Here is a 57671-nt window from a genome sequence, read left to right as displayed (position 1 = left end):
TGAAGGCATTGCTGGCTCAGCACCCACTGGATGTGATTGTAACGGATGACGGTTTGCAACATTACGCACTGGCTCGGGATATGGAGCTGGTGGTGGTAGACGGCATTCGTCGTTTCGGCAATGGTTGGTGGTTGCCTGCCGGACCGATGCGGGAGCGCGCCTCGCGCTTGCGGACCGTTGACGCGGTCATTGTTAATGGTGGTGAAGCGAAACCGGGCGAGATTGCCATGCAACTCACAGCGGGTGATGCCGTGAATTTGCTGACTGGAGAACGCCGGGCGGTATCGGCGTTGCCACCACTAGTCGCTATGGCGGGAATCGGCCATCCACCGCGCTTTTTTGCTACGCTGAAAGCGCTGGGGGGCACGCTGGTGCGTGAAGTGGCGTTCGCCGACCATCAACACTGGCAAGCTGAAGAGTTACAGCGGCTGACTGACTCTGACCAGCAACCCCTGATGATGACAGAGAAGGATGCGGTGAAATGTCGCGCCTTTGCTCGTGCCAACTGGTGGTATCTGCCGGTTGATGCCGAATTGTCGGCGCCGGAGTCGACGTTACTATTACAGCGTCTGACGCAACTGATTGATACGAAAAGTAGTATGTCGCGTCAGACGAAAATCGGGTGACCGGCTATTTTTGATAATCGCTTCTTGATGGGAGGAAGCATGGATCATCGTTTGCTTGAAATCGTGGCTTGCCCGGTGTGTAACGGGCGGTTGGTTTTTGACAAAGAAAAACAGGAACTGATTTGTAAAGTCGACGGGCTGGCTTACCCCGTGCGGGATGGCATTCCCGTATTGCTGGAAAACGAAGCTCGCTCACTGGCGCCGGATGAGATTGCACAATGACGTTTACTGCAATTATTCCCGCTCGCTATGCATCTACCCGGCTGCCAGGCAAGCCGCTGGCGGATATTCATGGCAAACCGATGGTGGTGCACGTCATGGAGCGTGCCCGTGAGTCGGGTGCCAGCCGTGTTGTGGTGGCGACCGATCACGCCGATGTTGCGCGCGCCATTGAACTGGCGGGTGGCGAAGTCTGTTTGACCAGCCCGGATCACAACTCCGGTACCGAGCGGCTGGCTGAAGTGATCGACAGTTATGGGTTTGCCGATGATGAAATCATCGTCAATGTGCAGGGTGATGAACCATTGATCCCGCCGGTGATCATTCGTCAGGTGGCAGATAATCTGGCGGGGAGCCGTGCTGGTATGGCAACGCTGGCTGTGCCGATCACGACCTGTGAGGAAGCGTTTAATCCGAACGCGGTGAAAGTGGTCACTGATGCGGAAGGGTATGCGCTTTACTTCTCTCGCGCCACAATCCCGTGGGAACGTGACCGTTTTGCTGAATCCCGGGAGACCATCGGTGATCATTTCCTGAGACATATCGGGATTTATGCTTACCGTGCCGGATTTATCCGTCGATATGTTGGTTGGGCACCCAGCCAACTGGAAAGAATCGAAATGCTGGAACAACTGCGTGTGCTCTGGTACGGCGAGAAGATCCATGTCGCAGTAGCCAAAGAAGTGCCGAGCGTCGGTGTTGATACCCCTGAAGATCTGGCTCGGGTCAGAGCGGTAATGATGGCTAACTGACGTCGGTTTCGGTATACCGTCTCGTAAGCGCATGTGCTAACAACACATGTGCTTTTTTTATCCCACCTTTTTTTATCCCACACAGTGCCGCTATCGGTACCAGCCATTTAGCATCATCCGCATAACGCCTGCCAGTGGCCTTGCTGGTCAGTTCTGCCTGAAGACTTGTCAGCTTTGCCTGAAGAGAGGGTAATCCTGTCATGAATAAATCCGGTGTCTGAGATGGCAGGTTTTTATTATTGGCAGGAATGATGAAACAGAGGAATGAAACAGGGGAATGAAAAAAAGAATGAAAAAGAGAGCGGAATAATAAAAACCGATGGCACTGATGCACAATGATTAACCATGGCTTATTATTGGATGGCATTCATCCCATTATGATGAATGTATTGATTTTTTTACTTAAGGATGGAGTAACAATGAATATGAATAAAAAATTTTTACCCATAATCATGGGATGCGTACTGACTGGGACTGCCGCACAAACTCTGGCGGCGGAATACTATCTGGCACCGAATGGCAGTGATTCAGGTAACGGCAGTAAAAGCGCCCCCTGGAAATCGTTCGCCCGCGCACAACAAACCCTCTCCCCGGGTGATCGCCTGTGGGTTCGTGGTGGTACTTATACCTTTACCGCCGGACTTAATAGCTGCGCCAGTCAGACGGATATCGTGAATGCGATTACGCTCAACAAGAGTGGTACCTCCGGCAAACGCATTGAATATGTCGCCTATACTGGCGAAACACCGGTATTTGATTTCAGCCAAATGAAAGATGACTGCCGCGTTAAAGGATTTAACGTCGTCGCAGACTGGGTAACCCTGAAAGGGCTGGAAATAAAAGGCGTGCCGCAAAACAATAATAAAAACCACGAATCATGGGGTGTGTGGATAAAAGGCAGCAACAATCGGTTTGAGCAGCTCGATATCCATCACATCATGGGGACGGGGCTATTTTTGCAAAATGGTGCGTATAACACCGTACTTAATTCTGACTCGCACCATAACTATGATCCATTGACGTCTAATGGTGCCGGACAGAGTGGTGATGGTTTCGGCGCGCATATCGCCGCTAACATGCCAGGCAATATTTTTAGCGGTTGCCGTGCCTGGTCTAATTCGGATGATGGTTTTGATCTTATCAACGCGTATTCCGCGGTCACTATCGAGAACTCCTGGGCCTGGTCTCACGGTTATCTGCCCGGCACAACGACATCCCTGGCGGCCGGTAACGGCAACGGCTTCAAGGCGGGTGGCTACGGTGCCAAATATATTAGCAATGCGCCGAAACACGTTGTGAGAAATTCGGTCGCCTTTCTGAATAAAGCCGCCGGTTTCTATGCTAACCACCATCCGGTTGCGAACGATTTCTTTAATAATACGTCGTACAGAAATGCGGTTAACTTCAGCATGCGCGGCATTGATGCAAACGGTAACGCGATAGCATTGGGTACCCTGCGCAACAATATTTCCTATGCGGCGAAGTCGCAATCACTGGCCTATACCGATGGCGCGAATATGCGCTACAACTCCTGGAATTACAGCAACGTGATTTCTGATGCGGAATTCCAGAGTGTATCGACCACCGGTTGGGATGCGCCGCGTCAGGCTGATGGCAGCTTACCGGTGCTCAAACACCTGCGTCTGGCGACAGATAGCTGGATGATCGATAAGGGCGGTGACGTGAAGATTGCGTATCAAGGTGCCGCCCCGGATCTGGGGGCGTTTGAGCTGAAATAAGGTGAACTGAAAAATAAGGTGAGTTGAAAAAAGTCGCGGTGTGGCCGTTATCCGGAAGGATAGAGGACGATACCATCAGATAATCTCACTGATGCCCGCTTCGGCGGGCTTTTTTTTGCCGGTAAACCAGTGACAGTGGGGATGATCGTTCTGGGGGCGATGAATACTGTCTATCGTCAATCAGTTGCACCGTTGTATATCCCGCTTTCTTTGATCTGCATTGGGGAAATTGTTATGTGCTACTCGCATGATAAAGGCATGTGACAACGACACAAGTCTGCAACCGCGAGATAGGTCGCTTATGGAACTCTTGAAAGCTGAATTGAGTACGGTGCTGGGGGAATCACTCAGTCGCCTTGAACGCATCAGTGAACAACCCTACGCGCACTTGTATGCTCTGTACGATCACGCGGGCAATGCGATGCCACTGCTGGCGAAAAGCTATATTTGCCAGGGCGTTGCCGGACAGGAAGCGTATAAGCTGACCATGCTGTCCCGCGAAGGTGAAGTCAGGTTACCCACCGTTTACGGAATGGTGATGACGCATCAGGCACCTTATAAGGAGTTGCTGCTCATCGAACGCTTGCGTGGCGTATCGGTAGAGGCACCGTCCCGCTCGCCCCAGCGCTGGACGTTACTGATGGATCAAATTGTCGAGAACATGCTGGCGTGGCACCGCATCGACAGTCATGGCTGCGTCGGCACGGTGGACAGTACACAGGATAATAGCTGGGCAAACTGGTATCGCCAGCGACTGGAGGTGCTGTGGTCCACGCTGATGAATGTCAATGCTACGCAACTGACCCAGCAGGATCGCACCGTGTTGTACCGTTCACGACAAAGTCTGCCCAGATTGTTTGAGGACTTCGATGACAATTGCGTACTGGTACACGGCAATCTGACCTTGCGCAGCATGCTCAAAGACCCCCGCAGCGATCAACTGCTGGCGATGATCAACCCCGGCATGATGTTGTGGGCCCCGAGAGAGTATGACCTGTTCCGTTTGTGTGAAGAGCCGGGTATGCCGGAGCAGTTGTTTTATCACTATCTGAAACAGGCACCGTTGGCTGAGTCCTTTGTTTGCCGCCGCTGGCTGTACATCCTGTGGGCGGCGGTTTCCCGTTATATCCACACCGGCCAACTGGATCGCCCCTTGTTTGATACCGCAACCCGAGAATTACTGCCCTGGCTTGAATAATCAGCACCGCGGGTGATGTCTGAATCTCCCGCGTTGCTGTTATCACTCTATCCGCTCTCAGTCGGTCGGCTATCAGGATTCCGGCTGGGGGGTGACCCCTTTCATTTGTTGCCAGATAAGCCCCAGCCCTTCATACCAGGCGCGTTCACTGTGAGACAGATAGAGCGCGGAGGGGAATACCCGCTCCCAAGGGTTCAACGGCGAGGTGATAGCCAATTGATTGGCGGGCGCAGGAATGGGATGCAGGCCACGAGCCTGAAAAAAGCGAATAGCGCGTGGCAGGTGGTTGGCAGAGGTGACCAGCAGGAATGGTTGTTTGCCGATCAGGGCCTCGGTTCCCGCCGCTTCTTCTTCCGTATCGTGTGCCTTATCCACCAGCAGGATATCTTGTGCGGGCACACCCAGGCTTTCCGCGACCCGTGCAGCGGTGCTGGCGCTGGTTACGGGGTTACCCTGTGCTGCGGCTCCGGTAAAAATGAGTTTGGCACCAGGATTAGCTCGCCAGAGCCGAATACCTTCGGTGACCCGGGCAAGGCTGTTGTTGATAAGGTTCGCGCTGGGCGGCCAGTCTGGATTAAAGGTATACCCTCCACCCAGCACCACGATGTAATTCACTTTAGGAAAATCCGGCGTCCAGGTCGGGTAGCGGGATTCCAATGGCAACAGCAGCTTGTCGGCCACGGGCTGCAGGCTCAGCAATAACAGGGCCAGCCAGCCGCCGGTCAGCATGATTCGGGCGGTTTTTTGCCAGCGCGAAAACCACAACAGGGCGAGCGCGATACCCAGCACCAGCATTAACAACGGCAGCGGCAGTAACAGACTACCGATGTATTTTTTGACGGCAAACAGCATAAAATAGCGTCCCTTTTGAATGAAAAAACATCATACGGGCGAAATTAGCGTGTTCAAACCATTTATTCTAGGCCAGCCTGTGACAGAATGTCAGGTTCAGAGAAAAACCAGTTGTTTAGGTAGTACAGTTACCCATCATGCAGAACCGTGGAATGCAGGATCGTAATTTTAACGATATCGCAGACAAATTTGCCCGCAACATTTATGGCACCACCAAAGGGCGGTTACGTCAGGCGGTATTGTGGCAGGATCTGGAAACCCTGCTGACACGCCTGCCGTCACGACCGCTGCGTATTCTGGATGCAGGCGGCGGTGAAGGACCAATGTCACGCCGTCTGGCAGCGTTGGGCCATCAGGTGTTGTTGTGCGATCTCTCCGATGAGATGATTACGCGCGCCCATGACGCTGCGTGTGAAGAGGGTGTGGCGGATAACATGCGTTTCGTGCGCTGCGCTGCGCAGGATATCGGCGCGCATTTATCGCAACCGGTCGACCTGGTGTTGTTTCACGCCGTGCTGGAGTGGGTTGCAGAGCCGCAAAACGCGTTGCGTGCGCTGACCGATTGTCTGGCACCGGGCGGTGCGCTATCGCTGATGTTTTACAACCATCAGGCGTTGGTGATGCGCAATATGGTGCTGGGTAATTTTGGTTATGTCGAAGCCGGTATGCCCAAGCGCAAACGGCGTTCGCTGTCACCGGACCACCCGTTGGACCCACCGCAGGTCTATCAGTGGCTCGCTGAACTGGGGCTGCAATTGAGCGGCAAAACCGGCATCCGGGTGTTTCATGACTACCTGCAAAATAAGCAACAACAGATTGACGATTTTGACCAACTGCTGGCGCTGGAGCAGCGCTATTGTCGGCAGGAGCCCTTTGTCAGCCTGGGGCGCTACATTCATGTTATGGCACACAAGCACGTCATGGCGCATAAGCCCCCTATGAAGGATGCATTATGAGTGATTTTTCCCAGACCGTACCCGAACTGGTTGCCTGGGCGAGAAAAAATGACTTCGCCATTACGCTGCCCACCGAGCGTCTGGCGTTTCTGCTGGCTATCGCCACCTTAAACGGTGAGCGTATGGATGGCGAAATGAGCGAAGGAGAACTGGTGGACGCATTTCGTCACGTCAGTAAAGGCTTTGAACAAACCCATGAAACCATTCCGGTACGCGCCAACAATGCCATCAACGACCTGGTGCGTCAGCGTTTGATCAACCGATTCACCAGCGAACTGGCGGACGGCAACGCGATTTACCGGCTGACGCCGTTGGGTATCGGTATCACCGACTATTACATTCGTCAGCGTGAGTTCTCCGCACTGCGTCTGTCGATGCAGTTATCGATCGTGGCGCAGGAACTCGGGCGTGCCGCTGAGGCCGCAGAAGAAGGTGGCGACGAGTTTCACTGGCATCGCAATGTGTTCGCGCCGCTCAAGTATTCGGTGGCAGAAATCTTCGACAGTATCGACTTATCGCAGCGCGTGATGGATGAACAGCAGCAGGGGGTGAAAGAGAATATCGCCGGACTGCTCAATCAGGACTGGCGTGCGGCGATTTCCAGTTGTGAAAAACTGTTGACCGAAACCTCGGATACCTTGCGTGAATTGCAGGACACGCTGGAAGCGGCGGGTGACAAGTTACAAACCAGCCTGCTGCGTATTCAGGACGCGACGCTCGGCCACGCTGAACTGGCGTTTGTCGACAATCTGGTTTTTGACCTGCAAGGTAAGCTCGACCGCATTATTAGCTGGGGCCAGCAAAGCATTGACCTGTGGATCGGTTACGACCGCCATGTTCACAAGTTCATCCGTACCGCTATCGATATGGATAAGAATCGCGTCTTTGCCCAGCGGTTGCGTCAGTCGGTACAAAGTTATTTCGAGGCACCGTGGGCGTTGACCTACGCCAACGCGGATCGCCTGCTGGACATGCGCGATGAAGAGCTGGCGTTGCGTTCCGAAGAAGTCACCGGCGAGTTGCCGCCGGATCTGGAGTATGAAGCCTTCAGTGAAATTCGTGAGCAGATCGCCGCTATGATCGAGCAGGCGCTGCAGAAATACAAACAGCAACAAATACCGCTTAATCTGGGTGACGTTGTGCGGGAATACCTGACGCAGTACCCGCGCTCGCAGCATTTTGATGTTGCCCGAATCGTGGTCGACCAGGCGGTTCGCCTGGGCGTGGCCGAAGCTGATTTCACCGGATTGCCTGCGCTGTGGCAGGCAATCAATGATTACGGAGCCAAGGTACAGGCCCATGTCATCGACAAATATTGATCAACACGTTTCCGCCCGGCTGATGACCGCGCTCTCCAACACCTTATTTCCGGCGCTGGACAGCCAACTGCGCGCCGGTCGCCACATTGGTGTGGAAGAGCTGGAAAATCACGTTTTCCTGATGGATTTTCAGGATGAGCTGGAGCAGTTCTACGGCCGTTATAACGTGGAGCTGATTCGCGCTCCCGAGGGCTTTTTCTACCTGCGACCGCGCTCCACCACGCTTATCCCTCGTTCGGTATTGTCCGAGCTGGATATGATGGTGGGCAAAATTCTCTGTTATCTCTACCTCAGCCCCGAGCGGCTGGCGCATGAGGGCATTTTCAGCCAACAGGAACTGTATGAAGAACTGCTGAGCCTGGCGGATGAGAACAAATTGTTGAAGCTGGTAAACCAGCGTTCCACCGGCTCGGACCTTGACCGGCAGAAATTGCAGGAGAAGGTACGCACCTCGCTTAATCGGTTACGTCGTCTTGGCATGATCTATTTTATGGGTGTCGACAGCAGCAAATTCCGTATCACCGAAGCGGTGTTTCGTTTTGGTGCCGATGTGCGTAGTGGCGATGACCCACGTGAAGCGCAGTTGCGGATGATCCGTGATGGCGAAGCCATGCCGATAGACGGCAGCCTGTCGCTGGACGATAGCGATGAGGGGACTGGCGATAACGCCTCCGGTGATGATCAACGTGCTGAGGATGAACAGGAATGATTGAACGCGGTAAATTTCGCTCACTGACGCTGGTTAACTGGAACGGTTTCTTTGCCCGCACGTTTGATCTGGACGAATTGGTGACCACCTTGTCCGGCGGTAATGGTGCCGGGAAATCCACCACCATGGCGGCGTTTATCACCGCATTGATCCCCGATCTGACGCTGTTGCACTTTCGTAATACCACGGAAGCGGGTGCTACCAGCGGTTCCCGTGATAAGGGGCTGCACGGCAAGCTACGTGCCGGGGTGTGTTACTCGGTGCTCGATGTCGTCAACTCTCGCCATCAACGTGTGCTGGTCGGGGTTCGCTTGCAGCAGGTAGCCGGGCGCGATCGCAAGGTCGATATTAAACCCTTTACCATTCAGGGCCTGCCGATTGCCGTTTCTCCGACACAGATCCTCACCCAGACGGTGGGCGAGCGGCAGGCGCGCGTACTGTCATTGCAGGACGTGAAAGACAGGCTCGACGAGTACGAAGGCGTTCAGTTCAAGCAGTTCAATTCCATCACCGATTACCATTCGTTGATGTTTGATCTGGGCGTAGTGCCCAGACGCCTGCGTTCGGCATCGGACCGCAGTAAGTTTTATCGCCTGATCGAAGCCTCGTTGTACGGCGGGATTTCCAGTGCCATTACCCGCTCGTTGCGCGATTACTTGCTGCCGGAAAACAGCGGCGTGCGTAAAGCTTTCCAGGATATGGAAGCGGCACTGCGCGAAAACCGCATGACGCTGGAAGCCATCCGCGTTACCCAGTCGGACCGTGATCTGTTTAAGCACCTGATCTCTGAAGCGACTTCGTACGTGGCGGCGGACTACATGCGCCACGCCAATGAGCGACGCGTGCATCTGGATGGCGCGCTGGCGCTGCGCCGTGAGTTATTCGCCAGCCGTAAACAGTTGATTACCGAGCAAACCCGCCATGTGGAAATGGCGCGTGAGCTGCAAGAACAGAGCGGTGCTGAAAGCGATCTCGAAACCGATTATCAGGCCGCCAGCGATCACCTCAATCTGGTGCAGACCGCGATGCGCCAGCAGGAGAAAATCGAGCGTTACAACGCCGACCTGGAAGAGCTGAGCTACCGGCTGGAAGAACAAAACGAGGTGGTGGAAGAAGCGCGCGATCAACTCGAAGAGAATGAAGCCCGTGCTGACGCCGCCGAGCAGGAAGTAGACGAGCTGAAGAGCCAACTGGCCGATTACCAGCAGGCGCTGGATGTGCAGCAAACGCGTGCGATTCAGTACCAGCAGGCACAACAAGCGCTGGAGCGCGCTCGTAGCTTGTGTCAGGTACCGGAACTGACAGCGGATAACGCCGATGAGTGGCTCGACAGCTTCCAGGCCAAAGAGCAGGAAGCGACAGAATTACTGCTGATGCTGGAGCAAAAGTTGAGCGTGGCAGATGCCGCCAACAGCCAGTTCGAGCAGGCTTATCAGTTGGTGTGCCGCATTGCCGGTGCAGTCAGTCGTAGCGAAGCCTGGGACGTTGCCCGTGACCTGTTGCGCGACAGTTCTTCTCAGCGCTATCTGGCTGAACAGGTGCAACCGCTGCGCATGCGGTTATCGGAACTGGAACAGCGCCAGCGCGAACAACAAGACGCCGAGCGTTTGTTGCAGGAATTCATCAAGCGTAGCGGTCAGGATTATCAGCCGGAAGACCTCGACGACCTGCAACAGGAGCTGGAAGCGCGTATCGAGGATTTATCCGTCCGTGTGTCGGAGGCTGGCGAGCACCGTCTGGCAATGCGTCAGGAATTGGAGCAGATCCAGCAGCGGATCGCGCAACTGACCACCCGTGCACCGGTATGGCTGGCGGCGCAGGAAGCCCTGACCCAGCTAGGAGAACAGAGCGGCGAGCATTTTGCTGATAGCCAGCAAGTCACCGAATTCATGCAGCAATTGCTGGAGCGCGAACGTGAAACCACGGTGGAGCGTGACAGTGTGGCGGCCCGTAAGCAGCACATTGACGCACAGATTGAACGCCTGAGCCAGCCGGGCGGCTCTGAAGACCCTAGGCTTAACGCGCTGGCGGAGCGGTTTGGCGGTGTGCTGCTGTCTGAAATCTATGATGACGTGACGCTGGATGACGCACCGTACTTCTCTGCGTTATACGGCCCGTCGCGCCATGCCATCGTGGTGGCGGATCTGTCGCTGGTGCGCGAGCAACTGGCCGGTCTGGACGATTGCCCGGAAGATCTCTATCTGATCGAGGGGGATCCGCAGTCGTTTGACGATAGCGTGTTTGAAGTCGAAGAGCTGGAAAAAGCGGTGGTGGTGAAAATCGCCGATCGTCAGTGGCGTTACTCTCGCTTTCCTGAGGTGCCGCTGTTCGGCCGTGCGGCCCGTGAACAGCGCCTGGAGAGCCTGCGTGAAGAGCGTGAGCAACTGGCGGAGCAGTACGCCACACTGTCGTTTGACGTCCAGAAAATCCAGCGTCTGCATCAGGCGTTCAGTCGCTTTATCGGCAGCCACTTAGCGGTGGCGTTTGACGCGGACCCGGAAGCGGAAATCCGCCAGATCAGTAGCCGACGCAGCGAGCTGGATCGCGCTATCAGCAATTTCGATAACGAAAATCAGCAGCAGCGTCAGCAGTACGAACAAGCGAAAGAACAGGTCGGTATGTTAAACCGCCTGATACCGCGCATCAGCCTGCTGTGTGATGATGCGCTGGCCGATCGGGTGGAAGAACTGCGTGAAGAGCTGGACGAAGCCGAAGACGCCGCGCGCTTTATGCAGCAGCATGGTGCTTCGTTGGTGAAACTGGAGCCGCTGGCGGCGGTGTTGCAAAACGACCCGCAGCAGCATGAGCAAATGCGTGAAGATTATGCGCAGGCGCAGGCGGCGCAACGTGCTGCTAAACAGCAGGCGTTCGCCTTGACCGAAGTGGTTCAGCGCCGTGCACATTTCAGCTACACCGACTCGGCAGGCATGCTCAATGCCAATGCCGATCTTAATGATAAATTGCGTCAGCGGCTGGAGCAGGCGGAGCAGGAGCGTACCCGCGCCCGCGAGCAACTGCGCCAGCATCAGGCACAACTGACCCAATACAGCCAGTTGCAGGCGTCGCTGAAGAGTTCTTATGACGCTAAACGCGACATGCTCAAGGAGTTGACGCAAGAGCTGTCGGATATCGGTGTTCGTGCTGATGCCGATGCAGAAGCGCGTGCCCGGACACGTCGTGACGAACTGCATGCGGCGCTGAGCGCCAACCGTGCCCGCCGTAACCAGTTGGAAAAACAGATAACCTTCTGTGAAGCGGAAATGGATAGCTTGCAGAAGAAACTGCGTAAGCTGGAACGTGATTACCATGTCATGCGCGAGCAGGTGGTGACCGCCAAGGCGGGCTGGTGTGCAGTGATGCGGCTGGTGAAAGACAATGGCGTAGAGCGCCGTTTGCACCGCCGTGAACTGGCATACATGAGCGGCGACGAACTGCGCTCGATGTCGGATAAGGCGCTGGGGGCGCTGCGTCAGGCGGTGGCAGATAACGAACACCTGCGTGACGTGCTGCGCATGTCGGAAGATCCGAAACGGCCAGAGCGCAAAGTTCAGTTCTACATTGCGGTGTATCAGCATCTGCGCGAGCGTATTCGTCAGGATATCATCCGTACTGATGACCCGGTGGAAGCCATCGAACAGATGGAGATAGAACTGAACCGACTGACTGAAGAACTGACTGCCCGCGAGAAAACGCTGGCGATCAGTTCCCGCAGTGTGGCGAACATCATCCGCAAGACCATCCAGCGCGAACAAAACCGTATCCGCATGCTCAACCAGGGATTACAGTCGGTGGCATTCGGTCAGGTGAAGAGCGTGCGGTTGAATGTGAACGTGCGCGAAACCCATACCACGCTGCTGAATGTCCTGTCTGAGCAGCAGGAACTGCATCAGGATCTGTTCAACAGCACCCGCCTGACCTTCTCTGAAGCATTGGCGAAGCTGTACCAGCGCCTGAACCCAGAAATCGACATGGGCCAGCGCACACCACAGACTATCGGCGAAGAACTGCTGGACTACCGCAACTATCTGGAGATGGAAGTGGAGGTTAACCGTGGTGCCGATGGCTGGTTGCGTGCTGAGAGTGGGGCGTTGTCCACGGGTGAGGCAATCGGGACCGGGATGTCGATTCTGGTGATGGTGGTACAGAGCTGGGAAGAAGAGTCCCGCCGTTTGCGTGGCAAGGATATCTCGCCGTGCCGTCTGCTGTTCCTCGACGAAGCGGCGCGTCTGGATGCGAAATCCATCGCCACCTTGTTCGAGCTGTGTGAACGCTTGGAAATGCAGCTGATTATCGCCGCGCCGGAAAACATCAGCCCGGAAAAAGGCACTACCTACAAACTGGTGCGAAAAGTATTCCAGAACCACGAGCATGTTCATGTGGTGGGGCTACGCGGGTTTGGTGTCGAAACGAAAGAGAACCTGCCGACGCCGTAATCTCCTCTGCGTGACCATGCGCCATACTCGACGGTATGGCATATGGTCACCGCAATCACTGTCTTTTTGCCGGCGTGGCGTTTCCGTTTGCGCCCGTCCGGTTTCCATCCGAATGCGATTTTCCCCTTGTCAGGCGCAGCGTTTCACCGAGTCATCCTGACCTGCATGTCGTAATTTCTCGTTGGACGCCAGCGTGATGGTGGTACGGCGAGCGCTGTTCCCTCACCGTGCTGGCAATGCAATTCCGACGTGAAGACATCTGGAGATGAACATGGTAGACAGGCTGATACCCTATAAACTGGCGCCGCTGGCGGATGACGCGGTAGTGTCGAATTACGTGAAGAACATCAGCAATTATCTGATGACCAATAACCCGAATGCTGACGGGTATAGTGCTCAGAACAAATCGGGCATTCTGCTGCAAACGCATGAAACAAAGAGATTTGGTCACAATGCGATCTCCGCAGGCAAAGCTATCGGCACGATTCTGATCATTTCCAATCAACTAATGAGCGGGCTAGCGACCATGAAGGCGTGGGCGAAGACGCTGAGTGACGCTGCAACATCGGATGCAGTGAAATTCCAGAACGTCGAATGGCTGATTCATTTGCACCTGAATTCCCCCCTGATGACTGACTGGGTTATCACGACCGGGGCGGCGAATCTGATCAAGGAGTTGGAGGCTCAGGGAAAGGGAACGGTAAAAATCCGTTTTGCCATCGATTGTAGCGCCTGGTTGATGAACCGGGAGCACCGGCGGCTGGACAATGCCGCCGCGCCCGCCGATGCGGACTCGTCGATAGTGAAAGGCAAATTGTCATTGCGGACGAGCAGGCTGAAAACCATACCCTATGGGTTGCTGCGCTCATTCGGATTGCACAAGGCTCTGCTGCTGAACCAGCGCCCCCAGAATGCTAACGACCTTTACCTGATTGTCGATGTGGAACCGGGCGAAGCGCTGGTTCCTTATGCGGATACGCCGGATAAAGAGATTGGCAGCAATCGTGCGAAGTGTTTTCTGGCAACCTGGAATAAGCTGATCGCCAATAACAAAGTGGTCTATAACCGGTTGCAGTGGCTACCCCATTATGCCGGTACTATGGCGTCGGAATGGTACAACATGAAATACCCTGACGGTGCGCCGATAGATAGTGTGAATGGCAAAGACATCCGAATCATCAAGAGCAATGACACCAAGCTGAAAGTCGAGCTGGCGGTGAAAACCTGCATGGACAAACTGACCACATTCCTGAATACCGCCGGTGCTACTAGCGATTATCCCAGCGAACCTTTGCTGGGATTTAGCATAAGTAATTATATATCCCCACAGGTGATAACGGCGATGGTGGCGACGGCTAAATCGAAGGTGGCTGCTGAGCGGGAATTCATGCTGGACGGCAAGGCGGTGGCCTATGTGGAAGTGTGCAATGTGATGGGGATTGGTGCGGGTGAAGGACAGTCCCTGACGGGAAATATTAATGCCGCAGATTGTTCTGGTACTCGGATTTGGACCTCCTCATGGGGGGTCTTAAAGGATATTGTCGCCAACAAGCTGTACCTGGAACGGGTGGAGTCCAGCGGTACGGTCAGCTATACACCCAAAGCGAAGATAACCGTGCAGGATTTGAAGGATATGGGCGGGGTTTATGTGGGCGACGATCCGGGAACAACCGTTATCGTTGATTTCTGAGTGACGTCCGCCGACGTTGAGGCAGTATAATTTTGATAATAAACCGGTTCGGGCTGTGTGATACAGCCCGATTTTTATGGGCAAAATCGTTGGCTGCGGGGGGGGCATCTCCACGCGCCCAGTTTTTCTTTGACAGCGGCGGGAAACCGGGCCACTGTCGGAAAGTATCGTATCTGTATCAGGAAGAATAAATTGAACATCAACGCATTACCGCTGGATGCCAATACCAATGGCTGGTCGGCGATGTTACCGCCACGAGAAGCAAAACCGATACTGCGCCAGACTATCAACGCTGACTGGCTGGTCATTGGCGCAGGGTATGCCGGGCTGGCGTTTGCTCACCGGATAGCGGAAAACCACCCACATGAGCAGGTGGTGGTGCTGGATGCGCTTGATAGTGATGGCAGCGCCTCCGCGCGGAATTCCGGGTTTGCCATTGACCTGCCGCACAACATCGGCAGTTCCACCGCGGAGCTGAAAAAAGCCGCCAGTTATCGGCGTCTGTTGCAGGCAGGGCTGGCGCAACTGGAGGCGCAAATCAGCCGCTATGGTATTGCATGCGACTGGAACCGCAGCGGTAAGTATCACTGTATTGTCCGCCCTGAGTTGGGGACGTTACTGGACCAGTATGCTCACGAATTACAGTCGCTGTCAGAACCCTATCAGTTATTACAAGGCGAAAGCCTGGCCCGCCAATTAGGCACACCTTATTACCACGCGGCTATCTATACGCCGAATAGTGTCTTGCTTAACCCGGCGGCGCTGGTGCGGGGCCTGGCTGATAACCTGCCTGATAATGTCACGCTGTATGAACGCTCGCCGGTACTGGAGATCCAACCTGGGCATAAGGTACGGGTACGAACACCTTACGGCGAGGTGCAGGCCCGGCAGGTGATGGTGGCGACTAACGGTTGTGCCCGGCAATTGCCGATGTTTTCCCACCAGGTGGCTGGACTATCGACATTCGCCACGTTGACCGAGCCGCTGACGGCGGAGCAGCGGCAGCGCATCGGAAATATTGGTGAATGGGGGATGACGCCAGCCAATGCCATCGCCGGGGCAACGTTGCGTTACACCCGTGACCACCGGTTTCTGATTCGCCAGCATGTCACCTATGTACCAGGTTACACTGTCACGGCAAGATACACGGCAGATATTACGCAGCAGCATCAGGCGATCTTTTTATCCCGTTTCCCGCAACTGGCGGATGTGGCCGTCGCGCATACCTGGTCTGGGATGATTGGTGTGACCCGCAATGGTGCGCCGACTTGGGGACGATACGGCGATAATCTGTATGCTGCACTGGGGTGCAATGGTGCCGGTATCTCGAAGCAAACCATTGCTGGCAGCACGTTGGCGGACCTGGCAAGCGGTGTCGATAATCCGTTGATTACCGAGATGCAGTCGCTGGGTAAACCGAGTTGGATTCCACCGCGTCCACTGCTGGATATCGGCATCCGTGGCAGCATCCTGAAAGAACGCTGGCTGGGGCGAAAGGAATACTAACGAAAGGAATAAATACTACGTTGTACCCCGTCAGGCGTGACGGGGTTTTAGAACCTATCCCTGCCGATAATCATAAATTAATAGGGCATGCTGTTTTCCCGTTGAATTTGTAGCAGGATTCTCCTGTAAAGATCTTTTACGCGTTCCCGTTGCTCGTAACCTGAGGCTGCGTAATTATCTAAACCCGGGGCCGCATTGATTTCGATAATATTCCATTGTTGTGCAGCTGCATCCTGGCATAAATCACGACATATAATGTCAACGCCAGCAACACGTAGCCCTAATGATGCAGTGGCGTTGATGGCTAAAGCAGCAAAGCTTTCATGGATGTTCCTGGTAATATCCGATGAGGTTCCGCCGGTGGAGAGATTCGCGTTATCCAGAAGAAATATTTTCTGCCCGAAAGGCAGAACCGTTTCTCGCTGTAAACCCAGCTGAGTCAACTTGAGATCAATACGCGGATCATCAGGATCAATCTCGCTATTGGGACGTCCATGCAAAGACAGTGCTTGCTGGGCATCAGCCAATAACTGTTGGATAGTGCGGGTGCCATCACCAGAAACGGCCAGTGGAAAGCGTTCATACGCCGATATCACAGTCTCGCCCAGAACAACAACCCGATAATCTCGTCCGGGACAGGGTTGCTCTACCAGTAACACGTCCGTACGAGAAAAAATATTTGCACCGACCATCGCCATTGATGCTATATCATAAACTTTGGTTACCCATTCTCCCTGACTAAGATTGTTGGGTTTGACAAAAACAGGAAACCCGAGCTCTTCGGCAAATTGTTTTGCTTCAGCAATACCTCTTCGCTTTTCCTGTGGCAGTTTCTTGTTTAGTTTTTCAGAAAAAAAAGTTTTTCCTCTTGGAACATTGAACCCTTTTTTTTGCAAAAAATAATTTGTGTAGAATTTATCTTTGGCGATATCTGATGATGCAGAGAGATTAAGATTAAGATTTCTATTTTTGAACAGATGTTTCTTTCCGTCAGGGAATGTAATTTCACCGACAAAGCCGAATTCTGGTTCAAACTCTATCTGAATACCTAATGTGGGCGCTATTTCTGATAGTAACGCAGAAACAAAGGAGTCACTCATTTTATCTCACTATAGATGATATCTTGCCGATGCTGGCCTGTTGGAAAGTCATTATTGCAATGGCATATGAAGGAGAAAATATATCAGGGTAAAATCAGAGTGGTCTTAATCAAAATTGATGCAGAACGTAAAAACTGGTTGGCAAATAAAATCACCTTCGCTGTTGAGTAAAATATATATTCATTATTGCAGTGACGGGTTTCGCGGTTGTCGGGGGGGGGATGTTCACCGCTGGCAGTATGCGATCGAAGCAAAACACGCTTGAAGTAAAACGCCATTGACGTAAAAACGCTTGACCTTCCTGTTACTGGAAGGTGCAGTCTGCCAGTTATTATCATTATTTTTTTGAATGATAGCTGACTGGAGGAGAGCGGTATGCGTCGCCGTGAGTTTATCAAATTGAGCGCTATGCTGGGGGCATCCAGCCTGTTGCCCTGGTGGAGCCGTTCCGTATGGGCTGATGAACGACCGAGCCTGCCAGTGCCACCACTGCTGGCACCGGATGCGGCAGGCAACATTGCACTGACACTGCAAACGGGCAGTATGCGCTGGCTGGCGGGAATGGAGACCGCTACCTGGGGCGTGAATGGCGGTTTTTTGGGGCCAGCGTTGCAACTGGAACAAGGCAAGACGGTAACGATGAATGTGACCAATACCTTGCCGGAAACCACCACCCTGCACTGGCACGGCATGGAAATTCCCGGGGATGCCGATGGAGGCCCACAGGCAGAGATCGCACCGGGAGGGACATGGACGGCGACATTCCGGGTTGAACAACCGGCTGCGACAGCGTGGTTTCATCCACACACCCATGGCGTGACCGGGCGACAAGTGGCGATGGGGTTGGGCGGGCTTATCCTGATTCAGGATGCCGCCAGCCGGGCGTTGCCACTACCTGCACAATGGGGTGTGGACGATATTCCGGTTATCCTGCAAGACAAACGGTTGGATGCCAAAGGGCAGGTTGACTATCAGCTGGATGTAATGTCGGCGGCGGTTGGCTGGTTTGGCGACCTGATGCTGACCAATGGCGCGCGCTATCCGCAGCATACTGCGCCACGCGGTTGGTTACGCTTGCGTATTCTTAACGGATGTAACGCACGTTCGCTAACACTGGCGACCAGTGACGGCCGTCCGTTGTATGTGATTGCCAGTGATGGTGGGCTGTTGGCCGAGCCAGTGCAGGTGAGCAACCTGACTGTGTTGATGGGCGAGCGGTTTGAGGTCCTGGTCGACGCGCGTGATGGCAAGGTGTTCGATATAGTGGCGTTGCCGGTGACACAGATGGGGATGCGCCTGCCGCCGTTTGACCAACCCTTACCGGTGTTGCGTATCCAGCCTGCCGCTCAACCGGGGGCGGGCAAGTTGCCGGAAACGCTGGTGCCATTACCGGCACTGCCATCAACGGCGGGCCTGAAAACGCGTCAGCTACAACTGTCGATGGACCCGCGGCTTGACATGCTGGGCATGCAGGCACTCATGGTGCGTTATGGTATGCAAGCGATGTCAGGGATGGACATGAACGCACACGGCTCGATGCAGGGGATGTCGCATGATGCTGGCATGTCTATGCCATCGGGCATGGGGCAACATGGCATGAGTATGAATCACGGCAGTATGAATCACGGCAGTATGAATCATGGCGCGATGAGTAACGGCAGCATGGACCATAACGGTATGAACCACGGCGATATGAATCACGGGGCAATGGACCCACAAGCCGGGCTCGCACCGCTGGACCTGTTGTCGGCCAATCGCATCAATGGTGTCGCGTTTCAGATGGGGCAGCCGATGTTTGATGTGAAACGCGGCGAGCTTGAAGTTTGGAATATTTCCGGGCAGGGCGACATGATGCTGCATCCTTTCCATATTCACGGCACCCGTTTTCGCATTCTGTCCGAAAATGGCAAACCGCCTGCTGCGCACCGGCGCGGCTGGAAGGACATTGTGCATGTGGAAGGCGCGCGCAGCGAAGTGCTGGTGCAGTTTAGTCACCCGGCGGCGAAAGAACGGGCATTCATGGCGCACTGCCATCTGCTGGAGCATGAGGACACCGGTATGATGATGTCGTTTACGGTGTCCTGATACTGAGGAAAAGCGAGGTTCGCTGCACAACCGCCTCAGGCCTGCGCGTCGGACATCGCTTTTTCCTGCTCACTGATCCGTTGATCAAAGCGCTCGCGCGCCTGCGCTACCTGCGGCAGATATTCGACCGTCCAGCGGTACAGCGCCTGAAACGGTTCTTTCAACGTGTGGCCCAATGGCGTGATATGGTATTCCACCGCAATCGGCGAAAACGCCAGTACCCGTCGTTCCACAATGCCATTGCGTTCCAGTTTGCGCAGACACTGTGTCAGGGCCTTTTGCGTAATGCCTTCCAGACTGCGTTTGAGATCGTTAAAACGCAGCGGCTTCTCACATAATGCCCCCAACACCAGTACCGACCATTTGTCGGCGATTTGTTCCAGCAAAAAGCGGCTGGGGCAGTTAGCGTGGGAGTAAGGGGCGGCGCAAGATTTCAGCATGGTGGTTTCCTTAAGGCTACCTGGTAGCATAAATGTGCCTGATTGACACCAAGTTTACATTGTATACCATCACGGGTTCATGCCCAAGGAGATGATTACATGGCCAATATTGATGTGCTGTTCCGCCCTTTTACGCTGAAAACACTGAAATTAAAGAATCGCATCGTGATGGCACCGATGACTCGTTGTTTCGCCACTGATGGTATTCCGGGCGATGATATTGCCGCTTACTATCGCCAGCGTGCGGAAGGTGAGGTCGGGTTGATTCTGTCGGAAGGCACGGTGGTGGATCGCCCCGGTTCGCGTAACCACCCCGGGATCCCATTTTTTCATGGTGAGCGTGCGTTAGCGGGCTGGCAGAACGTGATTAACGAGGTCCACGCGGCTGGCGGCAAAATGGGACCACAAATATGGCACGTCGGTTCGGCACCGATTAAGGGGGTGGAATGGGAACCGGAGTACATTGAAAGCCCGTCAGGACTGTTCTCGCCAGAAGTAGAGCGGGGCTATGCCATGACGGAAGAAGACATTGCCGATACCATTTCCGCCTTTGCCCGGGCGGCGGCTGACGCGAAGCGTCTGGGGTTTGATACGCTGGAATTGCATGGTGCGCACGGATACCTGATCGATCAGTTCTTTTGGGGAGAAACCAACCTGCGTACTGATGCGTTTGGTGGCGCAACGGTTAAACAGCGTGCGCGTTTTGCTGCCGAGGTGGTGAAAAGCGTCCGTGAAGCGGTAGGGCCAGATTTCCCGCTGATTTTGCGTGTTAGCCAATGGAAGCAGCAGGACTACAGTGCACGTTTGGCTCCGACGCCGCTGGCGCTGGAGGATTGGCTGGCACCGCTGGTGTCTGCTGGCGTAGATATTCTGCATTGCTCACAGCGTCGTTTCTGGGAGCCGGAATTCCCGGATGTAGACGGTGAAAACGGCCTGAACTTTGCTGGCTGGGCGAAGAAAGTCACAGGGGCGGCAACCATTAGCGTAGGGTCTGTCGGGCTGTCTGATGATTTCTTCGGTGCGTTTGCCGGGCAAGGGTCTGGTCCGGCGGGACTGGATAAATTGCTGGAGCGTATGGAACGCGATGAGTTTGATTTGATCGCGGTAGGTCGTGCACTGCTGACCGACTCTCATTGGGCGGCGAAAGTGCATCGTCATGAGTTGGATAGCCTTAAAGGGTTCGAAGCGGCTTCGCTTAACCAGTTGGCCTAAATGTTGTCAGACCCCGATTTATAGGGGTCTGACAGTTGAGTTTACGGGCATAGCCTTATCGTTATCATCGTGCCGTCATAACATGCGGATGGCGGCATTCACCACAAAACGGCTCTCTTCACTGATGGGGCAATCCTCCGGGATATCGGATGGCTGACGCACGATTTGCCAGGCATCGTGTTCCGTTTCGTTCAGACAGACTTCTTCTTGCATCACGTCAACCAGAAAGTTCCACTGACGAACTTTTTCGTTACTCGGCACCAGATAATCGAAAAAACCCAGATAATGGCGGATATAACGCAACCGTAGGCCAGTTTCTTCCTGCAATTCTCTCATCAGCGTGGCGAGCAGGTTGTGATCGCCAGGTTCGCGGCCACCGCCGGGAATTTCCCAGTATCCGGGTAACATGGGGTCATTAGCACTGCGACGCACCAAGAGTATACCGCCCCGGAATACCACCGCAGCGGCCATGGTTTGACGGGTAATCCCTTCTTGTTGTGCCTGAAACTCGAACTGACACAACATCCTGGTGTAGGTGCTGTCCTGCGGGGAAAACAAAAACATGCTCTCATACCTGCACTGGGGTGAATGACTATGTCCGACCGGACATGCTAGAGATCTAGCGTGACAGTGATATTTCACAAGCAGAATAAATACAATAGAAAACTTTACAAAAGTAATTATTGTTATTCATTATTTCTACATTACTTGACATAGCCCGCACGCACGGCGGGCTAAAGATGTCATGGCACTGGCGCTCATCAGCGCCAGCGTGGGGATTAGCGCACGTTAGGCACGCGGATGTTGCCATCACGACACTGGGTTTTTACCGATTTACCGCAGGACTGGAAATTCAGATTTTTGTCCATGCACATCCGAATTTCAGACAATTCCGGGCCGCTACAAACCGCTGCGATCCCATCCTGTGGGATTGACGGGTTGCTCTGGCGGAATGTGGCCAGGATCTGCTCAGCGGTCATTTGCAGCGGCTTGGTCGGTACATTGAAGCTGGTCGGGATCTTCACACTGGTTACGGCTTTATCCGCCGCCTGCAAATATCCATTAGCGCCTAACCCGCTACAGGTACCGTGCTTTTCCCACTCATGCGTCAGCAGTGCATCGGTTGGGAACAGGGTATTACCGTATTTCCGCTCCTGAGCGGTAAGCGCTTTAATGGGCGGGCAGTCTTGCGGCCAGCCACCGTTGGCGTATTGCGGCCACAAGCCGTGCAGCACAAAACCATACCCCTTGGTGCATTGCTCATTATTGGCGTGTGTCAGACAAAACGTGGGGGACCAGGATAACGTCAACAGATAGAAATCAAACACACCGGCCTGGCCTTTTGCAGGCACAGCAGGGCTCACCGTCAGGCCAACGGTGAATACCAAACCGGCCAGCAACGAATATATTTTCTTCATAACCTTCTCCTGTCGGATTTTTTAGAGCCTATCCCATTAGGGCTATTTCACTTGCCATTTTGGCCTTGGGCAGTGCTCGAAATCCTCACGTACTACGTGTACGCTCCGGTTTACTCGCTGCGCTCGCCCGCATGTTGTCTACACGCTGTCCGAGTCCAAACTGGCTGCGCCAATAACGCCTACAGGGATAGGCTCTTCGTTTTTCATGGATACGCGGTTGCCCTATCCCATAGGGCGGACAAAAATAACAAGTAAAAACCTTGCGATGGATCTTATTTTTTAGATCACAAACACTGGGTGAAAAATAACCGCAACATGTGCGTGATGCCAGTATAGCAGCTGTATTCTGTATGCGTAAAAAATCGAGAAATGTCAAATTCTGGTATGATAAATATTAATGTTTTTTAAATATCAGTTAGTTAAAATATTTTGAGAAAGAAGAAAAATAGGCTGTTATTTTTACGGGAAATAATAGTGATAACAAATTATTCGCCTGGCCATTTCATAAAAATATCGAGTGGAAAATAACCGATACATACCCTAAATAATTATTAGATGAGGAAGGTGTCTCTTTTGACAATGATGTATGGTGCGGCGAGCCTTTGCACTCGCCGAAAACCGGGTTAGCGATTAATCTGGCAGCCCCTCAAACGGTAGCGCACGATGCAACGCGACGAGCTGCACCAGCATGATGGTTTTGGCATCCATAATGGTGCCCTCGGCAATCGCGGCCAATGCCTGCGGTAGCGTCATCTCCAGGGTTTCCACATCTTCACCTTCATCTTCAATGCCACCTCCCGTGCCGATACGGGAGCTATCATCATATTCCCCAAGAAAGAAATAGAGTTTCTCCGTTACCGAACCGGGGCTCATGTAGGCTTCCATCACCTTACGAACATTGAATACCCGATAACCCGTTTCTTCTTCCGCTTCGGCGCGGATCCGCACTTCGGGGTCGGCATGATCGAGCAAACCGGCTGCGGCTTCAATCAGCATCCCGTCGTGCCCGTTGACGAAGACCGGAAAGCGGAATTGGCGCGTCAGCAACAATGTTTGCTTGTGGCGATGATACAGCAGGATCACCGCACCATTGCCGCGATCATAGGTTTCACGGTTTTGCCGCTGCCAGGTGCCGTCCCGACGTAAAAAATCAAAGGTGTTTTTCTTCAGCACATACCAATCGTCGGACAGTACTACGCTGTCGACAATACGAACGCGATCTCGTGTGGTGAGCATCATTACTCTCCTGAACAAGGAATGAGCGCTCATCCTAGCGTGAGATTTCGTGCACACTCAAGTTTTTTCGTGCAATTTTGTGCGTAATTGGTTGCCTGAAATACTGGTAAAAAGAATAAACGTGCAAATTCAGGCATAATCAAGTAAATAAAGGTAGGCACAACGCACAGAGGGAACACCATGTTGACGACACAACGCAAACAGCGAATTCTGGAACAACTGGCGGCTGAAGGGCAGGTGCTGGCAAAGCAACTGAGCGATGCCTTTGGCGTGTCGGAAGATACCATTCGGCGTGACTTACGTGAGCTGGCCAGTGAAGGGCGGTTACAGCGAGTACATGGCGGTGCCTTACCTGCGTCAGAAACGGTAGTCAGTTTTGATGCCCGCAGCCGGATAGCGATAGGTGCTAAACATCAACTGGCGCAGGCCGCTGCATCGCTGATACTGCCGGGGCAGGTCATCATGATTGATGGCGGCACGACCAGTGGCGAACTGGTGAAGTGCCTGCCACTTTCTCTGACGGCGACCGTGGTCACGCATAGCCCGAGTGTGGCGGTGTCGTTGGTAAACCACCCCGGTATTGATGTGGTGCTGATTGGTGGTCGCCTTTACAAGCATTCACTGGTCGCGGTAGGTGCGGCGGCGGTGGAAGCACTGGCGACGATCCGCGCCGATATCTTTTTTATGGGCGTCACCGGGGTGCATCCGCAGGCGGGTTTCAGCACCGGCGATCTGGAAGAGGCGTATATCAAACGGGCGCTGGCAGCACGTGCGGCGGAAACCGTCGTCATGGCGACACAGGATAAACTGAATGTCGCCTCCCGCTATGCGATTGGTGAACTCACCATGGCCAGCACGCTGATTGTGGAATCCGCGGTGCCTGATGAGGTGACGGCACCTTTTGCGCAGGCGGGGGTGAGTGTGGTTCGGGCTTGAATGTTGTGGCAGTAAGGTTTATGAGCAGCATCGCTCTGACAATATTTTCGTGGGAGAGGGCGCTAATGTACAAAAACGCGCAGAGGACGAACGCGATGTCTGGCAAGCCTCGATGCGGCATATCGCCTGCCGCGTTAGGCATTGAGGTGCCCGGATGGGATACGCAATGGCCGCTGATTAAAGGCGGTAACCTGCTAATCAATCCACTGAGCAACGTACTGGGCGGGCCACTAACCGGTCAGGCCAGCTTATTGACGGCAGATATCGACACCGGCCTGTTAGTCGGCACCCGTGACGATCTAGATGTAGTAGGCCACCGACCGGATGTGCTCTCGCTGACGGTGGATGAGTGGGTAGGGGGTGAGGCGGTGAGATATTGGGGGATTGATCCCGCTTTTCTTTCCCTTGATTAAGCCTACTCGCAGGCTTTAACACTGAGATTCCAAATGTTAAAGCTCTGCTAGTGTTAGCTTCAGGTGAACTGTTCGTATAGAAAATCGGGTTCTAGGAAGGCTTATTCTTATTTACTCGATGCCTATTCGAGTGATGGGCTATCCGTGTCCTGGAATTTCACGGGAATTGCCCAGTTTGCAATATGCCGGGTGAGTTTCAAATTCAGGGTCTTTCACACCTTTTTTTATTAGTTCTTGTCGGTATTCGGTCCATGTGACGTTATCTGGGAACTTCAAATACTCTATAGGGATTATTTTAGGAAACTGTTTGTCTCGCTCTGTCTTGTTTGATAGCCAAGACGATTCTCCTCCAAGATGAACACCGACATATATAACTGTTACAGTTTTTACGGATACTCCACTTTCCTTCATTGCGATCGCAAGAATGTTATCTGCCTGCTCTTTGGTACAGCCTTGCGACCAATAAAGGTAGTCATGAATGATTGCCGCCTTACTATAGGGGCCATGCGGTGAAAGGCCGAAAGACCAAAGTGTTTTTGGAATACTCGCAAAATCAGTAACAAATCCTTTTGGAACCGTTATTGCGAGCCCTGATTCTCCAATCTTATACGTAATATCCTCCACTAACACCCAATCATGGCTATCAGCAAAAGGCCGAACAGTTGGCGCAGGAATAGTGGCACACGAAGTAATGAGCATTGTGATAACTACTATGAAAAGTTTGTCCATAGTGATTTCCTGTAGTAGCAGTTCACCTCACTAACTCAAAACGCATCTTGCTCATAAAATGAGTTTATGCGGACACACAAAAGTGTGGTGAATTGGATGTTGTGAGACGTAGTTAAATTTTTGTAATCGCTTGTTATCCCAATTTATTTACTTCCCTCAGAGAAGGTGGAATCTCTCACCATCGGACGATGGTACGGTGCAGGAGTTATCTTGCTATTTCACCTTTTTCTATAAAGATTTTTACCTCACCTCAAAATGGTTGGTTTAGCCCTTTATTCTTGTCAGAGATAAAGACCAATATTCCATTTGAATCTGCTTATCAATTGCGCTTATGGCTAGCTATTCATTCAAGTTTACGTTGTGCGATTTAAGAGGTGTGAATCAGACTATAGCAGATGGTTGCAGGTAAAGAGATGTCGGCCCGGTCGGGATTGACTCGCGCGAAGCGCTCGCCCTGCGGGCCGCCTGCGGCGGTCCAAAACGGCAAGCCGTTTTGTCGAACCCTGCCGAGGCTTCTCATCCGCCCCATCACCGGTTAAAAACAAAAACCCCAGACTTTCGTCTGGGGTTTTTGTTTTTAATCTGGCGGTGAGGGAGGGATTCGAACCCTCGATACGTTTTCACGTATACACACTTTCCAGGCGTGCTCCTTCAGCCACTCGGACACCTCACCGGATCGTCGCCAGCAGGGGCAACGGGGCGCTACTCTAGGGAAAATCCGCAGCAGCGTCAACACACTTCTTTCATAAAAGCGTGCGTTTAGCCAAACTTAGCGCAATTTGCTGCTTTAGTCGCCATTTCGGTCTGTCAGCTCTCCACCGCGATGGGGGAAAGTCGTGCATGTTTCATTTCTGTTAATTTGTCGTTATCCCATCATTGCCTCGGCTGTGCCAGTGCGGGATAAATGGTATGCTTGCTTATCAATGCCGAGTCAGGAGAAACCATGTACCCCGTCGATTTACACATGCACACCGTCGCCAGTACCCACGCTTACAGCACCCTGCATGACTACGTGGCAGAAGCCAAAACCAAACAGATTCGCCTGTTCGCTATTACCGATCACGGCCCGGATATGGCGGATGCACCGCATCACTGGCATTTCATCAATATGCGTGTCTGGCCGCGAGTGGTGGAGGGGGTCGGTATCCTGCGTGGTATTGAGGCGAATATTAAGAATCTGGCAGGCGATATCGACTGCACCGGACCGATGCTGGAGTGTATGGACGTGGTTATCGCTGGTTTTCATGAGCCGGTGTTTCCCCCGTCAAACCGTGATATCCACACCGAAGCGATGATTGCCGCGATGGCTCAAGGGTCAGTCCATATTATTAGTCATCCCGGCAACCCGAAATTCCCGATTGATATTCAGGCGGTTGCTCAGGCGGCCGCGAAATATAACGTGGCGCTGGAATTGAATAACTCCTCTTTTACTCATTCCCGCAAAGGCAGTGAGGCGAATTGCCGGGCAGTGGCTGAAGCGGTGCGCGACGCCGGGGGATATCTGGCGTTGGGATCAGATTCACATATCGCCTGGTCGCTGGGTGAGTTTCCACACTGTGAGCGTATTATGCGGGACGTTGATTTTCCGCAGGATCGCGTGTTGAATGTCAGCCCGCGCCGGGTGCTGGATTTCCTGGAACAACGCGGGAGACCGGCCATCCCGGAGTTTGCCGATCTGTGACGTTGTCACTGAATCGCGCTGTCATGTCTTTTTACAGGTTGATGAGATGAATGAATTTTCCGTGGTGTGCCGTATTATCGGCACGCTGTTTAACCGCTCGCCACAGGATCCGCTGCTGGCGCCGTTGTTTACCCTGATTGAGCAGGGCAAGCTGGCACAACAATGGCCGCTAGAGCAGGATGCGTTGATGGCGCGCTGGCAGCGCAGTATCGATTTACCGGCGATGAGTGCAGATTACGAAGCCTTGTTCGGTGCAGAACCCTCGGTGTCGCCGTGGCGTTCCAGTTGGGCGCCGGACGCACCGCAAGCTGAAATCCGGGCCTTTTTACAACAGCGCGGTATGCCACTAGGCGAAGGGCCGGTCGATCACTTTGGCGCATTGTTGCTGGCTGCATCCTGGCTGGAAGATCAGGCGCAGGAGGATGAAACGGCAGCGCAGTCAGCGTTTTTCGATAACTATTTGTTGCCGTGGAGCGATCGTTTTCTGGGCAAGGTGGAAAGCCATGCCACGACGGCGTTTTATCGTACGCTGGCGATTATTTGCCGTGAAGCGCTGGACGCGATGCGTGACGAACTGGCGGAAGCAGAAGGCGACGAAACGGATGATGAGTCGTCTGAAGAATGAAAAACGGGTGGCACATGCCACCCGTTTTTTTGTCTATAGAAAACCCCAGCCAGTTGGGCGTTCCATTTAATCGGTCAACATGATAACCAACTGACCGGGTTTTACCTCGATACCTTTAGCCAATTTTTTCGCCAGTGCCTCTTTGTTACTGTGCTCCGGATTTAGCACATAGGCAGGCTTCTGGTCAAAATAGCTCTTCAACGATTGGTTCAGGTAGGGCGTCAGCGTTTGCATCACCGTTTGTAATTTCTCTGGCTGAACGCTGTAATCCACCAGCTCCATATCTTTCAGGTAGATGGCACCTTCATCCTTGTTGAATACTGGCTGGGCTTTGAGCGTCAGTTTCACATCCGCCTGCTGTTTTCCCAGCAGGGAACTGATATCCACTTTCGCGTTGCCACTCAGCGTGACTTTGCCGGGTTCCGTGCGACCAATTTGGCTGGCCAGGTCAGTCAGCGTAATATGTGCGTCCACTACACCGGGAACACCCAGTTGCTTCTGGTAGTCATTATGCTGTTGCAAATACTGATTGATTTCCTGCTCGCTCAGGCTGTATTGCGCCAACTGGTTGCAACCACTGATGAGTAACGTCCCCAACAGCGCCAGAGCGGCCAGTCCCGATTTTCTCATTGTTATAACCTCTTGTTTTTCGTGATTACCCCGCCGTGCGAGGCCTGTCGGCAGGGTGCGTTATTCCGCTGATATCGCCAATCGGAATACACCTAAACGCCACCGTCGGGCGGCGGCGACAGGGGTTATTGTGCCTGTTCGATCAGCAGGTCGATGTTGGCAAGCTGAGACATCGTATCGCAGTAGGTGGCGACAGGCGCCGGGACATTGACGTCAGCAACGATGGTCAGTGAACGCAGCAAGGGGAACAGGTTGATGTCATCCAGTGACAATGTGCCATTACAGGCTTGCGACGAGACAATCAACGAGGCCAGTGCCTGCAGATCACTTTCCAGCTGTTTTGTCAGGGTGTCAGTCTGGCTAAAGTGGGTAGCAAAGCTGCCGATTTGTCCCTCTTTTTTGTTGATGAAGTAATTACGACCGGCTTCTGTCGCGAATTCCTCAAAATCAGCCTGAGAGAAACGGGGAATCAGCAGACGCGGTGCGTAGTCGTACACGCCACGAATCCAGGCATCAATCGCCGGATTTGTGGTACCGGTCAGCACCGGTTTACCGTCCAGTTCATCAACGTATTTCACGATATCCAGACTTTCCGGCATATAACTGCCGTCCTCTTTTTGCAGAATCGGCACCATTTTCTGACCGACCATCGAAATCGGCGTGGTTTCGTCATCGTTGGATAACACGCACAGTTCCACCGGTAACTGCTTCAGACCGAAAATCATGCGTGCCTTCACGCAGAAAGGACAATGTTCATAAATAAACAGTTTCATACCGGAACTCCTTGGGTTGATCAGCGTCGCATCGGACGCAACTGTGATGATGGTGTCGAAGGGGATTATCTATTGTCAGCATCAGCTCGTCCATGCGCAATGTGTGCTGCAACGGCTGGAAATTGAAGATAAAAACGGGGCGATGCGAGGCCCCGTTCGGGATGTGGCAGCAACCCGCGATCAATGCTCACTCAGCATGGCCGGTTCGATACGTCTTAAGTGGAACTGCCAGTAGAGGGCCGCCAGAGTCAGCATGCCGATGATACCCAGCATGCACCAGGGTAAGGCTGGCTGGCCGAGCGCTTTTCCGGTATCAAACAACCAGCCGCCGCCGCTGTAACCCAGCGCGCCGCCCAGTGCCAGCCCCATACGGCTAAACCCCATATAGCTGCCGCGGGCGCGGGCATCAGCCAATGATGCACCCAGCGTTTCCCGCGCCGGTTCGGCAATGATCGAGCCAATATAAAACAGGGCGATTAACCCCAACAGCCATTGCAGGCTGGTGACCATCCCCATCGGAATCAGGCTCAGGGTCATGATGAACAGCCCGAACATCAGCCGTTGTTCCAGTCGAAAACGCTTTTCGCTCCAACGGGCGACGGGGTAAAGCAGCGTCAGCGACAGCGCGGCTTCGATCGCGTACATCCATTTTACCGCAGACGGCGAGCCAGCCAGTTCATTGACCATGATCGGCATCATCAACAGTACCTGCACACCTAACATGAAATAGCCGGTTAACGTCAGTACATAGACCACAAAACGCCGGTCGCGCATGACCCGCATCATGCCTTCGCGGATTGGGGTACGGGTGGTGGAAATACGATAAGCGGGTAATAGCAAGGCATTCAGCAAGGCCACCAACACGAATACGCCTGCACCGACCCAGCACACCACGGAAAAGTTGTATTGCATCAACCAACTGCCGATGAGCGCGCCGATCACCGCACCAGCGTTATCCTGCATCATTAACAAGGAGAAGAAGCGACTGCGTTCATGGGGGCGTGTCAGCTTAATCACCATAGCGTTACGTGGCGGTTCGAACAGCGTCCCGCCCAGTGCGGAGAGCACGCAGGAGAGCATCAACATCAACGGTGTCGTCGCCAGCGCCATGAACGCAAAGCCAGAGGCACGTAACAGCATGCCGGTGACGATCATCGGTTTGGCACCGAAACGATCGGCGATGGCACCGCCGAAAATACCGAGTCCCTGTTGGGTGAACTGACGCAGGCCGAGTGCAATCCCGACGGTGAGCGCAGCCCAGCCAAGTTGATCGACAAAACGGATGGAAATAAGCGGGAACACCACAAAGAAACCCAGTATCACCAGCATGTTATCCAGCAACAGAAAATATTTACCCAGGCTGCGAGCCTGCGCCATCAACGACATGTTTCACCACGAGGCAGAAAGAGAGGAAGGTAAAAGATAACCATTCCATTCTCTCGCCGATTGCGTGATGGCGATAGGGGATCCTGCTAATAAATTTTTTTATCGTTCAACTGTTATCTGACGAACAATTTAAGAAAAAAAGTCATGACGGCGTATCGATTGTGCAATAACTCAGCGGTCATGATTTTACGCTATGGAATTTATAGGGTTATAGTAAGCGCTATGGGTTGTTTATCTTGTGACGACGTTCGTCGGCGTTGATCACATTAATAAAAGTTATTCATCGATAATCCGTCACCTGAGGGGGAAGGCATGTTTGGCTATCGCTCAACGACACCCAGAGTCCGCTTGACTACGGATCGGCTGGTGGTCCGTCTGGCGCACGAACGCGATGCCTGGCGTCTGGCTGAGTATTACGCAGAAAACCGTGATTTTTTGAAACCCTGGGAGCCGGTGCGCGATGCCAGCCATTGTTACCCTTCTGGTTGGCAGGCGCGGTTAAGCGTGATTTGCGATATGCACAAACAGGGCAGCGCCTACTACTTTTTGCTGCTGGACCCGGATGAAAACGAGGTGCGTGGTGTCGCGAACTTCAGCAATGTGCTGCGCGGCTCTTTTCACGCCTGCTACCTCGGCTATTCGCTGGGTGAAAAGTGGCAGGGACAAGGAATGATGTATGAGGCGCTGCAATCTGCGCTGCGTTACATGCAACGCCAGCAACATATGCACCGTATTATGGCTAACTACATGCCGCACAATCAGCGTAGCGGTAACCTGCTGGCGCGTCTGGGGTTCGAAAAGGAAGGTTACGCCAAGAATTACCTGTTGATTGATGGTAAATGGCAAGATCACGTGCTGACTGCCCTGACTAATAATGAATGGACTCCGATGCGTTAAGTGCACGCCGCTACGGATCCGAATGAGGATAAGCCCATGAAATACCAATTGACGCCCCGCGAAGCGCGGATTATTGGCTGCCTGCTGGAAAAGCAGGTGACCACCCCGGAACAGTATCCGATGTCCCTCAATGGGCTGACCGCCGCGTGTAATCAGAAAACCAACCGGGAGCCGGTCATGGATCTGAGCGAAAGCGAGGTACAACAAACGCTGGATTTGCTGGTGAAGCGGCATTTTCTGCGTACCGTCAGCGGTTTTGGCAACCGGGTGATGAAATATGAACACCGCTTCTGTAACTCCGAATTTGGTGACCTGAAGTTTTCAACCGCTGAAGTGGCACTGGTCACGACCTTGCTGTTGCGGGGCGCTCAGACACCGGGTGAGCTTCGTACCCGTGCGGCTCGTTTGTACGAGTTTGCCGATATGGAAGAGGTGGAGAACGTCTTACAGCACCTGCAACAGCGGGAAGACGGGCCGTTTGTTGTGCGACTGGCGCGGGAACCGGGTAAGCGTGAAAGCCGGTTTATGCATCTGTTCAGCGGCGAGGTTGACGACGCTGTGTCGTCTTCTGTGTCGGACGAGACGTCGACATCGGTAGATGCCTCGCTGGCTGCACGGGTGTGTGTGCTGGAAAATGAGGTGGCTGAGCTGCGTGCGCAACTGGCCGCGTTACAGGCGCACCTTGCCTGATACCATCCGGATAAGTGGGAAGGCGGGAGAACAGCATGACACTTTTGCGTATTGGTGTGGTGGGGTTAGGGGATATCGCCCGTAAAGCCTATTTACCGATTTTGTCTCAGGCCACCGACTGGCAACTGGTGGGAGCCTGGTCGCCGGGGCAGGCGCGCGCCCGGCAGGTATGCCAACAATACCGCATAACCTGTTTTTCCTCGCTGGCTGAGTTGGGTCGCCAGTGTGACGCGGTATTTGTGCATAGCAGTACCGCCAGCCATTACGAGGTGGTGAAAACCCTACTGCTGGCGGGTAAACACGTCTATGTGGATAAACCGCTGGCGGAAACGCTGGCGCAGGCGGAAGAGCTGGTCGCGCTGGCTACCAGCCGTAATCTGCTGCTGATGGTGGGGTTCAACCGCCGTTTTGCGCCGCTCTACCAACGGCTGCGACAGTGGCAGACAGCGCCGGATAGCCTGCGCATGGAAAAGCATCGTGTGGATAATGTTGGTCCGCAGCCGCTGGCGTTTACACTGCTGGATGACTATTTGCATGTGGTGGATACCGCACTGTGGCTGGCACAAGCACCGGATACGACTGCCACGTTGTGCGCTGGCCGTATACGTTGCAACCCGCAAGGGCAGATGGTGTACGCCGAACACCAGTTCCAGACCGCGCATACCCTGATCACTACCAGTATGCATCGCCAGGCGGGTAGCCAGCGAGAAAGCGTTCAGTTGATCAATGACGGCGGCTGGTATCAGGTGGATAACCTGCGGGAATGGCGTGAAGAGCGTGAAGGGGTTGTGGTGCTTAGTCCCTCTCCGTCCTGGCAGAGCACGCTGGAGCAGCGCGGTTTTACCGGCGCTGTCCGACATTTCATTGAGGCGGTGGTCTCACAGACACCGCCGTTGACCTCAGGCGATCAGGCGTTGTATGCGCAGCGATTGATCGACTCGCTGCTGAGAGAATGCTGAAAAAAGCAGCGACCATAGGGTGTCCATGTGGCTATTGACGGTACAATCGACTAGGCTGTGTGCCGCGATAGCCGTACCTGACCGTCAGCGTTGTGGCTGTCGGCATGACGTATCGCGGGCGGTTTGACCGTCGTGGACATGGCGGCTGAGCCGGTTTTGCCTTGCCATCTCTCTCTTTCCCATAGTCAGAACAACTGAATGAATCTACTGAAATCATTGGCTGCGGTCAGTTCCATGACCATGCTTTCCCGTGTGTTGGGCTTTGTGCGTGATGCCATCGTCGCTCGCGTGTTTGGTGCCGGTATGGCGACCGACGCCTTTTTTGTGGCGTTCAAACTGCCCAATCTGTTGCGACGTATTTTTGCCGAAGGTGCGTTTTCCCAGGCATTTGTGCCCATTCTGGCGGAGTACAAGAGCCAGCAAGGCGAGGAGGCAACGCGTACCTTTTTGGCCTATGTCGCCGGGATGTTGACGCTGATTCTGGCGCTGGTCACGGTTGCCGGGATGATTGCCGCGCCCTGGGTCATTATGGTGACGGCACCGGGTTTTGCCTCCACGCCGGAGCGTTTCGAGCTGACATCGGCACTGTTGCGGGTGACCTTTCCTTATATTCTGCTGATTTCACTGACGTCGATGGTCGGGTCGGTTCTCAACACCTGGAACCGTTTTTCCGTGCCAGCGTTTGCACCGACTTTATTGAATGTCAGCATGATCGGTTTTGCATTGCTGGGGGTGCGTTGGTTTAATCCGCCGGTGATGGCGTTAGGTTGGGCGGTGGTGGTCGGCGGGGTACTGCAACTGGGCTATCAATTGCCGCATCTGAAGAAAATCGGCATGCTGGTATTACCTCGCATCAAGTTTCGCGACCCTAGCGTCAGCCGGGTAATGAAGCTGATGGCACCTGCTATTCTCGGCGTATCGGTCAGCCAGATTTCCCTGATCATCAATACTATTTTTGCCTCATTCCTGAGTCAGGGTGCGGTTTCCTGGATGTATTACGCCGACCGCTTGATGGAGTTCCCATCCGGTGTGCTGGGTGTGGCGCTGGGGACGATTTTGCTGCCCTCGCTGTCGAAAAGTGTCGCCAGCGGCGATCACCAGGAATATTCCCGGTTACTGGATTGGGGACTGCGGCTTTGTTTTCTGCTGGCGTTGCCCGCTACAGTCGCGCTGGGGTTGCTGGCTAAACCGTTGACCGTTGCGTTATTTCAGTACGGTAAATTCAGCGCCTTTGACGCGATGATGACCCAGCGAGCGCTGGTGGCTTACTCCATCGGGCTGATGGGGTTGATCCTGGTGAAAGTGCTGGTGCCCGGATTTTACGCCCGGCAGGACATTAAAACGCCGGTAAAAATTGGTATCGCGACACTGGTGATGACCCAACTGATGAACCTGATGTTTATCGGCCCGTTGCAACATGCCGGATTGTCGCTGTCGATTGGTCTGGCATCCTGCATCAATGCCGGGTTGCTGTTCTGGCAGTTGCGCCGTCAGCGCCTGTTTGCACCGCAGCCCGGCTGGACAATGTTTTTGGTTAAAATGGTCACGGCCGTTGTTGTCATGTCGCTGGTGCTGTTGGCGCTGAACCTGTGGATGCCCCCCTGGGCGCAAGGCAACATGACGGAACGCCTGCTGCGCTTGCTGTTTGTGGTGGTAGTGGGGGCTGGCAGCTACTTTGCTTCACTGGCTGTATTGGGGTTCCGTCCGAAAGATTTTTCTCGCCGTAGTCTCTGATCTTTTCCCTTTTTCTTGCTCGCTTTTGCGTTCTGCAGGTGGTCTGACCCACCACCTGAAGAGGATTTCTGCCTTTCAGGGTTCCATTTTTATTCTGACGTTTCCTAAAAAAATAGCACATCAACTGACTTTTAGTGTTTTGTTTAGATTTTCTGATCAGTTAAGCCGAAAGATTCACAAATAACCTGTTCAGTAAAGATCAGGTTTTAATCGATCTTCGTTGAAGAAATGTTTTTTATATTACTGTTTTGTAAGTCGATTCCTTTAATGGTGTAACACCTGTTGCCGATAACGAGTTATCAGTGCAACACAGCTGATGCTTTAAATAAAAACACGATAACCTTTAGTAAACAAAGGAAAAAAAGATGACAATTTTCCAAAAGCTAGCCATAGCTATCATGATTTTCGTACTGGCGCTCATTGGGGTGGGTGGGTATGGCATTAAAGCACTCGGGGATTCGAAAGATAGGGTTGAATACGTGACAGGGAATACACTGCCCAGCCTGACGTTATTATCTAATTCGAATATCAATGTGCGTGAAGTGCGGGCGGCACTCGCAATGCTAGGCGATGTTGACGATCAGACGCAACGCGTGACCCAGCTGAAATCCATTCTGGATAAGCTCACAAGCGTGGATAAGTTCATGGCGGATTATAAGCAGAACTACATTGCCGATAGCCGTGATGCGCAGATGACGGATAGTACGATTCAACTGCTGGTGTCTTATCGTCAGACCATTGATAACCTTTATAAGGGCGGTACTATCCAGAAAAGCACCGATGCGGCAGCGGAGAGCGCCAAAAAGCAAACAGAGCAGGCGCTGATTAAATCCTTGCAAGATCAGCGTGAATACAATCTGACGCTGGCATCGGCTCAGGAAAAAGCCAATAAGGAGAGCTATAACAGCACGTTGTATACGCTTGTTGGCCTGATCGTTGTTTCGGTCGCGGTAGCGGGCACGCTGGCGTTGATGATCCTGCTTTATGTCCGTCGTAGCCTCAACCACTTGCAGCATACTTTGCTGACGATTAGCGACAGTCTGGATCTGACGTTGCAGGCGGATGATAGTCATCATGATGAAATCGGTAAAACGGCACAGGCGCTTAATAGCCTGACTGAGCGTTTTGCAACTGTGCTGGCAGATGTGCGTACGGCTAGCGAGAGCGTAGCGACCGCATCTAACGAAATAGCGGCTGCAAATATCGATCTTTCAGCACGTACTGAAGAGCAGGCGGCATCACTGGCGCAAACTGCTGCCAGCATGCACGAAATTTCCTCTACCGTAGAAAGTAACGTTGAAAATGCCCGTCAGGCCAACAGCCTTGGTCAGCAAGCAGCAGATGCCGTTGCCCATGGTGATGACTCAGTGGAACGCATGATGCAGGCGATGAAGGCGATTGCTTCCGGTTCCGAAAAAGTCGCTGAGATCACTACGCTGATCGAAGGTATCGCCTTTCAGACGAATATTCTGGCGCTTAACGCTGCGGTGGAAGCGGCACGTGCCGGTGAGCATGGCCGTGGTTTCGCCGTGGTAGCCGGCGAGGTGCGCACATTGTCGCAGCGCTCTTCTTCCGCAGCCAGAGAAATCAAAACGCTTATCGATAATGCCATTGCGGCAGTGAAAAACGGGTCGCAGCAGGCTGATGATGTGCGCGATGCCATCAGTAATGTCAAAACCTTGATCACCAACGCATCATCACTGGTAGGGGAAATGTCGCTGGCATCGGAAGAGCAAAGTCGTGGCATCAGCCAGATCAACGTGGCGATTAACCAGATGGAAGCCGTCACGCAGCAAAACGCCGCTATGGTGGAAGAGGCGTCATCAGCAGCAGAATCACTCAATGATCAGGCGGCGCGGTTGCGTCAATTGGTAGAAATCTTTCGCTTGAAGGCCGGAGAGGAACATCAACAACAGGTCGAGGTATCCGCACCCCGGCTGTCTGTTGGGATGAGGTAACGGTTAACGACAATCGAATTATTTACTGAGACTGGCCGACATCACGTAGTGGATGTCGGCCAGGGTTCGGATAATTACATCTTCTCAACGGTCTGGATGCCGAGCGTATCCAGGCCGGTTTTCAGCGTTTTAGCGGTCAGCTGTGCCAGTTTGAGACGGCTCTGGCGGGTGCTGTCATTGTCAGCATTGAGAATAGGGCAGTTTTCGTAAAAACCGGAGAACACCCCAGCCAGGTCGTAGAGGTAAGCGCACATCACATGTGGCGTACCGTCACGTGCTACGGTCGTTACGGTCTCTTCAAACTGCAGCAAACGGGTAGCCAGCGCCTGTTCGTGTTCAGCTGTCAGCACGATAGGCTGAGTCAGGCTGCTTTCTTCCACGCCAGCACGTTTGAAAATAGACGACACGCGAGTGTAAGCGTACTGCATATACGGCGCGGTGTTGCCTTCGAACGCCAGCATGTTATCCCAGTCGAAGATGTAGTCGGTAGTGCGGTTTTTCGACAAGTCAGCGTATTTGACCGCGCCGATGGAGACCACTTGCGCCAGTTGTTCCAGCTCAGTACGTTCCATTTCCGGATTCTTACCGGCAATCAGCGTCAGTGCCCGTTCGTAGGCTTCATCCAGCAGTTCGGACAATTTGATGGTGCCACCAGCACGGGTTTTAAACGGTTTGCCGTCTTTACCCAGCATCATGCCGAACATGTGGTGTTCCAGGCTGACGGATTCCGGCACGTAACCGGCTTTGCGTACGATGCTCCAGGCCTGCATCAGGTGCTGGTGCTGGCGAGAATCGATGTAATACAGTACACGGTTGGCACCCAGCTTTTCGTAGCGGTATTTGGCACAGGCGATATCCGTGGTGGTGTAGAGGTAGCCGCCATCCTTTTTCTGGATGATGACGCCCATCGGTTCGCCTTCCTTGTTTTTGTATTCATCCAGATAGACTACGATGGCGCCTTCGCTTTCTTCTGCCAGCCCTTTGGCTTTCAGGTCCGCGACGATGTCAGGCAGCATGGCGTTATAAAGGCTTTCACCCATGACATTCTCTGGCGTCAATGACACATTCAGGCGGTCATAACTGCGCTGGTTTTGCACCATGGTGATGTCGACCAGTTTGCGCCACATTGACCGGCAGTACTCGTCGCCGCTTTGCAGCTTCACCACATAACCACGTGCCCGCTCAGCGAACGCTTCATCGTCGTCGTATTGTTTTTTCGCTTCGCGGTAGAAGGCTTCCAGATCAGCCAGTTCCAGGTCCTGGGTGCTGTCATTTTGGACATCTTCCAGATGCGCGATCAGCATGCCAAATTGTGTCCCCCAGTCGCCGACATGGTTAGCACGGATAACGTGGTGACCGAGGAACTCCAGTGTACGCACGGCCGCATCACCGATGATGGTGGAGCGCAGGTTGCCGACATGCATCTCTTTTGCAACGTTGGGGGCGGAATAGTCAACGACGATAGTTTGCGGCTCAACCGGTGAAACACCCAGTTTCGGTGCCGTCAGCGCGTGCTCCAGTTGGGCAGACAACCATTGAGGATCGAGAAAGATATTGATGAAACCGGGACCGGCAATTTCCGTCTTGGCTGCAATGCCATCCAATTGCAGCGTGTTAACTACTTTTTCGGCCAACTGGCGCGGCGGCATGCCTAATTTCTTGGCGGCAGCCATGATACCGTTTGCCTGATAATCACCAAATTGCGCTTTTGCTGACTGGCGAACCATTGCTTCGCTGTCAGCGGGTGCGCCCGCCGCAATCATTGCCTGATGGACTTTTTCTGAAAGAAGAGCCTGAATATTCACCGGTTTACCCTAAATGACGAATCAAGCCTTTCTTTATACCATATTTGGGTGGTGTAGTCAGCAGAGCTGCATAACAAGCGCCCCGGGCGGGGCGGCAATAAAAATAAATACAGTGCCTGATAATGCGGCAAGATACTTGCTGTCATTATCGATAGTCAGAATTAAGGTAAAACATACGGCTTACCGACAAGCCGGAATAATGAAGGGAGGGGATTATAAAAAAAACTTAGCGCCGTTTGTGTCGGCGATCCGTACTCAGGCGTGTGCTCTGTATCGTTTTGAAATGACGGAACAGAGAATAGCCAGCAATGACAACCAGCATAGAGAACGTTATTAGCAACATGATGAATGCCCTTCAGTCATTTAGTGGAGAGTGGGTAGTTTCGAAGTTATCTGCTTTTCGTTTATTTCTCAATGTTACAGAGAATATTTAAGAATACTCTCATCTGGTTTTTAAAGTCATTTAAAATCAATAAATTGTAATTTATATTATATTTCTTTCATTTTGTTAATGGTGCTTGTTGGTATTATTATTTGATTGAAATGAAGTTTGTCCAACATTGTCAATGATGACATGAAAAGACAAGAATAGGGGGCTAATGTCAGCATTGTTTGATACAAAAAGCGTAAAAAAGACGGCGGTTATTCTGCCTATGTTAAATTATACTGAATAAACTTTTTATTCAGGCTAATGAGGAAATAATGACCGCTCTGTTACCGTCGACGCTTCCCCCCTCCTTAATGAATGATCTTTCCCGCTTCACGATAGAACTCCAGCAACTCGCGCAACAGCTTGAGCTTGATCTGGCTGCGTTTGACGCCGACCACATATCCCTGCGTTGTCATCAAAACAGTACGGCTGAGCAGTGGCGTACCGCATTACTGGCTTGTGGCACGTTGTTATCGGAAAACGTGATCAATGGCCGGACAATCTGCCTGTTCACGCTGCACCAGCCATTAACCGTAGGACCGTGGCAGATTGATTGCGTGGAGTTACCGTGGCCAGGCAATCGGCATTATCCGCATGAAGGGTGGGAGCATGTGGAATTGGTATTGCCCGGCGATCCGGCGACACTTCATCCCCGCGCACTGGCCTGTTTATCGGACACGGCTTTGACCGCGCCCGGGATTAAACTGAAATTCAGTCATCCCCAAGGTGAGCATGAACGATTGCCCAACCCGACGCTGGCAGTGACCAATGGTCGCATCACCTTAAAATTCCATCCCTATCGCATTCAGGACATTGTAGCCAGCGAACAGTCGACCCGTCAGTAGGTTAGGTCCCGTTAAATGCTATGCAACCCAGCGAGCCATATATAACAAACGGTATGCCATCAATGACATGTGAGTGGTGGCTGGCAAGGGATCGGTAAACTGTGTGGCGCGTCATATTCCACGTGTAAATGCTGTCACCAGTGTGACATGCCTCTCTTCGCCACCTGCGAGGGGATGCCAGTATTAGGCCGTATGCCATACGGTCAACTCATCATGAGCGGGCAATTGTTTCGGAAAGTCTGGTGTTTTTCCGGTTTGGTTATTTTTTCGAAGGAGGGGGTATGCCGATGTTGGAGGTCTGCTGTTACAGTCTGGACTGCGCACTGACGGCACAGCAGGCAGGTGCGGATCGAATTGAGCTCTGTGCTGCACAGCGTGAGGGAGGCTTAACGCCGGGGTACGGTGTGCTGCGCTGTGCACGGGAAATGTTGTCTATCCCGGTACATCCGATGGTTCGACCGCGTGGAGGAGATTTTTGCTACAGCCAGCAGGAATTCAACGCCATGCTGTATGACATTGATCAGATTAAGGCGATGGGGTTTCCTGGGTTAGTCGTCGGCGTTTTGGATGAGGAAGGGCACATCGATATCGCGCGGATGCGGCAGGTTATGGCGCGGTGTGACGGGCTGGCCGTCACGTTTCATCGAGCATTCGATATGTGCCTGAATCCGCGTCTGGCGCTGAATCAACTGACGGATTTGGGCATTGCCCGGGTGCTGACATCCGGACAACAGCAAAGTGCCGAAAATGGTTTAACGCTATTACGGGAACTTAATGAGGCCAGTTGTGGTCCAATCATTATGGCTGGGGCTGGGGTGCGTCTGACTAATTTGCACAAGTTTCGCGCCTGCGGCATTCAGGAGTTACATACATCCGCAGGCCAGTGGCTACCTTCGCCGATGCGTTATCGCAAATTAGGTGTCACGCTCTGCTCTGAAACCGAAATGGATGAGTTCCAGCATTACTGTGTTGATGGCGATGTCGTCGCGGCCATGAAAAACGCGTTGAGCCCACAGATGGCTCCCTCTGCGACATCCGCTTCCTAGGTGGTACCCTGTGGGATGGGCACCATCAGGTATTCTTCCGATGCCCTTTGCCGCGCAGCATTCCCTTTATCGGTCTGCTTGCGAGTACCAGGCCCCGACGACTTTGTCGGGGCTTTTTTTCTGCTATAAATTGTGATGCAGCCGTTCGCGTAATGCAGGGTTGATGCAGCGATTATTCCCCCATCGAACGTGATCCATACCCAAAAATGCACTGAATTGTTATGCGGTTATCTTTTATCATTCTAAGCCGGTGATATGCTGCTTACTATCTCAACAGTCAAAAGGAATCCTGTTATGCGTGGAGTCGTTGTGCATCATGAGCATCGCATTGGTCTCATCGTTATCCGCGATCCTGAAGAGCGGTTTATCGTTGCCAAATTGCTGGATATTTATGAGGTGGAAAGAGGAGACACGGTAACCGGTGATTTTCATACCGTTGGTAATACGACGCTTTTTAATGAAACCAGCAATCAGGACATTCAGGTCGAGATCCAAAGTACTGATATGACCGAAGAGGCGGCCATTGATATGATCGTCAAGCATCGCAACTGAGATTCTGTGCAGTATGGGGCGGCGAGATTATGCCAGTCGGTATTGGGGCTGGCATGTCGCGCCGCTCTGTTTTTGTATGTCGGGTTGCCCGGTCAGGGTTTGCGTGCAACCAGTACCGCACGTAAAGGCGCAGGATAGCCTTCGACCGTCTTGCTGCGGTCATGTGGATCAAGAAAGTCCGCCAGTGACCCGGTTGTCATCCAGTCGGTACGGCGTTGCTCTTCCAGCGTCGTAACGCATTGATCCACGATACGGATGTCGACAAAACCGCATTTTTCCAGCCAGCGAGCAAGTGCGGCAGCCGAAGGCAGGAAATAGACATTGCGCATTTGAGCGTAACGCTCGCCCGGCAGCAGCACCGTATTCTCATCGCCTTCCACCACCAGAGTTTCCAGCACCAGTTCTCCGTCGGTAACCAACTGATTTTTGAGCTGCCAGAGATGGTCGAGCGGTGAACGCCGGTGGTACAACACGCCCATCGAAAATACGGTATCAAATGCCGCCAGGGTCGGGAGTTGTTCAATGCCCAACGGCAGCAGATGCGCACGTTGATCGTCACCCAGCAGCTTGCGTACCGCTTCAAACTGACACAGAAACAGTTGCATCGGGTCGATGCCGACGGCCAGTTTGGCACCGGCACCGATCATGCGCCACAAGTGATAACCGCTGCCGCAGCCCACATCCAGAATTAATCGGTCCTGCAAGGGGCTGATATGCGGCAAGACGCGATCCCACTTCCAGTCAGAACGCCACTCGGTGTCGATAGTTACGCCATAGAGCGAGAACGGACCTTTTCGCCAGGGCATCAGATTGCGCAACAGGCGCTCAACACCCGCTTGCTGACGCACCGACAACGGCGTGTCCAGACTGGCGGTCACGCCGTGGGTGAGGTCGAGCTGGTCGGGCGTTAGCACAGGCAAATGTGAAACGCTATTGAACCAGTGCTTGAACTCGCCGTGCAACGACTCCTGCTGCCATTGACTGATCTGGGGTGGCAGCGTGTTGAGCCAGTGGCTAAGCGGCCCTTTGGCGATCAGTTGATAGAAATTACCGAAATCGATCATGGTTGTGGCTCCGCTTTTAGCGCTAGCAAAGAGCCGAAGTTGAAGCACTGAAACCACACGTCGCTGTGTGCAAAGCCAGCCTCACGCAGCCGAGCTTTATGGGTATCAACCGAATCGGTGAGCATCACGTTTTCCAGCATGCTGCGCTTCTGGCTGATTTCCAGCTCGCTGTAGCCGTTGGCACGTTTGAAATCCAGATGCATATTGAATAGCAATTCGCCGATAGAGGCATCGTCAAAACTGAATTTTTCCGATAGCACCAGCGCGCCACCGGGACGTAACCCTTGCCAGATACGTTTTAGCAGCAGCAGGCGCTGTTCAGGCGGGATAAATTGCAACGTAAAATTGAGCACGACCAGTGACGCATTTTCAATGTCGATATCCAGAATATCCGCTTCGCGTACGTCTACGGGGGTCTCGGCACGGAACGCTTCAATATGGCGGCGGCAGCGTGCCACCATCGCCGACGAATTATCCACAGCGATGATACGGCAACCCGGCACATGAATGTTGCGACGCATCGACAAGGTGGCCGCTCCCAGAGAACAGCCAAGATCATAGACCTGGGTGTCCGCCTGGACAAAGCGCTCCGCCAGCATGCCGATCATGGAAATAATATTCGAATAGCCAGGAACAGAGCGCTGAATCATGTCTGGAAACACTTCAGCGACGCGTTCATCAAACGTCCAGTCACCCAGATTGGCGATGGGCGCGGAAAAAAGCATATCGCGGTTTGACATAGCAGGAAACATACATACAGGGAAGAACAGGCGCGCATTCTAGCAGAAAGATGGCACAAAGATGTATGAGAGAAAGGCGGTAAGGCATCACTATAAGCGGGCAGGGATGCCTTACCGTGAATAACGAACGGGGTTAACGCAGGGTCAGTATCAACTCCCAAGGCAGATAATAGAGGTTGAACAGGATCATTAGCAGCAACGACACATACGTGGCCATCATGCCTGAACGTCGCCAGTTCAACTCGCGATGGCGCAGGCCATAATAATGGCACAGACGACCGAGCAACAGCATGATGCCGCACAGATGAATCATCGCATTCATGGCTCCGTTCATCTCCATCAGTACCAACAGCAGGCCACCGATGGGGATGTATTCGACCGCATTGCCGTGAACGCGAATGGCGGTCTGCAACTCGTAAAACCCGCCGTCGCCGTAAGCCACCCGGTATTGCATCCGCAGTTTTACGACATCAACTGATAATTTCACTAACAACAATGCGCTGAGCACCACATAAAGCGCGCTTACCATTTTTTACTCCATTGCCTGACCAGAAACGGCAGCTGTTATCATAGCTTGTCTGTTGACCGCATAACACGAAGATATTGTAGGTAAAATTGTCGGATATCCAATTCTGTTAATAAGAAATTGTGATAGAAGCCAACGACAGCAATCACGGGCCAGGGTGCCGAAAAAATGCGCGAAAACAGTCACTTCAAGACATCATCTTCAAAAACTATTTTCAATACACGCTTTTTAAAACGATACGCTGTAAGCGACAGGTTTTAAAATAGCGAGGTCTGCTGCGGCCAGTCGGGACAGGGCGGCATGCTGGGAATCACGGCGCTCAGAAGCGGCCATAACCGTTGCGCCAGTTCAGGGGCGCTGTCGGTACCTGCCGTGTGGATAAACAGATAAGGCGAGTGTGATTGCCACTGCGCCAGTTTGTCTATCCATGGCGTAAACCAGCGAAGATTGTCGTCGGCGTCTTCATTGCCAATAAACCGAATTAATGGTGCATCGGCAGTGCGCACCACATGGAGTGGTACTTTGGGTTTCTTGCGTTGAGCATCGCGCAGAACGTCGCTGACCGGTGCGGCATGGTGCACTGGTCGACTGTCCATAATAACCCGGTTCAGGCCGCGTTGATGCAACCCTTGGTTGATGCGGCGTTCATCGTCACCCTTAGCGAAAAACAGTGGGTGACGCACCTCGACCCCGTAGCAAAACCCTGTTGGCAGTGTATCCAGAAACTGCCACAGCGTTTCTTCCTGGTCGGGGCCAAACGCAGACGGCAACTGTAACCACAATTGCCCCAGACGAGGGTGCAGAGGTTCAATACAGCGGAAAAACTCTGTCACTTGCTGCTGGCAATGGCGTAAACCGGCCTGATGGCTAATGGCTGAGGGAAATTTGAAACAGAAGCGGAAATCATCATGGGTCATGTCGTGCCAGCGCAATACCGATTCGGCCGACGGCAACGCATAAAAGGTGGTGTTTCCTTCCACGCAGTTGAAATAGCGGGCGTAATCCGCCAGATCGCGCAGGCCCAGCCGGGTCCAACCCGGATGCTGCCACTGCGGTAAACCAATATACATAAGCCCTTGTCCTGATAGGTTTCTCTGCGAGCCAACACCCTGAAGCCATCCACTTTTATGACGATGGATGTAACAGGGTTTTAGCATAATAACTCGCAATTGTGTAACCAGCAGGCAAATGCACGGCAAAAAACAAAAAAGAGTATGCGGGGCTGCCCGCAGACCGCTACCATCATACTTATCGTTGTGGGGAAATTCCTTTATAATGCCCCCCTTTTTTCATTGGACTGTAATCCAGAAAAACCATGCCGACCGGTTCACCGATTCTTATCGTTGCCATCTGGCAAGCGAAACAGAGCACCGGCGGCGGTGTAAAAGGACATCGTAATGCGTACTGAATATTGCGGGCTGTTGAATTCGTCCCATGTGGGCCAGGAAGTGACGTTGTGCGGTTGGGTCAATCGTCGCCGCGATCTGGGTGGGTTGATTTTTATTGATATGCGCGACCGCGAAGGTCTGGTGCAGGTGTTCTTCGACCCGGACCGTCAGGAGGCTTTCAATCTGGCTTCCGAGCTGCGTAACGAATTCTGCATCCAGCTGACTGGTGTGGTGCGTGCCCGTCCGGACACTCAAATCAACAAAGACATGGCGACCGGCGAAGTAGAAGTACTGGCGACAGCACTGACCATCATCAACCGTGCTGAACCGCTGCCGCTGGACTCTAACCAGAACAATACCGAAGAAGCGCGCCTGAAATATCGCTACCTTGACCTGCGCCGCCCTGAGATGGCTCAGCGTCTGAAAACCCGCGCCCGCATTACCAGCTTTGTACGCCGCTTTATGGACAGCCACGGGTTCCTCGATATCGAAACGCCGATGCTGACCAAAGCGACACCGGAAGGTGCTCGCGACTATCTGGTGCCAAGCCGTGTGCACAAAGGTAAATTTTACGCGTTGCCGCAGTCGCCGCAGCTGTTTAAACAGCTGCTGATGATGTCTGGGTTTGACCGTTATTATCAGATAGTCAAATGCTTCCGTGACGAAGACCTGCGTGCCGACCGTCAGCCAGAATTCACCCAGATCGATGTGGAAACTTCGTTCATGACCGCGCCACAAGTGCGTGAAGTGATGGAAAAACTGGTGCGTGAGCTGTGGCTGGAAGTGAAAGGGGTGGATCTGGGCGATTTCCCGATCATGACCTTTGCAGAAGCCATGCGCCGTTTTGGTTCCGACAAGCCAGACCTGCGTAACCCGCTGGAGCTGGTAGATGTGGCTGACCTGCTGAAAGATATCGATTTCAAAGTCTTTTCCGGTCCGGCTAACGACCCCAAAGGCCGCGTAGCCGCGATTCGTGTGCCGGGTGGCGCACAGTTGAGCCGTAAGCAGATAGATGAATACGCTAAATTTATCGAAATCTACGGCGCTAAAGGGCTGGCTTATATCAAGGTTAACGAGAAGGCTAAAGGGCTTGAGGGTGTCCAGAGCCCGGTAGCCAAGTTCCTGAATGACGGCATTTTGGCCGCCTTGCTGGAACGTACCGCTGCCGATGACGGCGATATTCTGTTCTTTGGTGCTGATAGTGCGAAAGTGGTTACGGACGCATTGGGTGCGCTGCGCCTGAAGCTGGGCCGTGATCTGAAGATCACCAATGAAAACAGCTGGCAGCCGCTGTGGGTCATCGACTTTCCGATGTTTGAAGATGACGGCGAAGGCGGTCTGGCCGCGATGCATCACCCGTTTACGGCACCGCGTGATATGTCTCCATCGGAGCTGAAAGACAACCCGACAGCCGCTATCGCTAACGCTTACGACATGGTGCTGAACGGTTACGAAGTCGGTGGTGGTTCCGTGCGTATCCACAATGGTGAGATGCAGCAGACGGTGTTCCGTATTCTCGGTATCGACGAACAGCAACAGCGCGAAAAATTCGGCTTCCTGCTGGATGCACTGAAATTTGGTACGCCGCCGCATGCCGGTCTGGCGTTCGGGCTTGATCGTCTGGTGATGCTGCTGACCGGTACCGACAATATCCGTGACGTGATTGCTTTCCCGAAAACCACAGCGGCAGCCTGCCTGATGACCGAAGCGCCGAGCTTCGCGAACCCGTCTGCGCTGGAGGAGTTATCCATTGCGGTGGTGGGTAAGGGCAAAGCCGCGCAGGATGCAGAGAATCAGTAAGATGAACTATAAGCGACCTGTCTCGGTGTTGGTGGTGATTTATGCCCAGAACACGGGGCGGGTGCTCATGCTTCAGCGGCGTGATGATCCGGATTTTTGGCAGTCGGTTACCGGCAGCCTGGAAGAGGATGAAAGCGCGCGATGTGCCGCACAGCGTGAAGTGAAAGAAGAAGTTAACATCGATATCGCCGCTGAGGCGTTGCCGTTGCTTGACTGTCAACGCAGTGTGGAATTCGAGCTTTTTGCTCATTTGAGACGTCGCTATGCCCCAGGCGTGACGCATAACCTGGAACACTGGTTCTGTCTGGCGTTGCCCGATGAGCGTCAGGTAGATATCAGTGAGCATCTGGCTTACCAATGGCTGGATGCACCCGATGCGGCGCGGTTGACCAAATCCTGGAGCAACCGGCAGGCGATTGAAGAATTTGTTATTTGTCCAGCCAGGCCCTGACCGCTTTTGGGGCGCTGCAATGCGGCGGCCCGATAACGTTAGGGAATAACAGGCTTTTTTCGGAGATTTTTATGGCAGGTCATAGTAAGTGGGCCAACACTAAACATCGCAAAGCGGCACAGGACGCTAAACGCGGTAAAATTTTCACCAAGATTATCCGCGAACTGGTTACCGCGGCCCGTTTAGGCGGCGGCGATCCCGGCTCTAACCCACGTCTGCGTGCTGCTATCGATAAAGCGCTGTCCAACAACATGACGCGCGATACCCTGAACCGGGCGATCGCGCGTGGTGTGGGTGGCGATGAAGAAGCCAACATGGAAACCATCATTTATGAAGGTTACGGCCCTGGTGGTACAGCGGTGATGGTGGAGTGCCTGAGTGACAACCGTAATCGTACGGTATCTGAAGTGCGTCATGCCTTTACTAAATGCGGCGGTAACCTGGGGACCGACGGCTCTGTGTCCTATCTGTTCTCCAAGAAAGGCGTGATTTCTTATGCACCGGGTCTGGATGAAGATACGGTGATGGATGCAGCGCTGGAAGCGGGTGCGGATGACGTGGTGTCCTATGATGATGGTGCCATTGACGTGTTTACGCCGTGGGAAATCTTCGGTCAGGTAAAAGATGCGTTGGATGCCGCGGGTCTGGTGTCTGAAGCGGCTGAAGTATCGATGATTCCGTCTACCAAAGCCGACATGGATGCAGAGACGGCACCGAAACTGATGCGCTTGATCGACATGCTGGAAGATTGCGATGACGTTCAGGAGGTTTATCACAACGGTGAGATCTCCGACGAGGTAGCGGCACTGCTGTAATGGCAGTCCTTTCCTTTCTACGGGTGACTGGGGAAGAACGATGAGCATTATTCTCGGTATCGACCCCGGTTCCCGCGTGACCGGCTACGGCATTGTTCGTCAGCAGGGACGGCAGATAAGCTACCTGGGCAGTGGATGTATTCGCACTGCGGTGGATGATCTACCTACGCGTCTTAAGCTGATTTATGCTGGTGTCAGCGAAATCATCACCCAATTTCAACCCGACTATTTCGCTATCGAGCAGGTGTTTATGGCTCGCAATGCGGATTCGGCGCTGAAATTGGGGCAGGCACGCGGTGCGGCCATTGTTGCAGCAGTGAACCAGTCTCTACCGGTATTTGAATACGCCGCGCGGCAGGTGAAGCAAACGGTGGTTGGTACGGGGGCGGCGGAAAAAAGCCAGGTGCAACACATGGTGAAAACGCTGCTCAAGCTGTCGGCTAATCCGCAGGCAGATGCTGCCGATGCACTGGCGATTGCCATCACCCATTGCCATTTTAGCCAGAATCTTTCACGTATCAGTCATGACAAACTGACGCTGGCGCGTGGACGAATCCGTTGAATGGTGTGATGTTTTAACCCCGGCTGCCGTTTGACTGCACCATAACGTTTGTCAGACGGCAGCCTGATTCCTCTTCTTTCTTTTCCTCTATTCCTGATACGCATCGTTGGCGTTTTATGTTCGCCCGTGCTTCATGTCCATGAATGTAACGTCTTCTTTGTACAACCACGCCCTGTTTTGATCTGGGATAACACGGCGGTGTATGAACAATTCATAAAATCTCATACCCGTAATTTACCCGACGGCAATGACCCGCCGGATCGATACAGAGATATTGTTATGCTGTCTTCGCTTCTCAAAAATAACCCACGTGCTGTGGTCATACTGAGTGCGCTGGGTGTGGTCAATTTAGTGGTGTGGTTACTGGCATGGGGTATGTTTCACAATCAAACCGCACTGATGGCGACGTGTCTGTTAGCCTGGTGTTATGGCCTACGCCATGCGGTGGATGCAGATCATATTGCCGCCATCGATAACGTTACCCGAAAAATGATGCAGGAAGGAAAGATGCCATTAGGTGTCGGAGCCTGGTTTTCGCTGGGGCACTCTTCCATTGTGGTTCTGGCATCACTGGCGCTGGCAGCCACGGCGGCGGCCCTGCAAGATGACATGGCGTGGTTTCATGAGGTTGGCGGTGTTATCGGTACCTCGGTTTCTGCCGGTTTCTTGCTGTTGATGGCTCTGGTGAATTTGGTGATTTTGCGTGGTGTCTGGCAGCGTTTTCAGCAGTTCAAGCAAGGCAGGGGGATACTGGGCCAGACTGACGCGGTACCCACTACAGGCGTTATGGGATGGTTATTCCGCGCCACGTTTCGGATGGTGAACAAAAGCTGGCATATGTATCTGGTCGGTTTGTTGTTTGGTTTAGGGTTTGATACTGCCACCGAAATTGGCGTGCTGGGGATTTCCGCTGCAGGCGCATCGCAAGGGATGTCTATCTGGTCAATCATGATTTTCCCAGCGTTATTTACCTGCGGTATGGCGTTGGTGGATACGCTGGATAATGTGCTGATGGTGGGGGCCTATGGTTGGGCGTTCAGCAAACCACAGCGCAAGCTTTACTATAACCTCACGATTACGGCGACATCGGTGGTGGTAGCCGTCTTTATTGGTGGTATGGAGGCGCTCGGGTTGCTGGCGGATAAGCTGGACCTGCACACCGGGTTTTGGAGCCTCATCGATGCGTTCAATGAACAACTGGGTAATGCCGGATTTTATGTGGTCGCGCTGTTTATCGCCTGTTGGGTTATCTCGTTGTGTAATTATCGCTGGCGCAATTACGACGCCATTAATAGCCAGGCTGCGTAGTTAGCAACCTGACTGGAATATCTCATCACCGCTTTCTCCGGTGTTTCGTGGTTTTCATGTCGCCACCGGAGAACGTTCACAGCCCTGTCTGATATCTGGATATGCATCCAGCTTTTCTGTATCCGCCTTTTTTTTTGTGTTATAAGCTATACGCCACGTTTACGTCAGCCAGATTAAGGAAAACATCACGTGATAGGTCGTCTCAGAGGCATCGTATTGGAAAAACAGCCGCCACTGGTACTGATTGAAGCCAGCGGTGTCGGATATGAAGTGCATATGCCGATGACCTGCTTTTACGAATTGCCGGATCTCGGTCAGGAAGCGGTGATTTTTACCCATTTTGTGGTGCGTGAAGACGCGCAACTGTTGTTTGGTTTTAACAATAAACAAGAACGCTCTTTGTTTCGTGAGCTGATTAAAGTCAACGGCGTGGGGCCTAAGCTGGCGCTGGCTATCCTGTCCGGCATGTCGGCACAGCAGTTTGTTAGCGCGGTGGAACGCCAGGAAATTAACGCACTGGTGAAATTGCCGGGCGTCGGCAAGAAAACCGCCGAGCGGTTGGTCGTGGAAATGAAAGATCGCTTTAAAGGCCTGAATGGCGATTTGTTTAATGCCGCTAGTGATATTGCCCTGCCGACGGCAACCGGGAATGCAACGCCGGAAGCGGATCCGTTGGCGGAAGCTGAAGCCGCACTGGTCGCGCTCGGTTATAAACCGCAGGAGGCGAGCAGAATGGTGAGCAAAGTGTCTCGTCCGGGCGCTGACTGCGAAACCCTCATCAGGGATGCGCTACGCGCTGCGTTGTGAGGTATATATGATTGAAGCCGATCGTCTGATTTCACCTGCCGCGGTATCCGATGAAGAGATACTGGATCGCGCCATTCGTCCTAAGCTGTTGTCGGAATATGTTGGACAGCCGGTGGTGCGCGAACAGATGGAGATTTTTATCGAGGCGGCCCGCAAACGAGGTGATGCGCTTGACCATCTGTTGATTTTCGGCCCGCCGGGGCTGGGGAAAACCACACTGGCGAATATTGTCGCCAACGAGATGGGCGTCAATCTGCGCACGACTTCCGGGCCGGTGCTGGAAAAAGCAGGTGATCTGGCGGCGCTGCTGACTAACCTTGAACCACACGATGTGCTGTTTATCGACGAAATTCATCGACTATCACCGGTGGTGGAAGAAGTGCTCTATCCGGCGATGGAAGACTATCAGCTGGATATCATGATAGGTGAGGGGCCGGCGGCACGTTCCATCAAACTGGATTTGCCGCCTTTTACGCTGATAGGTGCGACAACTCGTGCGGGGTCACTGACATCGCCGCTACGAGACCGTTTTGGTATTGTGCAGCGGCTCGAGTTCTACCAGGTGGCTGATTTACAGCATATCGTGCAACGCAGTGCGCAATGTCTGGGGCTGGATATGACGGATGACGGTGCGCTGGAGGTAGCCCGCCGGTCACGCGGTACGCCACGTATCGCCAACCGATTGCTGCGCCGGGTGCGGGATTTCTCCGAAGTGAAATCAGACGGCGCAATTTCAGCAACGGTCGCGGTGCAGGCGTTGGACATGCTGGCGGTCGACTCTGAAGGTTTTGATTATATGGACCGCAAACTGTTGCTGGCGGTTATCGATAAATTTATGGGCGGTCCGGTGGGGTTGGACAATCTGGCGGCGGCTATTGGTGAAGAGCGGGAAACCATTGAGGATGTGCTGGAGCCTTACCTGATTCAGCAGGGTTTTTTGCAACGCACGCCACGTGGGCGTATTGCGACACAGCATGCCTATCGCCATTTCGGACTCACTCGTGAACACGGCGAGTAAACAGGATAAGAAGCGCAAGACAATATAGTTGGTTGGCTTCTATCCGCTCTTACCGCCAGTTTATAAACTGGCGGTAAGTCTGAGTCGTGCAACGCGCGCAAAGGCGGACGGGGGCTGTTTTACCGTTGGGCGATAGGCCAGGTCAGGCGGCCTGCTTTTTCAGTAGACTGAGAATAAACAGCAGTGATGCGCATAGCACAACGGAAGGACCCGCCGGTGTATTCGCTTCGGCCGAGAAGGCAAGCCCACCCGTGACAGCCAGAATACCCGCGCCCATCGCGCAGAGCGCCATTTGTTCCGGTGTGCGAGAGAATCGGCGTGCGGTAGCAGCGGGAATAATCAACAGTGATGTGATGATCAGCGCACCGACAAATTTCATCGCCAGCCCGATGGTTAATGCCGTGACCAGCATCAGAATCAGTTTGGTGCGGGCGATAGCCACACCGTCAACGTGCGCCAGTTCAGGGCTGACCGTCATGGAGAGTAGAGCCTGCCATTGCCACCCCAGAACACCAAGCACCAGCAGGACACCGGGGCCTATTAGCCACAAATCTTCGCTGGTGACGGCCAACAGGTCTCCAAATAAATAAGCCATCAGATCGACGCGGACATTATTCATCAGGCTGACGACCACCAGACCTAGCGACAATGCGCTGTGCGCCATGATGCCAAGCAGGGTATCGATAGCCAGTCCGGGGCGTCGCTCCAGCCAGACCAGCCCCACCGCCAGCAACAGGGTAATGACTATCACGGCATAGAACAGGTTAACACCCAACAGTAACCCCAGTGCGACGCCGAGTAATGAAGCATGGGCGAGGGTATCGCCAAAATAGGACATGCGGCGCCACACGACAAAGGAACCCAGCGGCCCTGCCGCCACAGCCAGACATACCCCTGCCAGCCAGCCGGGCAACAACAACTCAATCATGTGTTATTACCATCCTGTCGTTTTAAGATAATTTTTCCGTTCAGATCGTGACGGTGATTGTGATGATGGCGGTAAATAGCCAGTTGTCCGGCACCACGGTGGCCGAACATGGCTAAAAATTCCGGGTGTAGCGACACGACTTCCGGCGTGCCTGAACAACAAATATGTTGATTAAGACACAGAACCTCATCGGTTTTCGCCATCACCAGATGCAGGTCGTGGGAAACCATCAATACACCGCATTGGTATTCTTGTCGCAACTGGTTAATCAACTCATACAACGCCAACTGCCCATTGACGTCGACCCCTTGCGTGGGTTCATCCAGCACCAGCAGTTGCGGACGGGCGAGAATCGCGCGCGCCAACAAAACGCGCTGGGTTTCACCACCCGAGAGCTTTTGCATCGGTTGTTCTAGCAGATGACCGGCCTGCACGCGTTTTAATGCCGGCATAATATCTTGCTTATTCACCCCCGGGCGTAATTGCATAAAGCGTTTGACCGTCAAGGGCAGGGTCGGGTCCAGATGCAGTTTTTGCGGTACATAGCCAATGCAGAGACCCGCAGACCGTGTCAGCTTACCGTGGGTGGGAGGCTGCAAACCCAGTACAACCCGTACCAGCGTGGATTTCCCCGCGCCATTCGGTCCAAGCAGCGTCAGAATACGACCAGCCTGCAATGTGAAAGAAATATCATTGAGTACAGATTTGTTGCCAAACTGCACGCCAATATTTTCCAGTGAAACCAGCGTTGACATAGAATTCTGTTTGCAGAGGGTGTGTGACGTTATAATATAACGCGTTTTTGTTAATAAATCGACGGATGATTGGGAATGTTGCGAGTCACTCATTATAAATGGCTAAACGCTGTGCTGGCCACCGGTGCATTATTGGCGTCTCTGGCTACCATGTCGATGGCCTGCGCCGCGGTGGTCACGTCTATTCGCCCGCTGGCATTTATTGCCGCCGCTATCGCTGACGGCGTGACACCGACGGAAGTGCTGCTCCCGGACGGTGCATCGCCGCATGATTATGCACTACGTCCGTCTGATGTACAGCGCCTTAAATCGGCGCAACTGGTCATCTGGGTCGGGCCGGAAATGGAAGCCTTTCTGTCTAAAGCGTTACAGCCGTTACCGGCAGAGCGGCAAATCGCGTTAAGTCAGCAACCGACAATCCGCACGCTATTGTTACAAGAATCACATCCTGAGCATGCGGCAGCAGAAAATGATGCGCATCATGACGCTGATCATGACAATCACGCCAGCCACGAGCATGATCACGGTAATGAGCCTGAAAATCATCAGGATAGCGATGATGATGGGCATCATCATGGCGAGTTTAATATGCATATCTGGCTGTCGCCGGAAATGGCGCAGGCATCAGCCATTGCGATTCATGCAAAATTAGTGGAACTCATGCCGCAGAATAAAGACAAACTGGATGCAAATCTGCGTAAATTCACTGAGAAACTTGCACAGGCAGATAAAAATATTGTTAATATGCTGACGCCTGTGCGCGGCAAAGGGTATTTCGTGTTCCACGATGCCTATGGCTACTTCGAACAGCATTACGGGTTGACCCCACTGGGGCATTTTACTATCAACCCGGCGATTGCACCCGGCGCACAGCGTTTAAACCAAATACGAACACAGTTGGTTGAGCATAAAGCGGTTTGCGTTTTTGCTGAACCACAATTCAGGCCAGCGGTCATCAATGCTGTCGCCAAGGGAACTGACGTGCGCATCGGCGTGCTGGACCCATTGGGAAGTGACATTGCACTGGATCAAGACAGCTATTTGCGTTTTCTGTCGCAACTGTCTGAGCAGTATTTGAGCTGCCTGAAGGAAAAATCATGAGGATAGGAATAAGTGCAGCAGATAGTCCGAACTATCGCTCTGGCGTATAACAGCCTGCCCCGACCTCACCGTGTGATGTTGGGGTCACTGACTGTTGTTACACTGGCCGCCGCTGTCTGGCGGCCAATGACATATCCACCAGTCAATGACGCACCTGTTATCGTAAGAGACGCGGAAAGCGAAAAAACGCAAACACAGGCTCAGAGCCAGGCTCTGAATCCTCCAGCCAGTGAACCCCTGGATAGTAATCCGTTGCCGCCTGTCGCTGCCCAGCAAACGGCGGCCTCTGTACCAACGACGGATGTTTCCGAAGTTAACAGCGAACCGCTAGATCAACCCTCAACAACGAATGGTATTGCCAGCGACGAGTTGGACGACAAAGACTCTGATAATACGCATGAGTACGTTGTTTCTACCGGTGACACACTGAGCAGTATTCTGACCCAGTATGGCATCGATATGTCCGATATTGCTGCACTGGCGGACAAGAATGCGGCGTTGCGGAATTTGAAAATTGGTCAGCAATTGAGCTGGACGCTGGATGCCGATGGCGCACTGCAAACTCTGACCTGGCAAGTTTCCCGACGTGAAAGTCGCACGTATACCCGCAGTGGCGACATATTCCGTGAGGAAATCGAAAACGTTGAGGGCGACTGGCAAAACAAGGTGCTGACCGGACGTCTCGACGGCAGTTTTGCCAGCAGCGCGCAGGCTGCCGGGTTGACCAGTAGCGAAGTGCGCGAAGTGATTCGTGCGTTACAATGGCAACTGGATTTCCGCAAGTTGCGTAAAGACGATAGCTTTGCTGTGCTGATTTCTCGAGAAATCCTGGATGGTCACAGCGAACAAAGTGAATTGCAGGGCGTTCGCTTGCGTACTGGCGGGAAAAATTACTATGCGTTCCGCGCTGAAGACGGCAAATTCTACGACCGAGAAGGCTCAGGGCTGACCAGAGGGTTCCTGCGCTTCCCAACCATGAAGCAGTTCAAGGTATCCTCTAATTTCAATCCACGTCGCCTCAATCCGGTCACCGGCCGTATTGCACCGCATCGTGGCGTCGACTTTTCCATGCCGGTAGGTACCCCTGTTCTGGCCGTGGGCGATGGTGAAGTGGTTGTGGCTGAGCGGGATAGCGAAGCCGGTAATTTTGTGGCCTTGCGTCACGGGCGTCAGTATACCACCCGCTATATGCATATGACCCGCTTGCTGGTGAAGCCGGGGCAGAAGGTAAAACGCGGCGACCGAATTGGGTTATCCGGCAATACCGGGCGCTCAACCGGCCCACATCTGCATTATGAACTGTGGATTAATCAGCAGGCGGTCAACCCACTCACGGCGAAATTACCGCGCTCTGAGGGCTTGATGGGTAAAGAACGTCGTGATTATCTGGCGCATGTACGCGAAGTTCTGCCTCAATTGCAACTGGATTGAGTGTCGTTGTGAATGTTCGACAGCCGGCAGTCAACGCTGCCGGCTGTTTTTTTATCGCGTACGGGCAAATGTCAGGCCAGTGCGTGTTCAATTGCAAAACATCGGGTAGCGATTATCATTAACCCGATTTTGTGATGAAGAGTGGTTGCATGGAACAAGAGAAAAAAGAAAGAAAAACCAACGCTGAATTCATTCCACAGTTTACGTCGGCTTTTTTGCATCCGCGTTACTGGGGAATTTGGCTGGTGGTTGGGGTGATGGCGCTGCTGGTATGTATTCCAGCTCGTCTGCGCGATCCTATTTTGGGGACGCTAGGTCGGTGGGTAGGGCGATTGTCTAAAGGTGCCAGACGGCGCGCACGCATCAATTTGTGGTTATGCATGCCGCAACTGACGGAAGGCGAACGCGATCATATTATCGATCAAATGTTTGCGACCGCGCCGCAAGCGATGTTGATGATGGTGGAACTGGCGATATTACCGGCCAGCCGCGCTTATCGTCGCGTTCGCTGGCACGGTATGGAGATTGTCGATGCGTTGCGGGAGCAGCAGCGTAATATTATTTTCATGGTGCCACATGGTTGGGCTGTCGATATCCCGGCGATGCTGATGAGCTGGCAAGGTCAGAAAATGGCGGCCATGATGCATAATCAGAAAAACCCACTACAGGATTATTTGTGGAATACCTTGCGCCGTCGTTTTGGTGGTCGTCTGCATACCCGTAATGATGGAATCAAGCCGTTTATTGGTTCGGTGCGCGAAGGGTATTGGGGGTACTATCTGCCAGATCAGGATCATGGCGCGGAGCATAGCGAGTTCGTCGATTTCTTTGCGACCTATAAAGCGACACTCCCTGCTATTGGCCGTTTGATGAAGGTCTGCCGGGCTGAAATCGTACCGCTGTTTCCGGTCTATAACGGCAAAACGTCACAACTGGATATCTACATTCGCCCGCCAATGAGCGACATTAGTGGTGCAGACGATCATACTATCGCTCGTCGTATGAATGAAGAAGTTGAGCATCTGGTGACGCCGAATCCTGAGCAGTACACCTGGATTCTGAAGCTGTTGAAAACCCGCAAACCGGGGGAAACTGAGCCCTATTTGCGCAAAGATTTGTACCCGCGCAAGAAATAAATCACCCGTGGGTTAAGTGCACAACCAATAAGGGCGATACCGCAAGTATCGCCCTTATTGGTTTTCACCGGGTATAGGTCATCTTATCTGCGTTTTTAAAGTGCTATTTTTGAGTTGTGTACCCAACACGCGGGTGCCACGGCGCATGAGAGTCGACAGGAAATACATAATCTGTAACAGTTAACCTCTGCTTAATTTAATAATCGTTGGAACTTATAAAAAAATTTAAAAATAGCGTTAAGTGCCGTTCTTTTTTTCTCAG

At 53.2% G+C, this 57671-nt stretch carries 52 protein-coding genes and 1 tRNA gene (1 of these 53 only partly in view); 35 read left to right on the top strand and 18 right to left on the bottom strand.

Annotated features, from left to right (window positions below; genetic code table 11):
* The 5 genes from lpxK to FGI04_RS09035 all read left to right on the top strand — a co-directional run.
* Nucleotides 1-626, top strand: partial view of a tetraacyldisaccharide 4'-kinase gene (lpxK, locus tag FGI04_RS09055; protein ID WP_407336595.1) — the 3' portion only. Its footprint begins 391 nt before the window's first position; the window shows 626 of its 1017 coding nt (coding positions 392-1017); its start codon lies beyond the left edge, outside the window; its stop codon occupies nucleotides 624-626.
* A gap of 39 nt (nucleotides 627-665) precedes the next feature.
* Nucleotides 666-848 (top strand): Trm112 family protein, encoded by a 183-nt coding sequence (locus tag FGI04_RS09050; protein WP_012884914.1) that lies wholly within the window; start codon nucleotides 666-668, stop codon nucleotides 846-848.
* Nucleotides 845-1597: a 3-deoxy-manno-octulosonate cytidylyltransferase gene (kdsB, locus tag FGI04_RS09045; RefSeq protein ID WP_407336594.1), complete on the top strand. Its 753-nt coding sequence runs from the start codon at nucleotides 845-847 to the stop codon at nucleotides 1595-1597. The genes FGI04_RS09050 and kdsB overlap by 4 nt, the downstream gene beginning before the upstream one ends.
* A gap of 419 nt (nucleotides 1598-2016) precedes the next feature.
* Nucleotides 2017-3336 carry a pectate lyase PelN gene (pelN, locus tag FGI04_RS09040; RefSeq protein ID WP_342700710.1) on the top strand — a complete coding sequence of 440 codons (1320 nt, stop codon included), beginning with the start codon at nucleotides 2017-2019 and terminating at the stop codon, nucleotides 3334-3336.
* Between the two features lie 301 nt (nucleotides 3337-3637).
* A complete protein-coding gene (locus FGI04_RS09035; RefSeq protein ID WP_342700711.1) occupies nucleotides 3638-4534 on the top strand; it encodes a YcbJ family phosphotransferase in 897 nt (298 codons plus the stop codon).
* Between the two features lie 72 nt (nucleotides 4535-4606).
* Here the strand turns inward: FGI04_RS09035 and elyC are convergent, their stop codons facing one another.
* Nucleotides 4607-5386, bottom strand: coding sequence for an envelope biogenesis factor ElyC (elyC, locus tag FGI04_RS09030; protein ID WP_407321344.1), 780 nt, complete (start codon nucleotides 5384-5386; stop codon nucleotides 4607-4609).
* A 152-nt stretch (nucleotides 5387-5538) separates the two neighbouring features.
* Here elyC and cmoM point away from each other — a divergent pair, with 152 nt between their 5' ends.
* The 6 genes from cmoM to FGI04_RS09000 all read left to right on the top strand — a co-directional run bounded on the left by cmoM (nucleotide 5539) and on the right by FGI04_RS09000 (nucleotide 15999).
* The gene (gene cmoM / locus FGI04_RS09025; protein WP_342700713.1) at nucleotides 5539-6342 is read left to right on the top strand and encodes a tRNA uridine 5-oxyacetic acid(34) methyltransferase CmoM; all 804 of its coding nucleotides are present in this window, start codon (nucleotides 5539-5541) and stop codon (nucleotides 6340-6342) included.
* On the top strand, nucleotides 6339-7661 hold the full coding sequence (gene mukF / locus FGI04_RS09020; RefSeq protein ID WP_016941193.1) for a chromosome partition protein MukF: 1323 nt from the start codon (nucleotides 6339-6341) through the stop codon (nucleotides 7659-7661). Before cmoM ends, mukF begins: the two co-directional genes overlap by 4 nt.
* The gene (gene mukE / locus FGI04_RS09015; RefSeq protein WP_012884907.1) at nucleotides 7642-8370 is read left to right on the top strand and encodes a chromosome partition protein MukE; all 729 of its coding nucleotides are present in this window, start codon (nucleotides 7642-7644) and stop codon (nucleotides 8368-8370) included. The genes mukF and mukE overlap by 20 nt, the downstream gene beginning before the upstream one ends.
* Nucleotides 8367-12803: a chromosome partition protein MukB gene (mukB, locus tag FGI04_RS09010; protein WP_407273523.1), complete on the top strand. Its 4437-nt coding sequence runs from the start codon at nucleotides 8367-8369 to the stop codon at nucleotides 12801-12803. The genes mukE and mukB overlap by 4 nt, the downstream gene beginning before the upstream one ends.
* Nucleotides 12804-13074: 271 nt before the next feature.
* Nucleotides 13075-14493, top strand: coding sequence for a hypothetical protein (locus tag FGI04_RS09005; protein WP_407336593.1), 1419 nt, complete (start codon nucleotides 13075-13077; stop codon nucleotides 14491-14493).
* Between the two features lie 192 nt (nucleotides 14494-14685).
* Nucleotides 14686-15999 (top strand): NAD(P)/FAD-dependent oxidoreductase, encoded by a 1314-nt coding sequence (locus FGI04_RS09000; protein WP_407336592.1) that lies wholly within the window; start codon nucleotides 14686-14688, stop codon nucleotides 15997-15999.
* 77 nt (nucleotides 16000-16076) lie between these two features.
* Here the strand turns inward: FGI04_RS09000 and FGI04_RS08995 are convergent, their stop codons facing one another.
* Nucleotides 16077-17099: a cyanophycin synthetase gene (locus FGI04_RS08995; protein WP_407336591.1), complete on the bottom strand. Its 1023-nt coding sequence runs from the start codon at nucleotides 17097-17099 to the stop codon at nucleotides 16077-16079.
* Nucleotides 17100-17474: 375 nt separating this feature from the next.
* On the opposite strand from FGI04_RS08995, the gene cueO reads away from it, so the two are divergent.
* Nucleotides 17475-19184 (top strand): multicopper oxidase CueO, encoded by a 1710-nt coding sequence (gene cueO / locus FGI04_RS08990; RefSeq protein WP_407336590.1) that lies wholly within the window; start codon nucleotides 17475-17477, stop codon nucleotides 19182-19184.
* Between the two features lie 35 nt (nucleotides 19185-19219).
* On the opposite strand, the gene FGI04_RS08985 is transcribed toward cueO, so the two are convergent.
* Entirely contained in the window at nucleotides 19220-19624 is a 405-nt protein-coding gene (locus FGI04_RS08985) for a winged helix-turn-helix transcriptional regulator (RefSeq protein WP_342700719.1), read from the bottom strand.
* A 99-nt stretch (nucleotides 19625-19723) separates the two neighbouring features.
* Here FGI04_RS08985 and FGI04_RS08980 point away from each other — a divergent pair, with 99 nt between their 5' ends.
* Nucleotides 19724-20836, top strand: a complete 1113-nt coding sequence (locus FGI04_RS08980) for an NADH:flavin oxidoreductase (protein WP_342700720.1) — start codon at nucleotides 19724-19726, stop codon at nucleotides 20834-20836.
* Nucleotides 20837-20911: 75 nt separating this feature from the next.
* On the opposite strand, the gene FGI04_RS08975 is transcribed toward FGI04_RS08980, so the two are convergent.
* The 3 genes from FGI04_RS08975 to FGI04_RS08965 all read right to left on the bottom strand — a co-directional run bounded on the left by FGI04_RS08975 (nucleotide 20912) and on the right by FGI04_RS08965 (nucleotide 23490).
* The gene (locus FGI04_RS08975) at nucleotides 20912-21400 is read right to left on the bottom strand and encodes an NUDIX hydrolase (RefSeq protein ID WP_023639805.1); all 489 of its coding nucleotides are present in this window, start codon (nucleotides 21398-21400) and stop codon (nucleotides 20912-20914) included.
* Nucleotides 21401-21615: 215 nt separating this feature from the next.
* On the bottom strand, nucleotides 21616-22254 hold the full coding sequence (locus FGI04_RS08970) for a ribonuclease T2 family protein (RefSeq protein ID WP_407336589.1): 639 nt from the start codon (nucleotides 22252-22254) through the stop codon (nucleotides 21616-21618).
* Nucleotides 22255-22884: 630 nt separating this feature from the next.
* Nucleotides 22885-23490, bottom strand: coding sequence for an NUDIX hydrolase (locus FGI04_RS08965; protein WP_407274756.1), 606 nt, complete (start codon nucleotides 23488-23490; stop codon nucleotides 22885-22887).
* A 180-nt stretch (nucleotides 23491-23670) separates the two neighbouring features.
* Here FGI04_RS08965 and FGI04_RS08960 point away from each other — a divergent pair, with 180 nt between their 5' ends.
* Together FGI04_RS08960 and FGI04_RS08955 are read left to right on the top strand one after the other, a co-directional pair.
* Nucleotides 23671-24426, top strand: a complete 756-nt coding sequence (locus tag FGI04_RS08960) for a DeoR/GlpR family DNA-binding transcription regulator (RefSeq protein ID WP_407336588.1) — start codon at nucleotides 23671-23673, stop codon at nucleotides 24424-24426.
* 95 nt (nucleotides 24427-24521) lie between these two features.
* Complete coding sequence (locus tag FGI04_RS08955) at nucleotides 24522-24839, top strand: carbon-nitrogen hydrolase family protein (protein WP_407273515.1); 318 nt, start codon at nucleotides 24522-24524, stop codon at nucleotides 24837-24839.
* Between the two features lie 138 nt (nucleotides 24840-24977).
* Here FGI04_RS08955 and FGI04_RS08950 read toward each other — a convergent pair whose 3' ends face one another.
* Nucleotides 24978-25568 (bottom strand): DUF1353 domain-containing protein, encoded by a 591-nt coding sequence (locus FGI04_RS08950; protein WP_407336587.1) that lies wholly within the window; start codon nucleotides 25566-25568, stop codon nucleotides 24978-24980.
* A 583-nt stretch (nucleotides 25569-26151) separates the two neighbouring features.
* Nucleotides 26152-26241 (bottom strand) — tRNA-Ser (locus FGI04_RS08945).
* 270 nt (nucleotides 26242-26511) lie between these two features.
* Between FGI04_RS08945 and FGI04_RS08940 the strand changes: the two genes are divergently transcribed.
* A complete protein-coding gene (locus tag FGI04_RS08940) occupies nucleotides 26512-27249 on the top strand; it encodes a phosphatase (RefSeq protein ID WP_407321351.1) in 738 nt (245 codons plus the stop codon).
* A 46-nt stretch (nucleotides 27250-27295) separates the two neighbouring features.
* Complete coding sequence (locus FGI04_RS08935) at nucleotides 27296-27874, top strand: TorD/DmsD family molecular chaperone (RefSeq protein WP_407336586.1); 579 nt, start codon at nucleotides 27296-27298, stop codon at nucleotides 27872-27874.
* A gap of 66 nt (nucleotides 27875-27940) precedes the next feature.
* On the opposite strand, the gene FGI04_RS08930 is transcribed toward FGI04_RS08935, so the two are convergent.
* The 3 genes from FGI04_RS08930 to mdtH form a co-directional block, all read right to left on the bottom strand.
* Complete coding sequence (locus FGI04_RS08930; protein ID WP_342700723.1) at nucleotides 27941-28504, bottom strand: lipoprotein; 564 nt, start codon at nucleotides 28502-28504, stop codon at nucleotides 27941-27943.
* A gap of 125 nt (nucleotides 28505-28629) precedes the next feature.
* Nucleotides 28630-29277, bottom strand: coding sequence for a glutaredoxin 2 (gene grxB, locus FGI04_RS08925; protein WP_407336585.1), 648 nt, complete (start codon nucleotides 29275-29277; stop codon nucleotides 28630-28632).
* Nucleotides 29278-29457: 180 nt separating this feature from the next.
* Complete coding sequence (gene mdtH / locus FGI04_RS08920) at nucleotides 29458-30663, bottom strand: multidrug efflux MFS transporter MdtH (RefSeq protein WP_342700725.1); 1206 nt, start codon at nucleotides 30661-30663, stop codon at nucleotides 29458-29460.
* 312 nt (nucleotides 30664-30975) lie between these two features.
* On the opposite strand from mdtH, the gene rimJ reads away from it, so the two are divergent.
* The 5 genes from rimJ to FGI04_RS08895 all read left to right on the top strand — a co-directional run bounded on the left by rimJ (nucleotide 30976) and on the right by FGI04_RS08895 (nucleotide 36901).
* Entirely contained in the window at nucleotides 30976-31560 is a 585-nt protein-coding gene (gene rimJ / locus FGI04_RS08915) for a ribosomal protein S5-alanine N-acetyltransferase (protein ID WP_033568451.1), read from the top strand.
* 36 nt (nucleotides 31561-31596) lie between these two features.
* A complete protein-coding gene (locus FGI04_RS08910) occupies nucleotides 31597-32250 on the top strand; it encodes a YceH family protein (RefSeq protein WP_407336584.1) in 654 nt (217 codons plus the stop codon).
* Between the two features lie 35 nt (nucleotides 32251-32285).
* Nucleotides 32286-33209 carry a Gfo/Idh/MocA family protein gene (locus FGI04_RS08905; RefSeq protein WP_407273510.1) on the top strand — a complete coding sequence of 308 codons (924 nt, stop codon included), beginning with the start codon at nucleotides 32286-32288 and terminating at the stop codon, nucleotides 33207-33209.
* Nucleotides 33210-33407: 198 nt separating this feature from the next.
* Nucleotides 33408-34943: a murein biosynthesis integral membrane protein MurJ gene (gene murJ / locus FGI04_RS08900; protein WP_168365634.1), complete on the top strand. Its 1536-nt coding sequence runs from the start codon at nucleotides 33408-33410 to the stop codon at nucleotides 34941-34943.
* A 365-nt stretch (nucleotides 34944-35308) separates the two neighbouring features.
* Nucleotides 35309-36901 (top strand): methyl-accepting chemotaxis protein, encoded by a 1593-nt coding sequence (locus tag FGI04_RS08895; RefSeq protein WP_407336583.1) that lies wholly within the window; start codon nucleotides 35309-35311, stop codon nucleotides 36899-36901.
* Between the two features lie 74 nt (nucleotides 36902-36975).
* Here the strand turns inward: FGI04_RS08895 and argS are convergent, their stop codons facing one another.
* On the bottom strand, nucleotides 36976-38706 hold the full coding sequence (argS, locus tag FGI04_RS08890; RefSeq protein ID WP_342700729.1) for an arginine--tRNA ligase: 1731 nt from the start codon (nucleotides 38704-38706) through the stop codon (nucleotides 36976-36978).
* Between the two features lie 702 nt (nucleotides 38707-39408).
* Between argS and FGI04_RS08885 the strand changes: the two genes are divergently transcribed.
* The 3 genes from FGI04_RS08885 (at nucleotide 39409) to FGI04_RS08875 (ending at nucleotide 41579) form a co-directional block, all read left to right on the top strand.
* Complete coding sequence (locus FGI04_RS08885; protein ID WP_342700730.1) at nucleotides 39409-39981, top strand: VOC family protein; 573 nt, start codon at nucleotides 39409-39411, stop codon at nucleotides 39979-39981.
* Between the two features lie 281 nt (nucleotides 39982-40262).
* Nucleotides 40263-41027, top strand: coding sequence for a copper homeostasis protein CutC (gene cutC, locus FGI04_RS08880; protein ID WP_342700731.1), 765 nt, complete (start codon nucleotides 40263-40265; stop codon nucleotides 41025-41027).
* 255 nt (nucleotides 41028-41282) lie between these two features.
* Nucleotides 41283-41579 carry a hypothetical protein gene (locus FGI04_RS08875; RefSeq protein WP_016941238.1) on the top strand — a complete coding sequence of 99 codons (297 nt, stop codon included), beginning with the start codon at nucleotides 41283-41285 and terminating at the stop codon, nucleotides 41577-41579.
* Nucleotides 41580-41671: 92 nt separating this feature from the next.
* Here FGI04_RS08875 and cmoB read toward each other — a convergent pair whose 3' ends face one another.
* The 4 genes from cmoB to FGI04_RS08855 form a co-directional block, all read right to left on the bottom strand.
* A complete protein-coding gene (gene cmoB, locus FGI04_RS08870) occupies nucleotides 41672-42643 on the bottom strand; it encodes a tRNA 5-methoxyuridine(34)/uridine 5-oxyacetic acid(34) synthase CmoB (protein ID WP_407273508.1) in 972 nt (323 codons plus the stop codon).
* Nucleotides 42640-43383, bottom strand: a complete 744-nt coding sequence (gene cmoA / locus FGI04_RS08865; protein ID WP_016941240.1) for a carboxy-S-adenosyl-L-methionine synthase CmoA — start codon at nucleotides 43381-43383, stop codon at nucleotides 42640-42642. Before cmoA ends, cmoB begins: the two co-directional genes overlap by 4 nt.
* A 133-nt stretch (nucleotides 43384-43516) precedes the next feature.
* Nucleotides 43517-43912, bottom strand: coding sequence for an MAPEG family protein (locus FGI04_RS08860; RefSeq protein WP_012884874.1), 396 nt, complete (start codon nucleotides 43910-43912; stop codon nucleotides 43517-43519).
* Between the two features lie 254 nt (nucleotides 43913-44166).
* Nucleotides 44167-44979, bottom strand: coding sequence for a DUF72 domain-containing protein (locus tag FGI04_RS08855; RefSeq protein WP_407336582.1), 813 nt, complete (start codon nucleotides 44977-44979; stop codon nucleotides 44167-44169).
* Nucleotides 44980-45306: 327 nt separating this feature from the next.
* On the opposite strand from FGI04_RS08855, the gene aspS reads away from it, so the two are divergent.
* From aspS to ruvB, 7 genes are all read left to right on the top strand, one after another.
* Nucleotides 45307-47097, top strand: coding sequence for an aspartate--tRNA ligase (gene aspS / locus FGI04_RS08850; protein WP_342700734.1), 1791 nt, complete (start codon nucleotides 45307-45309; stop codon nucleotides 47095-47097).
* A gap of 1 nt (nucleotide 47098) precedes the next feature.
* Nucleotides 47099-47548 (top strand): dihydroneopterin triphosphate diphosphatase, encoded by a 450-nt coding sequence (gene nudB / locus FGI04_RS08845; protein ID WP_342700735.1) that lies wholly within the window; start codon nucleotides 47099-47101, stop codon nucleotides 47546-47548.
* 71 nt (nucleotides 47549-47619) lie between these two features.
* On the top strand, nucleotides 47620-48363 hold the full coding sequence (locus FGI04_RS08840) for a YebC/PmpR family DNA-binding transcriptional regulator (protein WP_016941244.1): 744 nt from the start codon (nucleotides 47620-47622) through the stop codon (nucleotides 48361-48363).
* Nucleotides 48364-48403: 40 nt separating this feature from the next.
* The gene (ruvC, locus tag FGI04_RS08835; protein WP_016941245.1) at nucleotides 48404-48925 is read left to right on the top strand and encodes a crossover junction endodeoxyribonuclease RuvC; all 522 of its coding nucleotides are present in this window, start codon (nucleotides 48404-48406) and stop codon (nucleotides 48923-48925) included.
* A gap of 279 nt (nucleotides 48926-49204) precedes the next feature.
* Nucleotides 49205-50233, top strand: a complete 1029-nt coding sequence (locus FGI04_RS08830) for a HoxN/HupN/NixA family nickel/cobalt transporter (protein WP_342700736.1) — start codon at nucleotides 49205-49207, stop codon at nucleotides 50231-50233.
* A gap of 189 nt (nucleotides 50234-50422) precedes the next feature.
* Entirely contained in the window at nucleotides 50423-51040 is a 618-nt protein-coding gene (ruvA, locus tag FGI04_RS08825; protein WP_226092570.1) for a Holliday junction branch migration protein RuvA, read from the top strand.
* A gap of 7 nt (nucleotides 51041-51047) precedes the next feature.
* Nucleotides 51048-52058, top strand: coding sequence for a Holliday junction branch migration DNA helicase RuvB (gene ruvB, locus FGI04_RS08820; RefSeq protein ID WP_020477026.1), 1011 nt, complete (start codon nucleotides 51048-51050; stop codon nucleotides 52056-52058).
* 142 nt (nucleotides 52059-52200) lie between these two features.
* Here the strand turns inward: ruvB and znuB are convergent, their stop codons facing one another.
* Nucleotides 52201-52986 carry a zinc ABC transporter permease subunit ZnuB gene (gene znuB / locus FGI04_RS08815; RefSeq protein ID WP_407321354.1) on the bottom strand — a complete coding sequence of 262 codons (786 nt, stop codon included), beginning with the start codon at nucleotides 52984-52986 and terminating at the stop codon, nucleotides 52201-52203.
* Entirely contained in the window at nucleotides 52983-53741 is a 759-nt protein-coding gene (gene znuC, locus FGI04_RS08810) for a zinc ABC transporter ATP-binding protein ZnuC (RefSeq protein ID WP_342700737.1), read from the bottom strand. Before znuC ends, znuB begins: the two co-directional genes overlap by 4 nt.
* A gap of 75 nt (nucleotides 53742-53816) precedes the next feature.
* On the opposite strand from znuC, the gene znuA reads away from it, so the two are divergent.
* From znuA to lpxM, 3 genes are all read left to right on the top strand, one after another.
* Nucleotides 53817-54842, top strand: coding sequence for a zinc ABC transporter substrate-binding protein ZnuA (znuA, locus tag FGI04_RS08805; RefSeq protein WP_407336581.1), 1026 nt, complete (start codon nucleotides 53817-53819; stop codon nucleotides 54840-54842).
* Between the two features lie 12 nt (nucleotides 54843-54854).
* On the top strand, nucleotides 54855-56273 hold the full coding sequence (gene mepM, locus FGI04_RS08800) for a murein DD-endopeptidase MepM (RefSeq protein ID WP_407336580.1): 1419 nt from the start codon (nucleotides 54855-54857) through the stop codon (nucleotides 56271-56273).
* A gap of 149 nt (nucleotides 56274-56422) precedes the next feature.
* Complete coding sequence (gene lpxM, locus FGI04_RS08795) at nucleotides 56423-57409, top strand: lauroyl-Kdo(2)-lipid IV(A) myristoyltransferase (RefSeq protein ID WP_407321355.1); 987 nt, start codon at nucleotides 56423-56425, stop codon at nucleotides 57407-57409.
* Nucleotides 57410-57671: the final 262 nt, after the last annotated feature.

Source organism: Dickeya ananatis, from assembly GCF_019464615.1.
Lineage (GTDB): Bacteria > Pseudomonadota > Gammaproteobacteria > Enterobacterales > Enterobacteriaceae > Dickeya > Dickeya oryzae.
The sequence above is the reverse complement of the archived record's forward strand: the minus strand, read 5'-3'. Positions and strand labels throughout refer to the sequence as shown.

What these genes read in the sequence shown, in the direction of transcription:
- FGI04_RS08970 (WP_407336589.1), bottom strand. Translation starts at nt 22,254, where the DNA reads ATGAAGAAAATATATTCGTTGCTGGCCGGTTTGGTATTCACCGTTGGC.
- aspS (WP_342700734.1), top strand. Translation starts at nt 45,307, where the DNA reads ATGCGTACTGAATATTGCGGGCTGTTGAATTCGTCCCATGTGGGCCAG.
- FGI04_RS08985 (WP_342700719.1), bottom strand. Translation starts at nt 19,624, where the DNA reads ATGCTGAAATCTTGCGCCGCCCCTTACTCCCACGCTAACTGCCCCAGC.
- FGI04_RS09050 (WP_012884914.1), top strand. Translation starts at nt 666, where the DNA reads ATGGATCATCGTTTGCTTGAAATCGTGGCTTGCCCGGTGTGTAACGGG.
- mdtH (WP_342700725.1), bottom strand. Translation starts at nt 30,663, where the DNA reads ATGTCGTTGATGGCGCAGGCTCGCAGCCTGGGTAAATATTTTCTGTTG.
- FGI04_RS08950 (WP_407336587.1), bottom strand. Translation starts at nt 25,568, where the DNA reads ATGGACAAACTTTTCATAGTAGTTATCACAATGCTCATTACTTCGTGT.
- FGI04_RS09005 (WP_407336593.1), top strand. Translation starts at nt 13,075, where the DNA reads ATGGTAGACAGGCTGATACCCTATAAACTGGCGCCGCTGGCGGATGAC.
- lpxM (WP_407321355.1), top strand. Translation starts at nt 56,423, where the DNA reads ATGGAACAAGAGAAAAAAGAAAGAAAAACCAACGCTGAATTCATTCCA.
- FGI04_RS08855 (WP_407336582.1), bottom strand. Translation starts at nt 44,979, where the DNA reads ATGTATATTGGTTTACCGCAGTGGCAGCATCCGGGTTGGACCCGGCTG.
- FGI04_RS08930 (WP_342700723.1), bottom strand. Translation starts at nt 28,504, where the DNA reads ATGAGAAAATCGGGACTGGCCGCTCTGGCGCTGTTGGGGACGTTACTC.
- rimJ (WP_033568451.1), top strand. Translation starts at nt 30,976, where the DNA reads ATGTTTGGCTATCGCTCAACGACACCCAGAGTCCGCTTGACTACGGAT.
- ruvC (WP_016941245.1), top strand. Translation starts at nt 48,404, where the DNA reads ATGAGCATTATTCTCGGTATCGACCCCGGTTCCCGCGTGACCGGCTAC.
- FGI04_RS08935 (WP_407336586.1), top strand. Translation starts at nt 27,296, where the DNA reads ATGAATGAATTTTCCGTGGTGTGCCGTATTATCGGCACGCTGTTTAAC.
- kdsB (WP_407336594.1), top strand. Translation starts at nt 845, where the DNA reads ATGACGTTTACTGCAATTATTCCCGCTCGCTATGCATCTACCCGGCTG.
- FGI04_RS08955 (WP_407273515.1), top strand. Translation starts at nt 24,522, where the DNA reads ATGTCTGGCAAGCCTCGATGCGGCATATCGCCTGCCGCGTTAGGCATT.
- grxB (WP_407336585.1), bottom strand. Translation starts at nt 29,277, where the DNA reads ATGAAACTGTTTATTTATGAACATTGTCCTTTCTGCGTGAAGGCACGC.
- cmoB (WP_407273508.1), bottom strand. Translation starts at nt 42,643, where the DNA reads ATGATCGATTTCGGTAATTTCTATCAACTGATCGCCAAAGGGCCGCTT.
- FGI04_RS08875 (WP_016941238.1), top strand. Translation starts at nt 41,283, where the DNA reads ATGCTGCTTACTATCTCAACAGTCAAAAGGAATCCTGTTATGCGTGGA.
- cueO (WP_407336590.1), top strand. Translation starts at nt 17,475, where the DNA reads ATGCGTCGCCGTGAGTTTATCAAATTGAGCGCTATGCTGGGGGCATCC.
- mukF (WP_016941193.1), top strand. Translation starts at nt 6,339, where the DNA reads ATGAGTGATTTTTCCCAGACCGTACCCGAACTGGTTGCCTGGGCGAGA.
- FGI04_RS09035 (WP_342700711.1), top strand. Translation starts at nt 3,638, where the DNA reads ATGGAACTCTTGAAAGCTGAATTGAGTACGGTGCTGGGGGAATCACTC.
- murJ (WP_168365634.1), top strand. Translation starts at nt 33,408, where the DNA reads ATGAATCTACTGAAATCATTGGCTGCGGTCAGTTCCATGACCATGCTT.
- znuB (WP_407321354.1), bottom strand. Translation starts at nt 52,986, where the DNA reads ATGATTGAGTTGTTGTTGCCCGGCTGGCTGGCAGGGGTATGTCTGGCT.
- cmoA (WP_016941240.1), bottom strand. Translation starts at nt 43,383, where the DNA reads ATGTCAAACCGCGATATGCTTTTTTCCGCGCCCATCGCCAATCTGGGT.
- FGI04_RS08885 (WP_342700730.1), top strand. Translation starts at nt 39,409, where the DNA reads ATGACCGCTCTGTTACCGTCGACGCTTCCCCCCTCCTTAATGAATGAT.
- FGI04_RS08940 (WP_407321351.1), top strand. Translation starts at nt 26,512, where the DNA reads ATGTACCCCGTCGATTTACACATGCACACCGTCGCCAGTACCCACGCT.
- FGI04_RS08965 (WP_407274756.1), bottom strand. Translation starts at nt 23,490, where the DNA reads ATGCTCACCACACGAGATCGCGTTCGTATTGTCGACAGCGTAGTACTG.
- FGI04_RS08905 (WP_407273510.1), top strand. Translation starts at nt 32,286, where the DNA reads ATGACACTTTTGCGTATTGGTGTGGTGGGGTTAGGGGATATCGCCCGT.
- FGI04_RS08975 (WP_023639805.1), bottom strand. Translation starts at nt 21,400, where the DNA reads ATGTTTTTGTTTTCCCCGCAGGACAGCACCTACACCAGGATGTTGTGT.
- mukE (WP_012884907.1), top strand. Translation starts at nt 7,642, where the DNA reads ATGTCATCGACAAATATTGATCAACACGTTTCCGCCCGGCTGATGACC.
- mukB (WP_407273523.1), top strand. Translation starts at nt 8,367, where the DNA reads ATGATTGAACGCGGTAAATTTCGCTCACTGACGCTGGTTAACTGGAAC.
- FGI04_RS08840 (WP_016941244.1), top strand. Translation starts at nt 47,620, where the DNA reads ATGGCAGGTCATAGTAAGTGGGCCAACACTAAACATCGCAAAGCGGCA.
- FGI04_RS08895 (WP_407336583.1), top strand. Translation starts at nt 35,309, where the DNA reads ATGACAATTTTCCAAAAGCTAGCCATAGCTATCATGATTTTCGTACTG.
- FGI04_RS08830 (WP_342700736.1), top strand. Translation starts at nt 49,205, where the DNA reads ATGCTGTCTTCGCTTCTCAAAAATAACCCACGTGCTGTGGTCATACTG.
- FGI04_RS08995 (WP_407336591.1), bottom strand. Translation starts at nt 17,099, where the DNA reads ATGAGTGACTCCTTTGTTTCTGCGTTACTATCAGAAATAGCGCCCACA.
- elyC (WP_407321344.1), bottom strand. Translation starts at nt 5,386, where the DNA reads ATGCTGTTTGCCGTCAAAAAATACATCGGTAGTCTGTTACTGCCGCTG.
- ruvB (WP_020477026.1), top strand. Translation starts at nt 51,048, where the DNA reads ATGATTGAAGCCGATCGTCTGATTTCACCTGCCGCGGTATCCGATGAA.
- cutC (WP_342700731.1), top strand. Translation starts at nt 40,263, where the DNA reads ATGCCGATGTTGGAGGTCTGCTGTTACAGTCTGGACTGCGCACTGACG.
- FGI04_RS08860 (WP_012884874.1), bottom strand. Translation starts at nt 43,912, where the DNA reads ATGGTAAGCGCGCTTTATGTGGTGCTCAGCGCATTGTTGTTAGTGAAA.
- FGI04_RS08980 (WP_342700720.1), top strand. Translation starts at nt 19,724, where the DNA reads ATGGCCAATATTGATGTGCTGTTCCGCCCTTTTACGCTGAAAACACTG.
- FGI04_RS08960 (WP_407336588.1), top strand. Translation starts at nt 23,671, where the DNA reads ATGTTGACGACACAACGCAAACAGCGAATTCTGGAACAACTGGCGGCT.
- znuA (WP_407336581.1), top strand. Translation starts at nt 53,817, where the DNA reads ATGTTGCGAGTCACTCATTATAAATGGCTAAACGCTGTGCTGGCCACC.
- FGI04_RS08910 (WP_407336584.1), top strand. Translation starts at nt 31,597, where the DNA reads ATGAAATACCAATTGACGCCCCGCGAAGCGCGGATTATTGGCTGCCTG.
- nudB (WP_342700735.1), top strand. Translation starts at nt 47,099, where the DNA reads ATGAACTATAAGCGACCTGTCTCGGTGTTGGTGGTGATTTATGCCCAG.
- cmoM (WP_342700713.1), top strand. Translation starts at nt 5,539, where the DNA reads ATGCAGGATCGTAATTTTAACGATATCGCAGACAAATTTGCCCGCAAC.
- znuC (WP_342700737.1), bottom strand. Translation starts at nt 53,741, where the DNA reads ATGTCAACGCTGGTTTCACTGGAAAATATTGGCGTGCAGTTTGGCAAC.
- pelN (WP_342700710.1), top strand. Translation starts at nt 2,017, where the DNA reads ATGAATATGAATAAAAAATTTTTACCCATAATCATGGGATGCGTACTG.